Annotated in this window: 72 protein-coding genes, 1 rRNA gene and 2 other annotated features (1 of these 75 cut by a window edge); of the genes, 1 reads left to right on the top strand and 72 read right to left on the bottom strand. The window is 39.1% G+C overall.

The window, feature by feature from the left end; translation table 11 throughout:
• Positions 1-556: the 5' portion of a KinB signaling pathway activation protein KbaA gene (gene kbaA, locus Q3V31_RS28495; protein ID WP_001088505.1), read on the bottom strand. The gene continues 56 nt to the left of window position 1, outside the view; the window shows 556 of its 612 coding nt (coding positions 1-556); the start codon lies at positions 554-556; its stop codon lies off the left edge, out of view.
• A 139-nt stretch (positions 557-695) separates the two neighbouring features.
• Between kbaA and gerD the strand changes: the two genes are divergently transcribed.
• A complete protein-coding gene (gene gerD / locus Q3V31_RS28490; RefSeq protein WP_000826157.1) occupies positions 696-1,310 on the top strand; it encodes a spore germination protein GerD in 615 nt (204 codons plus the stop codon).
• 52 nt (positions 1,311-1,362) lie between these two features.
• Here the strand turns inward: gerD and Q3V31_RS28485 are convergent, their stop codons facing one another.
• The 71 genes from Q3V31_RS28485 to rrf all read right to left on the bottom strand — a co-directional run bounded on the left by Q3V31_RS28485 (position 1,363) and on the right by rrf (position 56,875).
• On the bottom strand, positions 1,363-2,430 hold the full coding sequence (locus Q3V31_RS28485; protein ID WP_000256622.1) for an Mrp/NBP35 family ATP-binding protein: 1,068 nt from the start codon (positions 2,428-2,430) through the stop codon (positions 1,363-1,365).
• 143 nt (positions 2,431-2,573) lie between these two features.
• Positions 2,574-3,287: an N-acetylmuramoyl-L-alanine amidase CwlD gene (cwlD, locus tag Q3V31_RS28480; RefSeq protein ID WP_000822448.1), complete on the bottom strand. Its 714-nt coding sequence runs from the start codon at positions 3,285-3,287 to the stop codon at positions 2,574-2,576.
• Between the two features lie 66 nt (positions 3,288-3,353).
• Complete coding sequence (locus Q3V31_RS28475) at positions 3,354-3,782, bottom strand: YbaK family protein (protein WP_001101006.1); 429 nt, start codon at positions 3,780-3,782, stop codon at positions 3,354-3,356.
• A 162-nt stretch (positions 3,783-3,944) separates the two neighbouring features.
• A complete protein-coding gene (gene rpsI, locus Q3V31_RS28470; protein ID WP_000079986.1) occupies positions 3,945-4,337 on the bottom strand; it encodes a 30S ribosomal protein S9 in 393 nt (130 codons plus the stop codon).
• A 21-nt stretch (positions 4,338-4,358) separates the two neighbouring features.
• Positions 4,359-4,796 carry a 50S ribosomal protein L13 gene (gene rplM / locus Q3V31_RS28465; protein ID WP_001260795.1) on the bottom strand — a complete coding sequence of 146 codons (438 nt, stop codon included), beginning with the start codon at positions 4,794-4,796 and terminating at the stop codon, positions 4,359-4,361.
• 152 nt (positions 4,797-4,948) lie between these two features.
• Positions 4,949-5,692, bottom strand: a complete 744-nt coding sequence (gene truA, locus Q3V31_RS28460) for a tRNA pseudouridine(38-40) synthase TruA (protein ID WP_002094769.1) — start codon at positions 5,690-5,692, stop codon at positions 4,949-4,951.
• Between the two features lie 14 nt (positions 5,693-5,706).
• Positions 5,707-6,501, bottom strand: a complete 795-nt coding sequence (locus Q3V31_RS28455; protein ID WP_001186537.1) for an energy-coupling factor transporter transmembrane component T family protein — start codon at positions 6,499-6,501, stop codon at positions 5,707-5,709.
• Entirely contained in the window at positions 6,489-7,370 is an 882-nt protein-coding gene (locus Q3V31_RS28450) for an energy-coupling factor ABC transporter ATP-binding protein (protein ID WP_000406526.1), read from the bottom strand. Before Q3V31_RS28450 ends, Q3V31_RS28455 begins: the two co-directional genes overlap by 13 nt.
• Positions 7,346-8,188, bottom strand: coding sequence for an energy-coupling factor ABC transporter ATP-binding protein (locus tag Q3V31_RS28445; protein WP_329767566.1), 843 nt, complete (start codon positions 8,186-8,188; stop codon positions 7,346-7,348). Before Q3V31_RS28445 ends, Q3V31_RS28450 begins: the two co-directional genes overlap by 25 nt.
• A 105-nt stretch (positions 8,189-8,293) precedes the next feature.
• Complete coding sequence (gene rplQ, locus Q3V31_RS28440; protein ID WP_000331490.1) at positions 8,294-8,656, bottom strand: 50S ribosomal protein L17; 363 nt, start codon at positions 8,654-8,656, stop codon at positions 8,294-8,296.
• Positions 8,657-8,691: 35 nt separating this feature from the next.
• Positions 8,692-9,636 carry a DNA-directed RNA polymerase subunit alpha gene (locus tag Q3V31_RS28435; RefSeq protein WP_000569644.1) on the bottom strand — a complete coding sequence of 315 codons (945 nt, stop codon included), beginning with the start codon at positions 9,634-9,636 and terminating at the stop codon, positions 8,692-8,694.
• 180 nt (positions 9,637-9,816) lie between these two features.
• Complete coding sequence (gene rpsK / locus Q3V31_RS28430) at positions 9,817-10,206, bottom strand: 30S ribosomal protein S11 (protein WP_000101797.1); 390 nt, start codon at positions 10,204-10,206, stop codon at positions 9,817-9,819.
• Positions 10,207-10,230: 24 nt separating this feature from the next.
• Positions 10,231-10,596 (bottom strand): 30S ribosomal protein S13, encoded by a 366-nt coding sequence (gene rpsM / locus Q3V31_RS28425; RefSeq protein ID WP_000090790.1) that lies wholly within the window; start codon positions 10,594-10,596, stop codon positions 10,231-10,233.
• Between the two features lie 21 nt (positions 10,597-10,617).
• Positions 10,618-10,731 (bottom strand): 50S ribosomal protein L36, encoded by a 114-nt coding sequence (gene rpmJ, locus Q3V31_RS28420; protein WP_000868344.1) that lies wholly within the window; start codon positions 10,729-10,731, stop codon positions 10,618-10,620.
• Positions 10,732-10,766: 35 nt separating this feature from the next.
• Positions 10,767-10,985 (bottom strand): translation initiation factor IF-1, encoded by a 219-nt coding sequence (gene infA / locus Q3V31_RS28415; protein ID WP_001029884.1) that lies wholly within the window; start codon positions 10,983-10,985, stop codon positions 10,767-10,769.
• A 68-nt stretch (positions 10,986-11,053) separates the two neighbouring features.
• On the bottom strand, positions 11,054-11,800 hold the full coding sequence (gene map, locus Q3V31_RS28410; RefSeq protein WP_000582542.1) for a type I methionyl aminopeptidase: 747 nt from the start codon (positions 11,798-11,800) through the stop codon (positions 11,054-11,056).
• Positions 11,800-12,450 (bottom strand): adenylate kinase, encoded by a 651-nt coding sequence (locus tag Q3V31_RS28405; RefSeq protein ID WP_001048996.1) that lies wholly within the window; start codon positions 12,448-12,450, stop codon positions 11,800-11,802. The genes map and Q3V31_RS28405 overlap by 1 nt, the downstream gene beginning before the upstream one ends.
• A 56-nt stretch (positions 12,451-12,506) precedes the next feature.
• A complete protein-coding gene (gene secY, locus Q3V31_RS28400) occupies positions 12,507-13,808 on the bottom strand; it encodes a preprotein translocase subunit SecY (RefSeq protein ID WP_000490151.1) in 1,302 nt (433 codons plus the stop codon).
• Positions 13,808-14,248, bottom strand: coding sequence for a 50S ribosomal protein L15 (gene rplO / locus Q3V31_RS28395; RefSeq protein WP_000766083.1), 441 nt, complete (start codon positions 14,246-14,248; stop codon positions 13,808-13,810). Before rplO ends, secY begins: the two co-directional genes overlap by 1 nt.
• 33 nt (positions 14,249-14,281) lie before the next feature.
• Positions 14,282-14,464, bottom strand: coding sequence for a 50S ribosomal protein L30 (gene rpmD / locus Q3V31_RS28390; protein WP_001085231.1), 183 nt, complete (start codon positions 14,462-14,464; stop codon positions 14,282-14,284).
• Positions 14,465-14,477: 13 nt separating this feature from the next.
• On the bottom strand, positions 14,478-14,978 hold the full coding sequence (gene rpsE / locus Q3V31_RS28385; protein WP_000554646.1) for a 30S ribosomal protein S5: 501 nt from the start codon (positions 14,976-14,978) through the stop codon (positions 14,478-14,480).
• A 21-nt stretch (positions 14,979-14,999) separates the two neighbouring features.
• A complete protein-coding gene (rplR, locus tag Q3V31_RS28380) occupies positions 15,000-15,362 on the bottom strand; it encodes a 50S ribosomal protein L18 (protein WP_000628818.1) in 363 nt (120 codons plus the stop codon).
• Positions 15,363-15,393: 31 nt separating this feature from the next.
• Complete coding sequence (gene rplF / locus Q3V31_RS28375; RefSeq protein ID WP_000086551.1) at positions 15,394-15,933, bottom strand: 50S ribosomal protein L6; 540 nt, start codon at positions 15,931-15,933, stop codon at positions 15,394-15,396.
• Between the two features lie 32 nt (positions 15,934-15,965).
• Positions 15,966-16,364, bottom strand: a complete 399-nt coding sequence (gene rpsH / locus Q3V31_RS28370) for a 30S ribosomal protein S8 (protein ID WP_000245511.1) — start codon at positions 16,362-16,364, stop codon at positions 15,966-15,968.
• 29 nt (positions 16,365-16,393) lie between these two features.
• A complete protein-coding gene (gene rpsN / locus Q3V31_RS28365) occupies positions 16,394-16,579 on the bottom strand; it encodes a 30S ribosomal protein S14 (protein WP_001085700.1) in 186 nt (61 codons plus the stop codon).
• Between the two features lie 33 nt (positions 16,580-16,612).
• Positions 16,613-17,152, bottom strand: coding sequence for a 50S ribosomal protein L5 (gene rplE / locus Q3V31_RS28360; protein WP_001080830.1), 540 nt, complete (start codon positions 17,150-17,152; stop codon positions 16,613-16,615).
• Positions 17,153-17,178: 26 nt separating this feature from the next.
• Positions 17,179-17,490, bottom strand: a complete 312-nt coding sequence (rplX, locus tag Q3V31_RS28355; protein WP_000558200.1) for a 50S ribosomal protein L24 — start codon at positions 17,488-17,490, stop codon at positions 17,179-17,181.
• A gap of 38 nt (positions 17,491-17,528) precedes the next feature.
• Positions 17,529-17,897 (bottom strand): 50S ribosomal protein L14, encoded by a 369-nt coding sequence (gene rplN, locus Q3V31_RS28350; RefSeq protein ID WP_000615912.1) that lies wholly within the window; start codon positions 17,895-17,897, stop codon positions 17,529-17,531.
• A gap of 43 nt (positions 17,898-17,940) precedes the next feature.
• The gene (gene rpsQ, locus Q3V31_RS28345) at positions 17,941-18,204 is read right to left on the bottom strand and encodes a 30S ribosomal protein S17 (protein WP_000004106.1); all 264 of its coding nucleotides are present in this window, start codon (positions 18,202-18,204) and stop codon (positions 17,941-17,943) included.
• A 20-nt stretch (positions 18,205-18,224) separates the two neighbouring features.
• Positions 18,225-18,425, bottom strand: a complete 201-nt coding sequence (gene rpmC / locus Q3V31_RS28340) for a 50S ribosomal protein L29 (RefSeq protein ID WP_000855718.1) — start codon at positions 18,423-18,425, stop codon at positions 18,225-18,227.
• Positions 18,415-18,849: a 50S ribosomal protein L16 gene (gene rplP, locus Q3V31_RS28335; RefSeq protein ID WP_000928969.1), complete on the bottom strand. Its 435-nt coding sequence runs from the start codon at positions 18,847-18,849 to the stop codon at positions 18,415-18,417. Before rplP ends, rpmC begins: the two co-directional genes overlap by 11 nt.
• Before the next feature lies 1 nt (position 18,850).
• Positions 18,851-19,510 carry a 30S ribosomal protein S3 gene (gene rpsC / locus Q3V31_RS28330; RefSeq protein WP_000529958.1) on the bottom strand — a complete coding sequence of 220 codons (660 nt, stop codon included), beginning with the start codon at positions 19,508-19,510 and terminating at the stop codon, positions 18,851-18,853.
• Positions 19,511-19,513: 3 nt separating this feature from the next.
• Complete coding sequence (rplV, locus tag Q3V31_RS28325; protein ID WP_001148024.1) at positions 19,514-19,855, bottom strand: 50S ribosomal protein L22; 342 nt, start codon at positions 19,853-19,855, stop codon at positions 19,514-19,516.
• A 17-nt stretch (positions 19,856-19,872) separates the two neighbouring features.
• Positions 19,873-20,151 carry a 30S ribosomal protein S19 gene (gene rpsS, locus Q3V31_RS28320; protein WP_000124454.1) on the bottom strand — a complete coding sequence of 93 codons (279 nt, stop codon included), beginning with the start codon at positions 20,149-20,151 and terminating at the stop codon, positions 19,873-19,875.
• Positions 20,152-20,211: 60 nt separating this feature from the next.
• Entirely contained in the window at positions 20,212-21,042 is an 831-nt protein-coding gene (gene rplB, locus Q3V31_RS28315) for a 50S ribosomal protein L2 (protein WP_000511584.1), read from the bottom strand.
• Positions 21,043-21,070: 28 nt separating this feature from the next.
• Positions 21,071-21,361 carry a 50S ribosomal protein L23 gene (gene rplW, locus Q3V31_RS28310; protein ID WP_001205557.1) on the bottom strand — a complete coding sequence of 97 codons (291 nt, stop codon included), beginning with the start codon at positions 21,359-21,361 and terminating at the stop codon, positions 21,071-21,073.
• Entirely contained in the window at positions 21,361-21,984 is a 624-nt protein-coding gene (gene rplD, locus Q3V31_RS28305; protein ID WP_001127261.1) for a 50S ribosomal protein L4, read from the bottom strand. The genes rplW and rplD overlap by 1 nt, the downstream gene beginning before the upstream one ends.
• Before the next feature lie 25 nt (positions 21,985-22,009).
• Positions 22,010-22,642, bottom strand: a complete 633-nt coding sequence (gene rplC / locus Q3V31_RS28300) for a 50S ribosomal protein L3 (protein ID WP_000160209.1) — start codon at positions 22,640-22,642, stop codon at positions 22,010-22,012.
• 34 nt (positions 22,643-22,676) lie between these two features.
• Complete coding sequence (rpsJ, locus tag Q3V31_RS28295; RefSeq protein WP_001040595.1) at positions 22,677-22,985, bottom strand: 30S ribosomal protein S10; 309 nt, start codon at positions 22,983-22,985, stop codon at positions 22,677-22,679.
• A gap of 401 nt (positions 22,986-23,386) precedes the next feature.
• Positions 23,387-24,577, bottom strand: a complete 1,191-nt coding sequence (gene tuf / locus Q3V31_RS28290; protein ID WP_001029616.1) for an elongation factor Tu — start codon at positions 24,575-24,577, stop codon at positions 23,387-23,389.
• 117 nt (positions 24,578-24,694) lie between these two features.
• Entirely contained in the window at positions 24,695-26,773 is a 2,079-nt protein-coding gene (fusA, locus tag Q3V31_RS28285) for an elongation factor G (RefSeq protein WP_000196380.1), read from the bottom strand.
• 206 nt (positions 26,774-26,979) lie between these two features.
• Entirely contained in the window at positions 26,980-27,450 is a 471-nt protein-coding gene (rpsG, locus tag Q3V31_RS28280; RefSeq protein WP_001137492.1) for a 30S ribosomal protein S7, read from the bottom strand.
• 29 nt (positions 27,451-27,479) lie between these two features.
• A complete protein-coding gene (gene rpsL / locus Q3V31_RS28275) occupies positions 27,480-27,902 on the bottom strand; it encodes a 30S ribosomal protein S12 (RefSeq protein ID WP_001142341.1) in 423 nt (140 codons plus the stop codon).
• A gap of 114 nt (positions 27,903-28,016) precedes the next feature.
• The gene (locus tag Q3V31_RS28270) at positions 28,017-28,265 is read right to left on the bottom strand and encodes a 50S ribosomal protein L7ae-like protein (RefSeq protein ID WP_000121832.1); all 249 of its coding nucleotides are present in this window, start codon (positions 28,263-28,265) and stop codon (positions 28,017-28,019) included.
• Positions 28,266-28,378: 113 nt separating this feature from the next.
• Positions 28,379-31,990, bottom strand: coding sequence for a DNA-directed RNA polymerase subunit beta' (gene rpoC, locus Q3V31_RS28265; protein ID WP_000567946.1), 3,612 nt, complete (start codon positions 31,988-31,990; stop codon positions 28,379-28,381).
• Positions 31,991-32,027: 37 nt separating this feature from the next.
• Positions 32,028-35,561: a DNA-directed RNA polymerase subunit beta gene (rpoB, locus tag Q3V31_RS28260; protein WP_000147546.1), complete on the bottom strand. Its 3,534-nt coding sequence runs from the start codon at positions 35,559-35,561 to the stop codon at positions 32,028-32,030.
• Positions 35,562-35,852: 291 nt separating this feature from the next.
• A complete protein-coding gene (locus Q3V31_RS28255) occupies positions 35,853-36,452 on the bottom strand; it encodes a class I SAM-dependent methyltransferase (protein WP_000763273.1) in 600 nt (199 codons plus the stop codon).
• A 76-nt stretch (positions 36,453-36,528) separates the two neighbouring features.
• On the bottom strand, positions 36,529-36,888 hold the full coding sequence (rplL, locus tag Q3V31_RS28250) for a 50S ribosomal protein L7/L12 (RefSeq protein ID WP_000159737.1): 360 nt from the start codon (positions 36,886-36,888) through the stop codon (positions 36,529-36,531).
• A 67-nt stretch (positions 36,889-36,955) separates the two neighbouring features.
• Positions 36,956-37,456 (bottom strand): 50S ribosomal protein L10, encoded by a 501-nt coding sequence (rplJ, locus tag Q3V31_RS28245; RefSeq protein WP_000048724.1) that lies wholly within the window; start codon positions 37,454-37,456, stop codon positions 36,956-36,958.
• Positions 37,457-37,495: 39 nt separating this feature from the next.
• Positions 37,496-37,640, bottom strand: a sequence feature (ribosomal protein L10 leader region).
• Positions 37,641-37,689: 49 nt separating this feature from the next.
• The gene (gene rplA, locus Q3V31_RS28240; protein ID WP_002074134.1) at positions 37,690-38,382 is read right to left on the bottom strand and encodes a 50S ribosomal protein L1; all 693 of its coding nucleotides are present in this window, start codon (positions 38,380-38,382) and stop codon (positions 37,690-37,692) included.
• Positions 38,383-38,561: 179 nt separating this feature from the next.
• Positions 38,562-38,987, bottom strand: a complete 426-nt coding sequence (gene rplK, locus Q3V31_RS28235; protein WP_001085872.1) for a 50S ribosomal protein L11 — start codon at positions 38,985-38,987, stop codon at positions 38,562-38,564.
• A 167-nt stretch (positions 38,988-39,154) separates the two neighbouring features.
• Entirely contained in the window at positions 39,155-39,688 is a 534-nt protein-coding gene (gene nusG / locus Q3V31_RS28230; RefSeq protein WP_000415796.1) for a transcription termination/antitermination protein NusG, read from the bottom strand.
• Between the two features lie 131 nt (positions 39,689-39,819).
• The gene (gene secE, locus Q3V31_RS28225; protein WP_001241321.1) at positions 39,820-39,999 is read right to left on the bottom strand and encodes a preprotein translocase subunit SecE; all 180 of its coding nucleotides are present in this window, start codon (positions 39,997-39,999) and stop codon (positions 39,820-39,822) included.
• Positions 40,000-40,031: 32 nt separating this feature from the next.
• Complete coding sequence (gene rpmG, locus Q3V31_RS28220; protein ID WP_012260172.1) at positions 40,032-40,178, bottom strand: 50S ribosomal protein L33; 147 nt, start codon at positions 40,176-40,178, stop codon at positions 40,032-40,034.
• Between the two features lie 130 nt (positions 40,179-40,308).
• A complete protein-coding gene (locus Q3V31_RS28215; protein ID WP_000387197.1) occupies positions 40,309-40,968 on the bottom strand; it encodes an RNA polymerase factor sigma-70 in 660 nt (219 codons plus the stop codon).
• A gap of 67 nt (positions 40,969-41,035) precedes the next feature.
• Positions 41,036-41,548 (bottom strand): NYN domain-containing protein, encoded by a 513-nt coding sequence (locus tag Q3V31_RS28210; RefSeq protein WP_000997890.1) that lies wholly within the window; start codon positions 41,546-41,548, stop codon positions 41,036-41,038.
• 3 nt (positions 41,549-41,551) lie between these two features.
• The gene (rlmB, locus tag Q3V31_RS28205) at positions 41,552-42,295 is read right to left on the bottom strand and encodes a 23S rRNA (guanosine(2251)-2'-O)-methyltransferase RlmB (RefSeq protein ID WP_000093762.1); all 744 of its coding nucleotides are present in this window, start codon (positions 42,293-42,295) and stop codon (positions 41,552-41,554) included.
• Positions 42,292-42,699, bottom strand: a complete 408-nt coding sequence (locus Q3V31_RS28200) for a Mini-ribonuclease 3 (protein WP_000564269.1) — start codon at positions 42,697-42,699, stop codon at positions 42,292-42,294. Before Q3V31_RS28200 ends, rlmB begins: the two co-directional genes overlap by 4 nt.
• Positions 42,700-42,701: 2 nt before the next feature.
• Positions 42,702-44,099, bottom strand: a complete 1,398-nt coding sequence (gene cysS, locus Q3V31_RS28195) for a cysteine--tRNA ligase (RefSeq protein ID WP_071733277.1) — start codon at positions 44,097-44,099, stop codon at positions 42,702-42,704.
• The gene (gene cysE / locus Q3V31_RS28190) at positions 44,080-44,745 is read right to left on the bottom strand and encodes a serine O-acetyltransferase (protein ID WP_000476504.1); all 666 of its coding nucleotides are present in this window, start codon (positions 44,743-44,745) and stop codon (positions 44,080-44,082) included. Before cysE ends, cysS begins: the two co-directional genes overlap by 20 nt.
• 144 nt (positions 44,746-44,889) lie before the next feature.
• Positions 44,890-45,136, bottom strand: a binding site (T-box leader).
• Between the two features lie 47 nt (positions 45,137-45,183).
• Positions 45,184-46,641, bottom strand: a complete 1,458-nt coding sequence (gltX, locus tag Q3V31_RS28185; protein WP_097872221.1) for a glutamate--tRNA ligase — start codon at positions 46,639-46,641, stop codon at positions 45,184-45,186.
• An 89-nt stretch (positions 46,642-46,730) separates the two neighbouring features.
• On the bottom strand, positions 46,731-47,207 hold the full coding sequence (ispF, locus tag Q3V31_RS28180) for a 2-C-methyl-D-erythritol 2,4-cyclodiphosphate synthase (RefSeq protein WP_000488381.1): 477 nt from the start codon (positions 47,205-47,207) through the stop codon (positions 46,731-46,733).
• Positions 47,208-47,324: 117 nt separating this feature from the next.
• Positions 47,325-48,005 carry a 2-C-methyl-D-erythritol 4-phosphate cytidylyltransferase gene (gene ispD / locus Q3V31_RS28175; protein WP_000288301.1) on the bottom strand — a complete coding sequence of 227 codons (681 nt, stop codon included), beginning with the start codon at positions 48,003-48,005 and terminating at the stop codon, positions 47,325-47,327.
• A 16-nt stretch (positions 48,006-48,021) separates the two neighbouring features.
• Positions 48,022-49,131 carry a PIN/TRAM domain-containing protein gene (locus tag Q3V31_RS28170; protein ID WP_000919674.1) on the bottom strand — a complete coding sequence of 370 codons (1,110 nt, stop codon included), beginning with the start codon at positions 49,129-49,131 and terminating at the stop codon, positions 48,022-48,024.
• A gap of 162 nt (positions 49,132-49,293) precedes the next feature.
• A complete protein-coding gene (disA, locus tag Q3V31_RS28165) occupies positions 49,294-50,367 on the bottom strand; it encodes a DNA integrity scanning diadenylate cyclase DisA (protein ID WP_000392161.1) in 1,074 nt (357 codons plus the stop codon).
• A 3-nt stretch (positions 50,368-50,370) separates the two neighbouring features.
• Complete coding sequence (gene radA, locus Q3V31_RS28160) at positions 50,371-51,747, bottom strand: DNA repair protein RadA (RefSeq protein WP_001085206.1); 1,377 nt, start codon at positions 51,745-51,747, stop codon at positions 50,371-50,373.
• A gap of 95 nt (positions 51,748-51,842) precedes the next feature.
• Positions 51,843-54,278 carry an ATP-dependent protease ATP-binding subunit ClpC gene (clpC, locus tag Q3V31_RS28155; RefSeq protein WP_329767559.1) on the bottom strand — a complete coding sequence of 812 codons (2,436 nt, stop codon included), beginning with the start codon at positions 54,276-54,278 and terminating at the stop codon, positions 51,843-51,845.
• 22 nt (positions 54,279-54,300) lie between these two features.
• Positions 54,301-55,365 carry a protein-arginine kinase McsB gene (gene mcsB, locus Q3V31_RS28150; protein WP_000050844.1) on the bottom strand — a complete coding sequence of 355 codons (1,065 nt, stop codon included), beginning with the start codon at positions 55,363-55,365 and terminating at the stop codon, positions 54,301-54,303.
• A gap of 4 nt (positions 55,366-55,369) precedes the next feature.
• Positions 55,370-55,918 (bottom strand): protein-arginine kinase activator protein McsA, encoded by a 549-nt coding sequence (mcsA, locus tag Q3V31_RS28145; RefSeq protein ID WP_000128379.1) that lies wholly within the window; start codon positions 55,916-55,918, stop codon positions 55,370-55,372.
• Positions 55,919-56,086: 168 nt separating this feature from the next.
• A complete protein-coding gene (ctsR, locus tag Q3V31_RS28140; RefSeq protein WP_001244553.1) occupies positions 56,087-56,548 on the bottom strand; it encodes a transcriptional regulator CtsR in 462 nt (153 codons plus the stop codon).
• A gap of 211 nt (positions 56,549-56,759) precedes the next feature.
• Positions 56,760-56,875: ribosomal RNA gene (rrf, locus tag Q3V31_RS28135) — 5S ribosomal RNA — on the bottom strand.
• Positions 56,876-56,878: the final 3 nt, after the last annotated feature.

The raw sequence follows: 56,878 nt of genomic DNA, 5'->3' as shown, positions 1-56,878 counted from the left end.
CATTACATAATAGGAGTGGTATCACCATTAAATATAACCAATCTGTATCATTAATCCGGAGCGCCGGTACCCATTCAAGAATTGTTACAACAACCATAAAGAACAGAGCCGGCACAAATGCTTTTTTATTCGTTTCTTTACTCTTTATGTATGCGACAATTGCCCCAAACACGAATAACACCCCCGCAACAAGTATGTTATTCCCTAATGAAACTTCCCCATTCGCAATAAGTACTGACCTTAAATAAACGAAATCAAACAATACGAACGCAATAAAGAAGAGTTGCACCGCATTCCATAAAGACGATGACCGAAACATCCCTAATCCAAAACGATGGATTGTTAAATACGCAAAAAAACCCATTTGACTTATAACACTAAAAATAAATCCTACGCCCATCAACCAAAAAGAAATTGCTAAAATCTCTTTTCCGTCGAAATTTTGAAAAAATTTAGCGTACTTGTCCCACTCTAAAACAAATCCAATAATGACTGTGCTAATCCCACCTAGAAATAACGTCGTAAAAAATAGTCGTACCCACTTGCGGCTATTCACAACACATCCCCCATTATTCTTATATTTCTAATTAAATTGTATCAATGACAATTTCAAAAAGCTAGCCATGTTAATGTATAAATTCCTTAAAGAGATTTATATTAAAAAAAGAGAACTGTGCTGAAAGGAGCTCCAATTTATGAAACGGCTGCTGCTCGTTTTGATTTCTTCTTTTCTATTTATCGCACTAGTGGCATGTGCACAAGAAAAAGAAGCAAAATCCGAACTTGATTATGATCAAACAAAAAAAATGATTGTTGATATTTTAAAAACAGACCAAGGAAAAAAAGCGATCCAAGATGTATTAACTGATGAAAAAATGAAACAAGCACTCATACTAGATGAAACAGTAGTAAAGAAAACGATCGAAGATGCGATGGTATCTGAAAAAGGGCAACAATTCTGGGAAAAGCTCTTTAAAGACCCTGAGTTCTCATCAAAATTTGCTAAAAGTATGGGAAAAGAACAAACAAACTTAATGAAAACTTTACTAAAAGACCCTGAATACCAATCAGGTGTTATAGAGATTATGAAAAATCCTGAAGTAGAAAAAATTATGTTACAAACAATGAAGAGTAAAGAGTATCGTCAATATTTACAACAAGTACTAACCGAAACTGCCGAAAGTCCACTCTTCCAGGCTAAGATGATTGACATCATTAGTAAAGGTGTACAAAAAGCTGAAAAAGGTGGGTCTGATAAAAAAGGTGCAGGCGGTGAAGGTGGTTCTCAAGATGGGAACAAAGAACAATAATAAAAATTATAGTAACGAGTGGACAATGATATATTGCCCACTCGTTACTACTTTACTTTTGTGTAACAGCTGTCTTATCAATAACTGTCTCAGCTATCGAACGATAAATAAGACCAGTTGTATGTGTATCTTCATATACTGACGGCGCAAAGTCCTCTTTATTCCAATCCGGTTGTTGAAGTGGAATTCGGCCAAGCACATCTGTTTGGAGTTCCGTAGCTAATTTATCTCCTCCACCTCTTCCAAACACATACTCTTTTTCACCAGTTGCTTTACTTTCAAAATACGCCATATTTTCAACAACACCAAGAATACTATGTTCTGTACGTAAAGCCATAGCTCCAGCACGCGCTGCTACAAATGCAGCTGTTGGATGCGGCGTTGTTACAATAATCTCTTTGCAAGCCGGCAACATCGAATGCAGATCTAGAGCAACATCACCCGTACCTGGTGGTAAATCCAATACTAAGTAATCTAAATCACCCCACTCTACTTCTGTGAAAAAGTGATTTAACATTTTCCCAAGCATCGGTCCTCTCCAAATAACGGGTGCGTTATCTTCTACAAAGAATCCCATTGAGATTACTTTCACACCTAGACGCTCCACTGGTATTATCTTATCCCCTCTTACGATTGGGCGTTTTTCGATGCCCATCATATCAGGTACACTAAAACCGTAAATATCCGCATCAATGATACCGACCTTTTTTCCTAGACGAGCTAAAGCAATTGCAAGGTTAACGGAAACAGTCGATTTCCCTACTCCACCTTTTCCACTTGCCACTGCTAAAAATGTAGTATTTGAGTTCGGCGATAATAAAGATTCACTTTTCTCTTCCTCTTGCGGTGGTGCAAACTGAGCTAATTCCTCTTCTGTAAATTCTGCAAAACGAAGTCCAACTGTTGTTGCCCCAAGTTCTTTTACTAACTTTACAATTCCAGACTGCAACTGCATTTGTTCCGCTGTACCTGTTTTTACAATTGCAATTTTAACACTTACATGTTCCTTCTCCGGCTTGACTGTTACCTCTTTAATTGCATTTGTTTCTTTTAACGTCTTATGTAAAAATGGATCTACAATCCCTTCCAACGCTTCCACTACCTGCTCTTTTGTTACCATAATTAGCCCAGCCCCCTGTATGAAAAATAACGTAATGTTAATTAAATTTATCTCTCTTTATTTTTGAAATAAATGCGTTTACATTTCCAGTATAACATATTTTCGGAAAACTTCGTTAACGAGAGAAACTCGAAAAATCCTCCTTATTCCGGAGGATTTCCTTTTTCTGTGAAGTAACGTAATATACCACGATATATTGCAGCTGCTACTTTTTGCTGGTACTTCTCCGAATTTAGCATATACCTTTCATTCACATTCGACAAAAAGCCGGCCTCAATTAAAGCACCCGGTTTTTTAGCATACTTCAATAAGTACACGTGAGGAATTGTTTTAGCAGAACGATTCGTATTTTCTAAGCTCGTTCTCAATTCAGCCTGTATAAATTTCGCAGCCCGTTCATTTTCAATTAAAGAACGGTAGTAGAACGTTTGTGCGCCTTTAGATCCACTGCTAGTTAGAGCGTTTAAATGAATGCTTGCAAAAAAGTCTACATCAGGCTTATTAATAATCTCTACACGTCTTTTTAAATCCTCTGCTTTACGTCTACTATATGACTTTGTATCTTTGTTGGCTAAATCATAATCTCCTTCACGAGTTAAAATAACTAATGCACCTTGTTCTTGTAAATAATCTTGTACTTTTTTTGTAATCTCGAGCGTAATATCTTTTTCTACAATATCCTTTCCACCAACAGCCCCTCCGTCTGGACCACCATGCCCAGCGTCTAGTACGATTACTTTCCCTGATAAGGGTAAATTCCAAGCTCGCCACGATTTTGTAATTTGAAATTCTTGTTTGACCAAAAAAAACAAAACAACCGCAGCGAGCGCAAAAGAGATAATTCGAATTCTCTTCATACCTTTCCTCCTCCAGCTAGTCCCTCTAATTACTTATATGGGACAAGAGGAAAGTTTATGCTTGTCTTAGTGTAGCTTTAATCGATACCTTCGTTCACCTTTTTCATACCCTTCCTGCCACCACAGGCCGATAAACTGCTGGCAAGATTCAAAAAGTAATTCCTCGTCTTGCAATTTAATTTCACGCATAGTCATACTTGTTAAAAATTGAAATAATGTTTCAGTTAATTGTTGCTCTTCTTCTAAGGCTCTATATTTCACATCAAAGAATGATTCACCATAATAACCAAATTTACTGTATCTCGCTCCTAATAAATAAGATTCTATCCCTAGTTCAATACAATAATCTTCATACTGACGATGAAGTTCTTGCATCTGAAAGGCATCACGAATATTTGAGCGCAATGTTTTTAATGATAATTCTCGCAGCATCTTCCGCTCGTATTTCAACTGCTTTTCTTTTTGTTTTTCTTGTAAGCTGACAATGACATTCATAGTACTTATAAACCTCCCTAATACGTATTAGTCTAAACTTCTAAAGAAGAAGCATACGCGAGGCCGTAGCACTAAAATATTCCAAGCCAAAAAAATTGTAAAAGAGGAATTAAACATAAAAAAACCCCAACCAAAATGGTTGGGGTTTGTAGTTCGCAAAAATTAACGTTTTGAGAACTGAGGTGCACGACGTGCGCCTTTAAGACCGTATTTTTTACGCTCTTTCATACGTGCGTCACGAGTTAATAGACCTGCACGTTTTAGTGTTAGACGGTATTCTGGATCAGCTTTTAATAAAGCGCGAGAAATACCGTGACGAATAGCACCAGCTTGACCAGTGTATCCACCACCATTTACGTTTACAAGTACATCGTAGTTACCTAAAGTTTCTGTTGCAACTAGAGGTTGTTTCACTACTTCACGTAATGCAGCAAATGGGATATAGTTTTCAAAATCACGACCGTTAATGATAACGCGTCCTTCGCCTGGAACTAGGCGCACGCGCGCTACTGAACTCTTACGACGTCCAGTGCCATAGTATTGAACCTGTGCCAAAGTAAGCCCTCCTTTAATTGATTATCCGCGAAGTTCGTAAACTTCTGGTTTTTGTGCTTGGTGTGGATGCTCTGCTCCAGCATACACGTTTAATTTCTTAGATACTTGACGTCCTAAACGTCCTTTTGGAAGCATCCCTTTAATTGCAAGCTCTAACATTTGTACAGGGTAGTTTGTACGCATTTCTAGAGCTGTTCTTTGCTTAAGTCCACCTGGGTGGTTAGTGTGACGGTAGTAAATTTTATCGTTTAATTTATTACCTGTTAAATGAATTTTCTCAGCGTTAATAATAATTACATGATCACCCGTGTCAACGTGTGGTGTAAATGTAGGTTTGTTTTTACCACGTAAAATGGATGCTACTTCCGTAGATAGGCGACCTAAAGTTTGACCTTCAGCATCAACCACATACCATTTACGCTCAACTTCGTTAGCTTTTGCCATAAAAGTCGTACGCATGTGTTTCCCTCCTCGTTATCTTTTCCATAGAAAAAATCTATTGTTTATCTTAAACACGATTTCCTTCCGGGGCTAATCGTGGTTTTAGAAACAATACCATATGTTATGATATACTTTTGAGTTTCTAATGTCAAGCAAATGTTACACCAGGATTAGTTGTTATAGTTTACCTGCCATAAGTAAAGTCCATGACCTGGAGCCATCTTTCCAGCAAACTGGCGATTTTGTTTCGCTAAAATCTCTGGAATGCTATCAGGATCAAGCTTTCCTTGCCCTACGTTAAGTAACGTACCAACAATAATTCTGACCATATTATATAAAAATCCATTACCTACAAAACGAAAAATTAATTCATCGTCTTGCTCGATTAACTCAATTTCATAAATTGTTCGCACTTTATCTTTTTTGTCAGTTTTTGCCGAACAAAAAGAAGTGAAATCATGCGTTCCAATAAAATAAGGAATCGCTTTTCTTATAGAGTTTATTTCAAGTGGATATGGATATTGATATACGTAATTTCTACGGAATACATCCGCAGTCTTTGATAATAATACACGATAACGATATTCTTTTTTCTCGACACCGTAACGCGCATGAAATTCTTCTGTTTTTTTCTCTACCTGTCTGATAACAATATCATCTGGCAACATTGTGTTTAAAGCATTACTCCATTGCCACTCTGCAAGAGACAAAGGGGTATCAAAGTGTATCACTTGTCCTTTTGCATGAACGGTAGAATCTGTCCTGCCCGATGCTTGAACACGAACAAGTTCTCCTTTATGCAATTTCTGCAATGCTTTCTCTATCTCTTGTTGAACAGTACGATGCTGCGGCTGAATTTGATAACCACAAAAATGCATGCCATCATATGCAACCGTACATTTTATTCTATCCATTTCTTTATTCTCCATTACGATCGCACCCATGCCAAAATACAAGCTAAACAAAGTAAGCTTATAATCGTTACTGTATCACTTGTTTTCCAGCGTAGTTGCCTAAATTTAGTGCGCCCTTCGCCACTTTGATATCCACGAGCTTCCATCGCAATCGCTAAGTCCTCTGCACGCTTAAAAGCACTAATAAATAGCGGAACGAGTAGTGAAATAATAGCTTTCATCCTATCTTTTATCGGTCCCCCGGCGAAATCAATGCCACGTGACGCTTGTGCTTTCATAATTTTACTCGTTTCATCCATTAATGTCGGGATAAAACGTAGTGAAATTGACATCATTAATGCGATTTCATGAACAGGAACTTTTATACGCTTCAACGGCTTTAATAACGTCTCCAACCCATCTGTAATTTCAATAGGTGTCGTCGTTAACGTTAATAATGTCGTCATTAAAATAATAACAAAGAATCGTATAGAAATGTATATCCCTTGCTCTAATCCTTTTTCATGTATCGAAAACCAACCAAGCTGGAATAGTACTTCCCCTTCTTTATTTGTAAAAATATGCAGGAAAAATGTAAAAAGAAAAATCCATAGAATTGGTTTTAAGCCCGAAAGTACATAACGAATCGGCACTTTTGCAAAAAATAAAGCAATGAGTGCATACAAAAATAAAAATCCATATGAAATCGCATTATTTGCTAAAAAAACAACAAATACATATAAAAAGACAATCAACAGCTTCGTACGAGGATCAAGTTTATGAATGACTGACTGACCTGGAATGTATCTCCCAATAATCAACTGCTGCATGATTCATGACCACCTTTTCGTAACACCTGTACAACTTCATGAGTAAGATCCTCTAAAGATAAGGTAGCCTTCGAAATTGAAATACCAAACTTTTCTTCAATTGCACGTTTATACTTTAAAGACATCGGAAGATCCACACCAATTCTCTCTAATTCATCTGCATGTGAAAATACTTCCTCTGCTCTTCCTTGCAAAAAGACCGTTCCTTTATGCATGACCACAATTTGATCTGCATACTTAGCAGCATCCTCCATATTGTGGGTGACAAGAATGACTGTAAGCCCCTGTTCCTTATGAAGCTTGTAAAACATCTCCATGAGCTCGTGCTGTCCTTTAGGATCAAGCCCTGCTGTAGGTTCATCTAATACAAGCACTTCGGGTTCCATCGCAAGTACGCCTGCTATTGCAACGCGCCTCATTTGCCCACCGCTTAACTCAAACGGAGAACGTGCTAATAACTCTATGTCCAATCCAACAAGCTGGATTGCATCTTTCGCCTTTTGTTTTGCCTCTTCTTCAGATACACCAAAATTAGTAGGCCCAAAACAAATATCCTTCTCAACTGTCTCTTCAAATAGCTGATGTTCTGGGAACTGAAAGACAACCCCTACTTTTTTTCGTAGTGGCTTCAGTTTCTTTTCTTTCTTCCCTGCTGAAATTAAATGTTCACCAATTTGAACCGTACCATTTGTCGGCTGTAATAAACCATTTAAATGTTGAATCATCGTCGACTTTCCTGAACCAGTATGACCAATAATGGCATAATAGCCCCCACTTGGAAACGACACGTCTACATCATAAAGTGCGCGTCTTTCAAATGGAGTTTTATATTGATAACGATGTTCTACTTTTTGGAATGTAATCTCCAAAGTTCGTTCACCAAGCTTTCCATTGTAAGATGCGTATTTTGCAAGTGAATTTCATTTCTTTTTAATAATTCTGCTATTTTAACCGAAAAAGGTACATCTAATCCAATCTCTTGAAGCATATGAGAGGATTTGAAAATTTGCCCTGGAGTACCTTCCTCTAATATTTCTCCCTTGTTCAAAATAATAATACGGTCTGACTGTGCCGCTTCTTCTAAATCATGCGTAATCGATAACACCGTAATACCCTTTTGATTAACAAGTTGTCTAACCGTTTCTACTACTTCAAGTCTCCCCTGAGGGTCTAACATTGAAGTTGCTTCATCTAATATTAAAATAGATGGCTGAAGTGCTAAAACACCTGCTATTGCGACTCGCTGTTTTTGTCCGCCAGATAACGAATGGGGTTCATCATTAAGAAAATCTTCCATACGGACCAGTTGCAGGGCTTGTTCTAGTCTTTCTATCATCTGCTCCCTTGGCATTCCGATATTTTCTAGACCAAATACAACGTCATCTTGTACTGTCGTTCCCACAAATTGATTATCAGGATTTTGAAATACCATCCCAATTTTTTTTCGAACATCCCATACCGTTTCCTCTGATAAAACCACTGTATCATTTACAGTAATGCTTCCTGATTCCGGTAAAAACAAACCATTCAATAATTTTGCAAGTGTAGATTTACCTGAACCATTTTGTCCAATAACAGATACCCATTCTCCTTCATATAAGGAAAATGAAACATCTTTTAATGCATAAGAGGCTGCCCCAGGATATTGAAATGATATATTTTCTGTCCGAAGTTTCTCTTTTTTCAATACAAGGCACCCTTTCCTTCGCCAAGTTAGCCTATTTTTTATATTTAAAAAAAAAGGGCCATGACCAGTTACTTGAAAAGAACTGTCCTGCCCTTTTAATCATCATTATACTAACTCGATAATTACCATTGGTGCTGCGTCTCCGCGACGTGGACCAATTTTTGCAATACGAGTGTATCCGCCTTGGCGCTCAGCATAGCGTGGAGCTACATCAGCGAATAATTTTTGAAGTGCATCTTGACCAGTCTCAGCGTTAGCAACTTCATTGCGAATGAAAGCTGCTGCTTGACGACGAGCATGAAGATCTCCGCGTTTACCTAAAGTGATCATTTTTTCCACTACAGAACGAAGTTCTTTTGCACGAGTTTCTGTCGTTTGGATGCGCTCGTTGATAATTAAATCAGTAGCTAAATCACGTAACATAGCTTTACGTTGCGCACTTGTACGGCCTAATTTTCTGTATGCCATTCGTAGTTCCCTCCTTTGTTGATGGGTTTAAATCCTCAGTCGTCTTTACGTAAACCTAAACCTAATTCCTCAAGTTTATGTTTAACTTCTTCTAAGGATTTACGTCCTAAGTTACGAACTTTCATCATATCTTCTTCTGTTTTGTTCGCAAGCTCTTGTACAGTATTAATTCCTGCACGTTTTAGGCAATTATAAGAACGAACAGAAAGATCTAGTTCTTCGATAGTCATCTCAAGAACTTTCTCTTTTTGATCTTCTTCCTTCTCGACCATAATCTCAGCATTTTGTGCTTCATCAGTTAAACCAACAAAGATATTTAAATGCTCAGTTAAGATTTTGGCACCTAAAGAGATAGCTTCTTTTGGCCCGATGCTTCCATCCGTCCATACATCAAGCGTAAGCTTATCATAATTAGCCACTTGTCCGACACGTGTCTTTTCCACTTGGTAAGTTACACGTGATACTGGAGTATAAATAGAATCAATAGGAATTACTCCTATTGGTTGATCTTCGCTTTTATTTGCATCAGCTGGCGTATACCCACGGCCACGCTTTGCAGTTAAACGCATGCGGAAATGCGCATTTTTTGCTAACGTTGCAATGTGTAAATCTGGATTTAAGATTTCTACATCACTATCATGAGTAATATCAGCAGCTGTGACAATACCTTCGCCCTGTACATCAATTTCCAACGTCTTCTCTTCTTCAGAGTAGATTTTAAGAGCTAACTTTTTCAAGTTTAAGATGATCGTCGTAACGTCTTCTACTACGCCCTCAACTGTTGAAAATTCATGCAATACGCCATCGATTTGGATAGCGGTAACAGCGGCACCAGGGAGTGAGGATAAAAGAATACGACGTAGGGAGTTACCCAAAGTAGTACCATATCCACGCTCAAGCGGTTCAATTACGAATTTACCATATTTAGCATCTTCGTTAAGTTCAACCGTTTCGATTTTCGGCTTTTCGATTTCAATCATTAACTAAACCCTCCTTCAAAACGTCGAAACCCCGGTTAAACAAAGGGATACCCCCTGTCTAACCGAAAGTCCCCCTTAGGCAGTTCCCGATTGTGCACAACAAGCGATGTTTCTGTACGAAATTTCTCGATAATGCATCATATCCATTATAGACAAAAGGGAAAATTCTATACAGAAAAATTACACACGACGACGTTTTGGTGGACGACATCCATTATGAGGAACTGGAGTAACATCTCTAATTGCTGTTACTTCTAGACCTGCAGCTTGAAGAGCACGAATTGCAGCTTCACGACCAGCACCAGGACCTTTAACAGTAACCTCTAAAGTTTTTAAACCGTGCTCCATTGCAACTTTAGCAGCAGCTTCAGCAGCCATTTGCGCAGCGAATGGAGTAGACTTACGAGATCCACGGAAACCAAGTGCACCAGCACTAGACCAAGAAAGTGCGTTACCATGAGTATCTGTAAGTGTTACGATTGTGTTGTTGAAAGTAGAACGAATATGAGCTATACCAGCTTCAATATTCTTTTTCACACGTTTTTTACGAGTGTTTGTTTTACGTGCCATTGTTAGTTCAACCTCCTTTACTTATTATTTCTTTTTATTTGCTACTGTACGACGTGGACCTTTACGTGTACGAGCATTGTTTTTAGAGTTTTGACCACGAACTGGTAAACCACGACGGTGACGAAGACCACGGTAAGAACCGATCTCCATTAGACGTTTAATGTTAAGAGATACTTCACGACGAAGGTCTCCCTCAACTTTAATACGATCGATGATATCACGGATACGTCCTAGTTCGTCTTCCGTTAAATCACGAACTCGTGTTTCTGAAGAAATACCAGCTTCAGTAAGAATTTTTTCAGCAGTTGTGCGACCAATGCCGAATACGTAAGTTAAAGAAATAACAACGCGTTTGTCTCGAGGAATATCTACACCTGCGATACGTGCCATTCTGAATGCACCTCCTTCTGATTAACCTTGTTTTTGTTTATGTTTAGGGTTTTCACAAATAACCATTACTTTTCCACGTCTACGAATAACTTTACATTTTTCGCAGATTGGTTTAACTGACGGTCTTACTTTCATGTCTCGAACCTCCTTAAAGATTACGGAGTGCTATATTATTTAAAACGGTACGTAATACGACCACGATTTAAATCGTACGGAGATAATTCTACCGTAACTTTGTCTCCTGGTAAAATACGAATGAAGTTCATACGGATTTTACCAGAAACGTGAGCCAATACGACATGCCCATTCTCTAATTCTACTTTGAACATAGCATTTGGCAACGTTTCAAGAACGGTACCTTCGACTTCAATTACATCATCTTTAGCCATTCAATAGTTCTCCCTTCTTCAAATCAGTAACATTTTACACTGCTCTGAAATCCCGGAGAGCCAGCTACTTATAAAGTGGTAAGGATTTCGTATCCTGCTTCTGTAAGAGCAATCGTGTGCTCAAAATGTGCACACCATTTACCATCTACCGTTACCACTGTCCAGTCATCAGATAGTGTTTTTACATATCGTCTTCCTTGATTCACCATCGGCTCAACACAGATGACCATTCCCGGCTTTAATCTAGGGCCTCTATTTGGTGGACCATAGTGCGGGATTTGAGGGTCCTCATGTAAGTCTTGCCCGATTCCGTGACCAACATACTCCCTAACGATCGAGAACCCATTCTCTTCAGCATGGGTTTGAACCGCATGTGAGATATTTGATAATCTTTCGCCTGGTTTTACTTGTTCTAGACCAAGATACAACGATTTTTCTGTGACATCAAGTAGCTTTTGAACAGATTCAGAAATGTTTCCAACTGGATACGTCCATGCAGAATCTCCATGGTACCCATTGTATTTCGCACCAATATCGATACTGATGATATCGCCCTCTTCGAGCTTGCGCTTCCCTGGAATTCCGTGTACAAGCTCTTCATTTACAGAAGCACATATGCTCCCCGGAAATCCGTTGTATCCTTTAAAAGATGGCGTAGCACCATATTTTCGAATCGTCTTTTCCGCTATTTGATCGAGCTCTTTCGTTGTAATTCCTGGAGTAATATGCTGTTTCAACTCTTGATGAGTTAAAGCAACGATCCTGCCAGCTTCTCGCATGATTTCTATCTCGCGAGGAGTTTTGCAGATGATCATTACGCTAAGCCTCCGATGAGAACATCGATATCAGCAAATACTTTATTGATATCTTGCTCACCATTAATGCTTTGTAGGTAACCAAGCTCCTCGTAGAAATCAAGCAAAGGTTTTGTTTGCTTAATATTTACATCTAAACGATTTGCTACAGTTTCTTCATTGTCATCAGAGCGTTGGTATAATTCGCCACCACATTTATCGCACACATCAGCTTTTGCTGGTGGATTGAATTCTAAGTGGTAAGTCGCACCGCACTCTTTACAAATGCGACGGCCTGTAAGGCGTTTTAATAACAACCCTGAATCCACATTAATGTTTAAAACATAGTCGATTTTTTTGCCAAGATCTTTCATAATCTCTTCAAGAGCTGATGCTTGTGCAACAGTTCGTGGGAAACCGTCTAATAAGAAACCTCTTACGCAGTCTTCTTGACTCAAACGTTCACGAACAATTCCGATTGTAACTTCATCTGGAACAAGTGCACCTTTATCAATAAAAGATTTTGCTTGTAAACCCATTTCAGTTTCAGCCTTCATAGCTGCACGGAACATATCTCCTGTTGAAATGTGAGGGATGTTATACTTGGCAACAATCTGTTCGGCTTGTGTACCTTTACCAGCACCAGGAAGCCCCATTAAAATTAAGTTCATCCTTGTTCCCCCTCAGAGTACATGAGCATGTAGGGAAGACAATTCTTCCCACTTACTCACTGCTTGATAAACCCTTTGTAATGGCGTTTTACCAGTTGGCTTTCTAGCTGCTTCATTGTTTCTAAAGCAACGCCGACAACGATTAACATACTCGTTCCACCAATCTGTGCAGATGGGGGAAGATTTCCCAGTTTCGTAAAGATAACTGGTAAGATTGCAATCGCTGCTAGGAAAATTGATCCTACAAAGGTCAAACGATACAAGATTTTTGTTAGATATTGTTCCGTATTCTTACCCGGACGAATACCTGGAACATATCCACCTTGTTTGTTTAGATTCTCTGACATTTGCTCTGGATTAACCTGAACAAACGCATAGAAATATGTGAAGGCTACAATGAGCGCAACATATATGATCATTCCCACTGGGTGAGAATAGTTAAAGTTTGCAATGATCCACTGCGATACATCATGATTCGGGAAGAACTGTGCAATAGTTGGAGGCGTAATTAAGAATGAAACAGCAAAAATGACTGGAATAACACCCGCACTATTTACCTTAAGCGGTAAATGTGTGTTTTGTGCTCCAGCATGATTCCCATTCCCTCCTGTTACACGCTTCGCATATTGAATTGGGATCTTTCTAACAGCCTGTTGAATGAAAATAACACCAACAATAACTGCTAGCACAGCTAGTAAGATCAATGCAACTTTAACGATACTCATGAACAATTGATCTCCGATATTTTGAAACTGTTGTTGATACACTTGAGATATAACACTTGGGATCGCTGCGGCAATACCGCCAAAGATAAGGATGGAAATACCATTACCTACACCTTTAGCTGTAATCTGTTCACCTAACCACATTAAAAATGCAGTACCAGCAGTCAGTACCGTAGCAATGTATAAATAAGTGCTCCAACCAGGATTCAAAATTAATTGCCCACCTACCATACCGTTAAAACCGATTGACATACCAAACCCCTGAATAAACGCAAGAACAATTGTAAAGTAACGCGTGAATTGCGTTAGTTTACGACGGCCCATTTCACCTTGCTTCGACCATTCCGAAAATTTAGGAACAACATCCATCTGCAATAATTGCACGATGATGGATGCTGTAATATACGGCATGATTCCCATCGCGAAGATGGAGAAGTTTTTCAAGGCGCCACCGCCAAATGTATTTAGGATACCTAAGGCATTTAATTGATCTTGTGCTTTCAGTACGTCTCCATTTGTAAATGGCACTGGGATAAACGTGCCAATCCTGAATACGACTAACATCGCTAAAGTGAATAATATTTTACGTCTTATCTCAGCAACGCGCATAAAGTTGGAGATTGTACGAAACATTAGATCACCTCAACTGATCCGCCAGCTGCTTCAATTGCTTCTTTAGCACTTGAAGAGAACTTGTGCGCTTTAACAGTTAATTTTTTCTCTACTGCTCCGCTTGCAAGAATTTTAACACCGTCGTTTAACTTGCTGATAACGCCAGTTTCCAGCAATAATTCAGGTGTTACTTCTGTACCATCTTCAAAACGATTTAACGTTGATAAGTTTACAATAGTAAACTCTTTACGGTTAATGTTTGTGAAGCCGCGTTTTGGTAAACGACGGAATAATGGAGTTTGACCACCTTCGAAGCCAAGACGAACACCGCCACCAGAACGTGCGTTTTGTCCTTTATGACCTTTACCAGCAGTTTTACCGTTACCAGAACCGATACCACGACCGACACGGTTACGTACTTTACGAGAACCTTCTGCAGGTTTTAATTCATGAAGTTTCATTCCCAGGCACCTCCTTATATTAATGAGTTATCCTTAAGCTTCTTTTACAGTTATAAGGTGAGAAACTTTGTTGATCATACCAAGAATAGCAGGAGTTTCTTCCTTAACTACAGTTGAATTCAACTTTTTAAGACCTAAAGCTTCTACCGTCGCACGTTGATCTTGTGGACGACCAATTACACTACGAGTGAGGGTAATTTCTAACTTTTTCGCCATTTGTTTTCCCTCCTTAACCTAGTAGCTCTTCTACAGATTTACCGCGTAATTTTGCAACATCTTCAGCGCGCTTAAGTTCGCTTAATCCGTTCACAGTAGCGCGAATCATGTTGATTGGTGTGTTAGAACCAAGAGATTTCGAAAGAATATCTTGTACACCAGCTAATTCAAGTACCGCACGAACAGGTCCACCAGCAATAACACCAGTACCTTCAGCAGCAGGTTTTAAGAATACTTCACCAGCTCCAAAATGACCGTTGATTGTGTGTGGAATTGTTGTACCAACTAATGGTACAGCGATTAAGTTTTTCTTAGCGTCTTCGATAGCTTTGCGAATTGCGTCTGGTACCTCTTGTGCTTTACCAGTACCGAATCCAACATGACCGTTTTTATCGCCAACTACAACTAGTGCAGCAAAGCGGAAACGACGACCACCCTTAACAACTTTCGCGACACGATTTATCGTAACTACACGTTCTTCAAGTTCTAATTTACTTGGGTCAATGCGATGCATCAATTTTCCCTCCTTTGACCATTAAAATTGTAATCCAGCCTCACGAGCAGCTTCAGCTAGAGCTTTAACACGGCCATGGTATAAGTAACCACCGCGATCGAATACTACTTCTTTAACGCCTTTCTCTACAGCACGCTTAGCAACTGATTCTCCAACTTTCGTAGCAGCTTCAGTATTGCTAGTACCGTTAAGAGCAAGGTCTTTATCAAGAGTAGATGCACTTACTAACGTTACACCATTTACATCATCAATAACTTGAGCGTAAATATGTTGGTTAGAACGGAACACGTTTAAACGTGGACGTTCTGCAGTACCAGTAAGCTTAGCACGTACACGTGCATGTCTTTTCTTACGAGTCGCATTTTTATCAGCTTTAGTGATCATTCTTGTCACTCCTTTCTCTCACCTAACGGGTTTACTTAGCAGTTTTACCTTCTTTACGACGAACAACTTCGCCTTCGTAACGAATACCTTTACCTTTATATGGCTCAGGAGCACGTACAGCACGGATGTTAGCAGCAAATTCGCCAACACGTTGCTTGTCGATACCTTTGATTACGATTTTAGTTGGTGCAGGTACTTCAACTTCAAGACCTGCTTCCGGAGTCATTTCTACTGGATGAGAATAACCTACGCTTAAAACAAGTTTATCTCCTTGTTTTTGAGCACGGTAACCAACACCGACTAATTCAAGTCCGCGTGCGAAACCTGCAGTTACACCTTCAACCATGTTTCCGATTAAAGCACGAGTTGTACCGTGTAATGCACGGTGTTCCTTCTGTTCAGATGGACGCTCAACTGTTAGTGTATTTTCTTCAATTTTGATAGACATATCAGCATTGAATTTACGAGTTAATTCACCTTTAGGGCCTTTTACTGTTACAGTATTGTCTTCTGCAATTGTAATAGTAACACCTGCAGGGATTTCAAGAATCTTTTTACCAATACGAGACATGTGGTCACACCTCCGTTCGTTTTAAATATAAATTACCAAACGTATGCTACTACTTCTCCACCAGTTTGTAATTGACGAGCGTCTTTGTCTGTCATTACTCCCTTAGATGTAGAAACAAGAGCGATACCTAATCCGTTAAGTACACGTGGTACTTCATCAGCTTTAGCGTAAACGCGTAAGCCAGGTTTACTGATACGTTTTAATCCAGTGATTACACGTTCATTGTTTGCACCATATTTCAGGAAAATACGAAGGATACCTTGTTTGTTATCCTCGATGTATTCTACATCACGAATGAAACCTTCACGTTTTAAAAGTTCAGCGATCTCTTTTTTGATTTTAGAAGCAGGAACCTCTAATTTCTCATGACGTACCATGTTCGCATTACGGATGCGAGTAAGCATGTCTGCAATTGGATCTGTCATCACCATGTGTTTTACCTCCTTCCCATTTGTGGGTTTTACCAACTAGCTTTTTTAACACCAGGAATTTGACCTTTATATGCAAGTTCACGGAAACAAATACGGCAAAGCTTAAATTTGCGGTATACAGAATGCGGACGACCGCAGCGTTCGCAACGTGTATACTCTTGTACTTTAAACTTAGGAGTACGCTTTTGTTTCGCTATCATAGATTTTTTAGCCACGTTTTCGCCTCCTCTACTTAGCGTTGGCTTCCATTATTTTTGGAATGGCATACCGAATTGTGTTAAAAGTTCACGAGCTTCTTCATCAGTTTTCGCTGTAGTAACGATTACGATGTCCATACCGCGGACTTTGCTTACTTTATCATAATCAATCTCAGGGAAGATAAGTTGCTCTTTAACACCTAATGTGTAGTTCCCACGACCATCAAATGATTTCTTAGAAACACCACGGAAATCACGTACACGTGGTAAAGAAACTGATACTAATTTGTCGAAGAACTCATACATTTGTTGCCCGCGTAAAGTTACTTTCGCACCGATTGGCATACCTTCACGAAGACGGAAACCAGCGATTGATTTTTTAGCACGAGTTACAACAGGTTTTTGACCTGCGATTTGTGTTAATTCTTCTACTGCATTGTCTAAAGCTTTTGAGTTAGATACCGCGTCACCAACACCAGTGTTGATTACGATCTTTTCGATTTTCGGTACTTCCATCACAGATTTATAGTTAAACTTGCTCACTAGAGCAGGAGTAATTTCCTTTTGGAACTTCTCTTTAAGGCGATTCAATGAAGTGACCTCCTTTCTTAAGAAAATTATTTATCTAATAATTCACCAGATTTTTTTGCAATACGAACTTTTTTACCATCTTCTACTTTGAAGCCTACGCGAGTAGGTTCACCTGTTTTCGGATCTAAAATCATAACGTTAGAAACGTGAATAGGTGCTTCTTTAGTAATAATTCCACCTTGTGGATTTAATTGAGATGGCTTAGAGTGTTTTTTAACGATGTTAACACCCTCAACGATAACACGGTTTTGCTTTGGGAAAGCCACAAGGATAACGCCTTGTTTTCCTTTGTCTTTTCCAGTGATTACCTGTACTTTATCACCTTTTTTTACATGCATCTTAATTCTGCACCTCCTTAGCAAGGCAATACCTTAAATTATAGAACTTCTGGAGCTAAAGAAACGATCTTCATGAAGTTGCTATCACGTAATTCACGAGCTACTGGTCCGAAGATACGAGTACCACGTGGGCTCTTATCGTCTTTAATGATAACCGCTGCGTTTTCATCAAATTTGATATAAGAACCGTCCGGACGACGAGCTCCGCTCTTCGTACGTACTACTACTGCTTTAACAACGTCACCTTTTTTAACAACGCCACCTGGTGTTGCTTGTTTTACCGTAGCAACGATAATATCACCAATGTTAGCATATTTACGACCAGAGCCGCCTAATACTTTAATTGTTAAAAGTTCACGTGCACCAGAGTTGTCAGCAACTTTCAAACGAGATTCTTGTTGGATCATGTTATGAAACCTCCCTTCGGACTAAAAATTCCGATTCGTCTATTTAGATAATAACCGCTTCTTCAACGATTTCAACTAAACGGAAACGCTTAGTAGCAGAAAGCGGGCGAGTTTCCATGATTTTAACGATATCGCCAAGTTTCGCTTGGTTTTGCTCATCATGGGCTTTGTACTTTTTAGAATACTTAACACGTTTTCCGTACAAGGAATGAGTTTTGTAAGTTTCAACTAAAACTGTAATCGTTTTGTCCATTTTATCAGACACAACACGACCAGTATAAACTTTGCGTTGGTTACGTTCGCTCACTATGCAAACCTCCCCTCAATTTATCGATTAATTCCGATCTCTCTTTCACGAACTACAGTTTTCATACGAGCAATCGCTTTACGCACTTCACGGATGCGAGTTGGATTCTCTAATTGTCCTGTAGCAAGTTGGAAGCGAAGATTGAATAATTCTTCCTTTAAAGCTTTAACTTTTGTTTCGATTTCGGCAGTGGTTAATTCACGAATATCATTAGTTTTCATTAGATTCACCACCATTTTCTTCACGTTTTACGAATTTACATTTCACAGGTAACTTGTGAGCTGCAAGACGTAATGCTTCGCGTGCTACCTCTTCAGATACACCCGCGATTTCAAACATAATTTTCCCAGGTTTTACTACTGCTACCCAGCCTTCTGGTGCCCCTTTACCGGAACCCATACGTACTTCTAGAGGTTTTGCAGTGTAAGGTTTAGAAGGGAAAATTTTAATCCATACTTTACCGCCACGTTTCATGTAACGAGTCATTGCACGACGAGCAGCTTCGATTTGACGGTTTGTAATCCATGAAGCAGCTTGTGCTTGTAAACCGAATTCACCGAAAGCAATTTCAGTTCCACCTTTTGCACGACCACGCATTTTACCACGATGCTCTCTACGATATTTTACGCGTTTTGGCATTAACATATTATTTTCCTCCTTCCTCAGAAGCTTTCTTTTTTGTAGGAAGGACTTCTCCACGGTAGATCCATACTTTTACGCCTAATTTACCGTATGTTGTATCAGCTTCAACTGCTGCATAGTCAATATCAGCGCGAAGTGTATGAAGTGGAACAGTTCCTTCACTGTAAGATTCTGCACGAGCGATATCAGCTCCGCCAAGACGACCAGAAACCTGTGTTTTAATACCTTTAGCACCTGCACGCATAGCACGTTGAATAACTTGCTTTTGTGCACGACGGAATGATACACGGTTTTCTAATTGACGAGCGATGTTTTCGCCTACTAATTTAGCGTTAAGATCAGCTCTCTTAACTTCTAAAATATTGATGTGTACACGCTTGCCTGTTAATTGGTTAAGAGCTTTACGAAGTGCTTCAACTTCTGTACCACCTTTACCAATTACCATACCAGGTTTTGCAGTGTGAATTGTAACATTTACACGATTTGCTGCACGTTCGATTTCTACTTTAGCAACAGCAGAATCTTTTAAGCGTACAGTAATGTACTCACGGATTTTGATGTCTTCATGTAATAATGTAGCGTAATCTTTCTCAGCGAACCAACGAGATTCCCAGTCACGGATAACACCGACACGAAGACCAATTGGATTAACCTTCTGACCCATCGATTATCCCTCCTTCTTTTCTGATACCACAACTGTGATGTGGCTTGTGCGTTTGTTAATTTGGCTTGCACGACCCATTGCACGTGGACGGAAACGTTTCAACGTTGGACCTTCGTCAACGAAAACTTTTTCAACAACTAAGTTGTTAATATCCATCTCATAATTGTGCTCTGCATTTGCGATTGCAGATTTTAAAACTTTTTCTACAACTGGAGAAGCAGTTTTTGGTGTGTGGTTAAGGATAGCAATCGCTTCACCCACTTGCTTACCTCGGATTAAGTCTACTACTAAACGAACTTTACGAGGAGCAATACGAACTGTTCTCGCTACTGCTTTAGCTTGCATTGAAGTGCCTCCTCTCATTATCTTCTAGTTTTCTTATCGTCAGCAAGGTGACCTTTATACGTACGAGTTGGTGCGAATTCACCTAACTTATGGCCAACCATATCCTCAGTGATGTACACAGGTACGTGTTTACGACCATCATATACAGCGATTGTGTGTCCGATGAACTGAGGGAAGATAGTTGAACGGCGAGACCAAGTTTTAACAACTTGTTTTTGCTCAGATGCAACTAATTTTTCCATTTTGCTCATTAAGTGATCATCGACAAATGGTCCTTTTTTTAAGCTACGAGCCATTTTGGTGCCTCCCTTCGTGATTGGCGTACGGTTCTTGAAGCGAACCGTACTACAATCCCATTATTTTTTACGACGACGAACGATAAATTTATCAGACGCTTTGTTTTTCTTACGAGTCTTGAATCCAAGAGTTGGTTTACCCCATGGAGACATTGGAGACTTACGTCCGATTGGAGAGCGTCCTTCACCACCACCGTGTGGGTGATCAACCGGGTTCATTACAGAACCACGAACTGTTGGGCGCTTACCTAACCAGCGAGAGCGACCTGCTTTACCGATTTTGATAAGTTCGTGTTGTTCGTTACCAACTTGACCGATTGAAGCGCGACAAGCAGATAATACAAGACGTACTTCACCAGAAGTTAAACGTACAAGTACGTATTTTCCTTCTTTACCAAGTACTTGAGCAGATGTACCAGCAGAACGAACTAATTGTCCGCCACGACCAGGCTTAAGCTCGATGTTATGAACAACAGTACCTACTGGAATGTTGATTAATGGTAATGCGTTACCGATTTTAATGTCAGCTTCAGGGCCAGACATAACTTCCATACCTACTTCTAAAGTTTTAGGAGCAAGAATGTAACGTTTTTCACCGTCAACGTAGTTAATTAATGCGATATTCGCAGAGCGGTTTGGATCGTATTCGATCGTAGCAACGCGTCCTGGAATTCCATCTTTGTTACGCTTAAAGTCGATGATACGGTATTGACGCTTATGTCCGCCACCTTGATGACGTACAGTAATTTTACCTTGGTTATTACGACCAGCCTTTTTGCTTAAAGGAGCAAGTAAAGACTTTTCCGGTCTGTCAGTCGTGATTTCAGCGAAATCATTCGTAGTCATGTTACGACGACCGTTAGTAGTTGGATTATACTTTTTAATTCCCATCTCAATTTCCCTCCTTCTTTAGTAAGAATTAAACGCCTTGGAAGATTTCGATTTCTTTGCTGTCAGCAGTTAGCTTAACGATTGCTTTACGACGACGGCTAGTAAAACCAGCGTGACGACCAACACGTTTTGCTTTCGGCTTGTAGTTCATGATGTTTACTTTGTCTACATTAACACCAAAGATCGCTTCGATAGCGTCTTTAACCTCTGTTTTATTAGATTTAACGTCCACGTCGAACGTGTATTTTTTTTCAGCCATCATTTCCATAGAACGTTCAGTGATAACTGGGCGCTTAATGATATCACGAGGATCTCTCATTATGCAAGCACCTCCTCTACTTTTTCCACTGCCGCTTTTGTCATGATTAGCTTATCATGATGAAGCACATCTAGCACATTTACGCCATCAGCAGTGATTACTGTTACTCCAGGGATATTGCGAGCAGATAACTCTACAGATTCGTTTGCATCAGCAGTTACGATAAGAGCTTTCTTCTCAACAGTTAATCCTTTAAGTACTGCTACCATGTCTTTTGTTTTTGGTGCATTTAACACTAGGTCTTCAAGAACTACAATGTTGTTCTCAACTACTTTAGTAGCTAATGCAGATTTGATCGCTAAACGACGAACTTTCTTAGGAAGTTTGTACGCATAGCTTCTTGGTGTAGGTCCGAATACCGTACCACCACCACGCCATTGAGGAGAGCGGATAGAACCTTGACGAGCACGTCCAGTTCCTTTTTGACGCCATGGTTTACGACCACCACCGCGAACTTCAGAGCGAGTTTTTACTTTGTGTGTACCTTGACGTAAAGATGCACGTTGCATCATTACAGCTTCGAAAAGTACAGCTTCATTTGGTTCGATACCGAAAATAGCTTCAGCTAATTCGATTTCACCAACCTGTGAACCAGTTTGGTTATATACAGTAACTTTTGGCATTGGAATTCCTCCTTCCTATTGTGAATTATTTGCTAACCTTCACAGCGCCTTGAACAACTACAAGAGATTTCTTAGCACCTGGAACGTTACCTTTTACTAGTAATAAGTTGCGCTCAGTGTCAACTTGAACGATTTCTAAGTTTTGGATAGTAACTTGGTCTCCACCCATACGTCCAGCAAGTTTTTTGCCTTTGAATACACGGTTCGGAGCAACTGGCCCCATTGAACCTGGACGACGGTGATAGCGAGAACCATGAGACATAGGTCCGCGAGATTGTCCGTGGCGTTTGATAACACCTTGGAAACCTTTACCTTTAGAAATTCCTGTTACGTCAACGATTTCACCTGCAGCGAAAACTTCAACTTTTACCTCTTGACCAACCTCTAATCCGTCCACGTCTGCATCGCGGATTTCGCGAATGAAGCGCTTAGGAGTTGTAGATGCTTTAGCAGTGTGGCCTTGTTCAGGTTTGTTAGTTAACTTTTCACGTTTATCTTCAAATCCTAACTGGATTGCGTTGTAGCCATCAGTTTCAGTTGTTTTCTTTTGAAGAACAACGTTTGGATTAGCAGCGATTACCGTTACTGGGATTAACTCACCGTTCTCAGCAAATACTTGAGTCATACCGATCTTTCTTCCTAAGATTCCTTTGGTCATGAGTTACACCTCCTACATTTTTAAGTTATATAATTTATAGTTTGATTTCGATATCTACACCAGACGGTAAGTCTAAACGCATTAATGAATCTACTGTTTGTGGAGTAGGACTCACGATATCGATTAAACGTTTGTGTGTGCGCATTTCGAATTGCTCACGAGAATCTTTGTACTTATGAACAGCACGAAGAATTGTGTAAATAGTCTTCTCAGTTGGTAATGGGATCGGACCAGAAACTGTTGCCCCAGAACGCTTAGCTGTTTCTACAATTTTCTCAGCTGATTGATCAAGAATACGGTGATCATAAGCTTTTAAACGGATACGAATTTTTTCTTTTGCCATTATTTTCCCTCCTTCGTTCGCCTATTTCTAAAATAGACCTTCTCCATGGAAATTTCCCCACACCATGCCATGGCAAAGCGGCCGGGTGTGTCAGCAACCTTCCACTTCATCGCAGTCAAAGACCAACATTGTCTATTATACAATGTTATTCGTCTAGATGCAAGCATCTTTTTGTTTGCATCTGCTTTTCTCTACTTTTGCTATTATACATGGCACATTAAAGAATTTCAAGTTTTCATCTGTTCTTATTCTACTTACAGTTTTTGGATGTTATATTTGTTTTTATATACTATAGAAGAAACTCATTCAAAAACAAAAAATGCGTCTCTTTCTTCTATATTAATAAGCAATAAAAAAACTCAAGGGAGAATCCCTTGAGTTTTTAATAATCTATTTAAAGATTACTCAGCAACGATTGTAGCAACTACACCGTAACCTACTGTACGTCCACCTTCACGAATAGAGAATTTAGTTCCCTCTTCGATAGCGATTGGAGCGATAAGTTCGATAGTCATTTCGATGTTGTCACCAGGCATTACCATTTCAGTACCTTCTGGTAATTGGATGATACCAGTTACGTCAGTTGTACGGAAGTAGAACTGAGGACGGTAGTTAGCGAAGAATGGAGTATGACGTCCACCTTCTTCTTTAGATAATACGAAAACTTCAGCTTTGAATTTAGCGTGAGCTTTTACAGAGCCAGTTTTAGCAAGAACTTGTCCACGTTGGATGTCTTCACGAGCAACCCCACGAAGAAGAGCACCGATGTTGTCTCCAGCTTGAGCTTGGTCAAGAAGCTTACGGAACATTTCTACACCAGTTACAGTTGTAGAAGCATTCTCTTCAGCAAGACCGATGATTTCTACTACGTCACCAACTTTAACGATTCCGCGCTCTACACGACCAGTTGCAACTGTACCACGACCTGTGATAGAGAATACATCCTCGATAGGCATTAAGAATGGTTTGTCAGTTTCACGTTCTGGAGTTGGGATGTAAGCATCAACTTCAGTCATTAATTCAATGATTTTTGCTTCCCAATCAGCTTCTCCTTGAAGAGCTTTAAGAGCAGAACCTTTGATTACAGGAATGTCGTCGCCTGGGAATCCGTATTCAGATAATAGGTCGCGAACTTCCATTTCTACTAATTCTAATAATTCTTCGTCGTCTACCATGTCGCATTTGTTTAAGAATACAACGATGTAAGGAACACCTACTTGACGAGAAAGAAGGATGTGCTCACGTGTTTGAGGCATTGGGCCATCAGCAGCAGATACTACTAAGATACCGCCGTCCATTTGAGCAGCACCAGTGATCATGTTTTTAACATAGTCAGCGTGACCTGGGCAGTCAACGTGTGCATAGTGACGAGTTTCAGTTTCGTACTCAACGTGTGCAGTTGAGATTGTGATTCCGCGCTCTCTTTCTTCTGGAGCAGCGTCGATTTGATCGTATCCGCGTGCTTCAGCACCACCAGCTTTTGCAAGAACTGTAGTGATCGCAGCAGTTAATGTAGTTTTACCATGGTCAACGTGGCCGATTGTACCGATGTTAACATGGGGTTTAGAACGTTCGAATTTAGCTTTAGCCATTCTAAATTCCTCCTTAGTTTATATAGGTTATTTTATATTTAGACTAGAAAGTGAAACTTGCGTCCCACTTTCTAAGCTTACATAAGTAGTTATACTTGAACAATCGATAAAAATCAATTATTCACCTTTATTTTTTTTAATAATTTCTTCAGAAACAGACTTCGGTACTTCTTCATAATGATCAAATGTCATTGAGAATGTTCCGCGTCCTTGAGTGTTAGAACGTAATGCCGTTGCATAACCAAACATTTCAGAAAGTGGAACCATAGCGCGAACAACTTGTGCGTTACCGCGAGCTTCCATACCTTCTACACGTCCACGACGAGATGTTACGTCGCCCATAATGTCACCCATGTACTCTTCAGGAATTACAACTTCAACTTTCATCATTGGCTCAAGAATTACTGGGCTACATTTAGAAACCGCAGCTTTAAGTGCCATAGATGCAGCGATTTTGAACGCCATCTCAGATGAATCGACATCATGGTAAGATCCGTCAACTAACGCAGCTTTGATGTCAACTAGTGGATAACCAGCTAGTACACCATTTTTAAGTGAGTCTTCAAGACCCGCTCCAACAGCTGGGATGTATTCACGTGGAACTACACCGCCGACGATTTTGTTTTGGAATTCAAAACCTTTACCTTCTTCATTAGGTTCAAACTCAATCCAAACGTGACCGAATTGTCCACGACCACCAGATTGACGAGCGAACTTACCTTCAACTTTCGCAGCAGCGCGGAAAGTCTCACGGTATGCTACCTGAGGAGCACCAACGTTTGCTTCCACTTTGAATTCACGGCGCATACGGTCAACGATGATATCAAGGTGAAGTTCACCCATACCAGCGATGATTGTTTGGCCAGTTTCTTGGTCAGTGTGAGCACGGAATGTTGGATCTTCTTCAGAAAGCTTAGATAATGCTGTACCCATTTTATCTTGGTCAGCTTTAGATTTTGGTTCGATAGCTACAGAGATAACTGGCTCTGGGAATTCCATAGACTCAAGGATAACAAGACTCTTCTCATCACAAAGAGTATCACCAGTAGTAGTATCTTTTAAACCTACAGCAGCAGCGATATCACCAGCGTAAACTGTTGAAATCTCTTCACGGCTGTTAGCGTGCATTTGTAGGATACGACCTACACGCTCACGCTTACCTTTAGTTGAGTTTTTCACGTATGATCCAGAGTTTAACACACCAGAGTACACACGGAAGAACGTTAACTTACCAACATAAGGGTCAGTCATGATTTTGAATGCTAAAGCTGCGAATGGTTCTTCATCGCTAGACTTACGTTCGATTTCTTCCTCTGTATCCGGAAGAGTACCTTTGATAGCTGGTACATCTAATGGAGACGGTAGGTAATCGATAACTGCGTCTAACAGAATTTGAACACCTTTATTTTTGAATGCAGAACCACAGATTACTGGGAAGAATTCTACAGAAGTTGTAGCCTTACGGATACCAGCTTTAAGCTCTTCTATAGTGATTTCTTCACCTTCTAGGTACTTCATCATCATTTCTTCATCAAGCTCAGCTACCGCTTCAATAAGTTTTCCACGGTATTCTGCAGCTAATTCTTTGTGCTCTTCAGGAATTTCGACACGCTCGATGTCTGTTCCTAAATCGTTACCGTACATGTAAGCACACTCTTCAACAAGGTCAATGATACCATTGAACTCGTCTTCAGCACCGATTGGTAACTGAATTGGATGTGCGTTTGCTTGTAAACGATCGTGGATTGTTCCTACAGAGTATAAGAAATCTGCACCGATCTTATCCATTTTGTTAACGAATACGATACGAGGTACACCGTAAGTAGTAGCCTGACGCCAAACAGTTTCTGTTTGTGGTTCTACACCAGATTGTGCATCAAGTACTGCTACCGCACCATCAAGTACGCGTAAAGAACGTTCTACTTCTACTGTGAAGTCTACGTGTCCTGGAGTGTCAATGATGTTTACACGGTGACCTTTCCATTGAGCTGTAGTTGCAGCAGAAGTAATTGTGATACCACGCTCTTGCTCTTGCTCCATCCAGTCCATCTGAGATGCACCTTCATGAGTTTCACCGATTTTATGAATACGTCCTGTGTAATACAGAATACGCTCAGTTGCTGTTGTTTTACCAGCATCGATGTGAGCCATGATACCAATATTACGAGTGTTTTCTAAAGAGAACTCTCTAGTCATTTGGTGTCTTGCTCCTTCCATATATGGATTGGATTATTTTATTTTAAGTAGCAAAAAAGCCACTTTATATTGTTACATATGCCAGTGTCTTGTACCCTCATTATGTAAAACGAGCGCCCAACGAAAGGGAGAGGCATTCTCCCTCTCCACACTTCCATAAGCGACAAATAAAGCGGTTTATGCTTACATTTATTTTACGTTGAATCCTACCAACGGTAATGAGCAAATGCTTTGTTAGCTTCTGCCATTTTATGAGTGTCTTCACGTTTCTTAACAGATGCACCAGCATTGTTAGCTGCATCTAAGATTTCGTAAGCTAGACGCTCTTCCATAGTTTTTTCACCACGAAGACGAGCATAGTTTACTAACCAGCGAAGACCTAAAGTTGTACGGCGTTCTGGACGAACCTCAACTGGAACTTGGTAGTTAGCACCACCAACACGACGAGCGCGTACTTCAAGAACAGGCATGATGTTCTTAAGAGCTTGCTCGAATACTTCCATTGGTTCTTTATCTGAACGTTCACGAACGATATCGAAAGCGTTATAAAGAATTGTTTGAGATTTACCTTTTTTACCGTCAACCATCATTTTGTTGATTAGGCGTGTTACTAGTTTCGAATTGTACATTGGATCTGGTAACACGTCACGTTTCGCAACAGGTCCTTTACGAGGCATATTGAGTTCCTCCTTTCATTATAAGTTTATTATTTTTTTGCAGGTTTTGGTCGCTTAGTACCATATTTAGAACGTCCTTGCATACGTTTGTCAACACCAGCTGTATCAAGCGCTCCACGAACGATGTGGTAACGTACCCCTGGTAAATCCTTTACTCGACCACCGCGAATTAATACTACGCTATGCTCTTGTAGGTTATGACCGATACCTGGGATGTAAGCTGTAACTTCAATACCGTTTGTTAAACGTACACGAGCGTATTTACGTAACGCTGAGTTAGGTTTCTTTGGAGTCATTGTACCAACACGAGTACATACACCACGTTTTTGAGGTGCAGAGATATCAGTTGATTTTTTCTTTAAAGAGTTAAAACCTTTGTTTAACGCAGGTGATTTAGATTTCCATACTTTATCAGTACGACCATTTCTCACTAATTGGTTAATAGTAGGCATTTGATTATCCTCCCTTCGCATGTTTGTATGACCACATATCCAGGTGGTTCATTATTAGTTGAAAACAAAGTTTTTGCAAGGAAGAGCAAATGCTCTCTCCTCACAAAAACAGTTTTAACTTATTATTCCTATTGCTGAAGCTCCCACTTGAATCCCCGAAACTTTTCCAAGCTTACGAACTGATTCAACTTTGGTTATGGGTATGTTATGTTGCAAGGCGTTACGAATGATAACATGGGTTAACCGCACATCAGCATCTTCCGCAATAACAACTTCTTTAACTATACCATTTTTGATTGCTTCCAATGTTCGTTTATGACCAACGACTACATTTTCAGCATTTGACACTTTTTGATAAGACATATAAATATCCTCCAAAGCATCGTTCAGGAGCAACCTTGATTATAGTAACATTTTGACTCATACAATGTCAACTAGGATTAGATGTTTTTATACAAAATTTACGACGGAAAATTTTACTGTTCCACATAAATCTCATCGTTTTCTACATTCATGTCATCTTGTGTTGTTTTTACAAGATCCACTTTGCGATAACGATTCATACCTGTTCCAGCAGGAACAAGTTTACCGATAATAACGTTCTCTTTCAATCCTAGAAGCTCATCACGTTTACCTTTAATTGCTGCATCAGTTAAGACACGAGTTGTTTCTTGGAATGATGCTGCAGATAAGAATGAATCAGTTTCAAGTGAAGCTTTTGTAATACCAAGTAAAACAGGTCTAGCTGTCGCTGGCTGTTTACCTTTTAGTAACACTTTCGCATTCGCATCAGTAAACTGATGGATATCTAGTAATGTTCCTGGTAATACATCTGTTTCACCCGCATCACTTACACGAACTTTACGTAGCATTTGACGTACCATTACTTCTACGTGTTTGTCACCAATTTCTACCCCTTGCATACGGTATACTTTTTGAACTTCACGTAATAGGTATTCTTGAACTGCCGTAATGTCCGTTACTTTTAGTAACTCTTTCGGATCAATAGAACCTTCTGTTAACTCTTTACCGTGGCTAATTGGCTGTCCTAGAATTACTTTCAGACGAGCACCATAAGGAATAGCATACGTACGAGCTTCAACCTCACCCTGTACAACTACTTCTTGACGATCTTTAACATCGTTGATCGCTGCGATAACACCGTCGATTTCACTGATAACTGCCTGACCTTTCGGATTACGAGCCTCAAAGATCTCTTGGATACGAGGTAAACCTTGTGTGATATCATCTCCGGCAACCCCACCTGTATGGAACGTACGCATCGTTAACTGTGTACCTGGCTCACCGATAGATTGAGCTGCGATAATACCTACCGCTTCTCCTACTTCTACGTCTGTACCAGTTGCTAAGTTACGACCGTAACACTTCTTACATACACCATGGCGAGTATTACACGTAAACGCTGAACGAATGTTTACAGTTTCAACACCCGAATTTTCAACAATATGAGCGATATCTTCAGTAATCAATTGATTTTCAGCAACTAATACTTCACCTGTTTCAGGATGTTTTACAGTTTTTCTTGCAAAACGTCCAACAAGACGATCATATAATGACTCAATTACTTCATTACCCTCTTTAATCGCACCGATTAGTAAACCGCGATCTGTTCCACAATCATCTTCACGAACAATTACATCTTGTGCAACGTCTACAAGACGACGTGTTAAGTAACCAGAATCGGCAGTCTTAAGTGCTGTATCGGCAAGACCTTTACGAGCACCATGCGTAGAGATGAAGTACTCAAGTACTGTTAAACCTTCACGGAAACTTGATTTGATCGGAAGTTCAATGATACGACCAGATGGATTGGCCATCAGACCACGCATACCAGCAAGCTGAGTGAAGTTAGATGCGTTACCACGGGCACCGGAATCACTCATCATGAAGATTGGGTTGCGTTTATTCAAGGACTTCATCAGTTTTCCTTGGATAACATCTTTTGCATTACTCCAAATAGAGATAACGCGATCGTAACGTTCTTCTTCCGTGATTAAACCGCGACGGAATTGTTTAATTACATTATCTACTTTTGCTTGTGCTTCGTGGAGAATTTCATCTTTTTCACCTAATACAAGAATGTCAGATACCCCAACTGTAATACCAGCTTTTGTAGAGTATTTAAATCCTAAGTTCTTCATACGGTCAAGCATGCGAGACGTCTCTGTAATTTTGAAACGCTTGAATACTTCCGCAATGATGTTACCAAGGATCTTCTTGCTAAATGGCGCCACTTCTTCGCGACTAGCAATAATTTCTTTAATGTTCGCACCTTTTTCAACGAAATATTCCGCTGGTGTTTCTTTTTCAAGGTTTGAATTTGTTGGTTCATTAATATAAGGGAACGACTCTGGTAAGATTTCGTTAAATATTAATTTACCAACTGTTGTTAATAGAAGCATACTCTTTTGCTCTTCAGTAAACGTTACATTATTTACTGAACTTGCAGCAACTGCAACACGTGTGTGCAGATGTACATATCCATTTTGGTATGCAAGTATTGCTTCGTTTGCATCTTTGAAGACCATACCTTCACCGATTGCACCTTCACGCTCAAGTGTTAAGTAGTAGTTACCTAATACCATATCCTGAGATGGAGTAACAACTGGTTTTCCGTCTTTTGGATTCAAGATGTTTTGTGCCGCTAACATAAGAATACGAGCTTCTGCTTGTGCTTCTGATGATAACGGAACGTGAACCGCCATTTGGTCACCATCAAAGTCCGCATTGTATGCAGTACATACAAGTGGATGAAGACGGATTGCACGACCTTCTACTAATGTAGGTTCAAACGCCTGGATACCAAGACGGTGAAGTGTTGGTGCGCGGTTTAGAAGTACTGGATGTTCTTTGATCACAGATTCTAAAACGTCCCAAACTTCAGGTTGTACACGCTCGATTTTACGTTTCGCACTCTTAATGTTGTGTGCTAATCCTTTTTCCACTAACTCTTTCATAACGAAAGGTTTGAACAGTTCAAGCGCCATTTCTTTCGGTAATCCACATTGGTACATCTTTAAGTTCGGTCCTACAACGATTACAGAACGACCAGAGTAGTCAACACGTTTACCTAATAAGTTTTGACGGAAACGTCCTTGTTTACCTTTAAGCATGTGAGATAGTGATTTTAATGGACGGTTACCTGGTCCAGTAACTGGACGGCCACGACGACCATTATCGATTAATGCGTCTACAGCTTCTTGTAACATACGTTTTTCGTTTTGAACGATGATGCTTGGTGCACCTAAGTCCAATAGACGTTTTAAACGGTTGTTACGGTTAATTACACGACGGTATAAGTCGTTTAAATCAGAAGTAGCAAAACGTCCACCATCCAACTGTACCATTGGGCGTAGTTCTGGTGGGATAACTGGAAGAACATCTAGGATCATCCAAGATGGGTGATTTCCAGAGTTACGGAATGCTTCTAATACTTCTAGACGTTTAATAGCACGAGTACGTCGTTGTCCTTGTGCTGTTTTTAATTCTTCTTTTAAGAAGTCTACTTCTTTATCTAAATCGATGTCTTGTAACAGCTTTTTAATTGCTTCTGCACCCATAGCAGCTTGGAATGTGCTGCCATATCGATCACGATATGCACGGTATTCTTTTTCAGAAAGTAATTGCTTCTTATCAAGTGGTGTATCTCCACTTTCTGTTACAACATAAGAAGCGAAATAAATTACTTCTTCAAGCGCGCGAGGGGACATGTCTAAGACAAGTCCCATGCGGCTCGGGATACCTTTGAAATACCAAATATGAGATACAGGAGCAGCTAATTCGATATGACCCATACGTTCACGACGAACTTTTGCACGCGTTACTTCAACGCCACATCGATCACAAACTACACCTTTATAACGTACACGTTTATATTTTCCGCAATGACATTCCCAGTCCTTTTGTGGTCCGAAAATACGCTCACAGAACAAGCCATCTTTTTCAGGCTTTAACGTACGATAGTTAATCGTTTCTGGTTTCTTAACTTCACCGTATGACCAAGAACGAATCTTGTCAGGTGAAGCAAGTCCAATCTTCATATATTCAAAGTTATTTACATCTATCAAGGGGCCTACCTCCCTTTTAGTCTACAGGTTATCCCAATTATTCCTTAGTTGACTCAACTTCGACATTCAATTTATCTGCTGATTGATGATCATCGTCATCTTCCGTATCACGCATTTCAATTTCTGTGTCGTCGCTAGACATCATTTTAACGTCCATACCTAAACTTTGCAGTTCTTTAATCAATACTTTGAATGATTCTGGAACGCCTGGTTCTGGAACATTTTCGCCTTTAACAATTGCTTCATACGTCTTAACACGTCCAATAACATCATCAGACTTCACTGTTAAGATTTCTTGAAGAGTATAAGCAGCACCGTAAGCCTCAAGTGCCCAAACCTCCATCTCACCGAAACGCTGTCCACCGAACTGAGCTTTACCTCCAAGAGGTTGCTGCGTTACAAGTGAGTACGGTCCAGTAGAACGAGCATGAAGTTTATCGTCAACCATGTGCGCAAGTTTGATCATATACATGACACCAACAGATACACGGTTATCGAACGGTTCACCAGTACGTCCGTCATACAGGATTGTTTTCGCGTCATTTGCCATACCAGCTTCTTCAATTGTGCCCCATACATCTTCCTCACGAGCACCATCGAATACTGGTGTTGCAATGTGAATACCAAGATATCTTGCTGCCATACCAAGATGAAGCTCTAATACCTGACCGATATTCATACGAGATGGTACCCCTAATGGGTTTAACATGATATCGATTGGCGTACCGTCTGGTAAGTAAGGCATATCTTCTTCTGGTAAAATACGAGAGATAACACCTTTGTTACCGTGACGTCCGGCCATCTTGTCACCTTCAGAAATTTTACGTTTTTGAACGATATATGCACGTACAAGTTGATTCACGCCTGGTGGCAATTCATCGCCATCTTCACGGTTGAATACTTTTACGTCTAAGATAATACCGCCACCACCGTGTGGTACACGTAGTGATGTATCACGTACTTCACGTGCTTTTTCACCGAAGATTGCATGTAATAGACGTTCTTCTGCCGTTAATTCTGTTACACCTTTTGGTGTTACTTTACCAACAAGTAGGTCTCCATCTTTTACTTCAGCACCGACGCGAATAATACCGCGCTCGTCAAGGTTACGAAGTGCATCTTCTCCAACATTCGGGATATCACGTGTAATTTCTTCTGGTCCAAGCTTCGTATCACGAGCTTCTGACTCATATTCTTCAATATGAATAGAAGTGTACACATCATCTTTTACAAGGCGCTCACTCATGATGATCGCATCCTCGTAGTTATAACCGTCCCATGTCATGAAGCCAACAAGCACGTTACGTCCAAGTGCTAGTTCGCCTAGTTCCATAGAAGGACCATCCGCAAGGATTTCACCTTTTACAACTTCATTTCCAACACTTACGATTGGACGTTGGTTGTAACAAGTTCCTTGGTTAGAACGAATGAATTTTTGCATTTTGTAGCGATCTAAGTCGCCTTTTACTATTTGACCGTCAACTTCTACATAGCGACGTACCCAAATTTCACGTGCTTCTACGCGCTCAACAACACCAGGGTGTTTACAGATTACTGCAGCACCTGAGTCTTTTGCTGATACGTACTCCATACCTGTACCTACAATCGGTGATTCCGGATTCATTAACGGAACCGCCTGACGTTGCATGTTCGCTCCCATAAGTGCGCGGTTAGAGTCATCGTTTTCTAAGAACGGAATACAAGCTGTCGCTGCCGACACTACTTGTTTTGGAGATACATCCATGTAGTCGATGCGCTCTTTATTTGTGACAATGTTTTCACCACGGAAACGAGCTACGATATCTTCATCAAGGAATTCCCCTTCTTCAGATAATTTCATATTCGCTTGGGCTACAACATAATTATCTTCTTCATCTGCCGTTAAATAATCAACATGCCCTGTTACAAGACCAGTTTCTGGGTCAACACGACGGTATGGTGTTTCGATGAAACCAAACTCATTTACTTTCGCGAACGAAGATAATGAGTTAATCAAACCGATGTTTGGTCCCTCTGGTGTTTCAATTGGACACATACGACCATAGTGAGAGTAGTGAACGTCACGTACTTCAAAGCCTGCGCGCTCACGCGTTAAACCACCGGGTCCTAATGCAGATAGTCTTCGTTTGTGAGTTAACTCTGCTAATGGGTTTGTTTGGTCCATGAACTGAGATAACTGAGAACTTCCGAAGAACTCTTTAATAGATGCAATAACAGGACGAATATTGATTAATGCCTGTGGTGTAATTGCATTTGTATCTTGAATCGACATTCTCTCACGAACAACACGTTCCATACGAGAAAGACCGATACGGAATTGGTTTTGTAATAGTTCTCCTACTGAACGCAGACGACGGTTTCCTAAGTGGTCAATATCATCTGTATCCCCTACTTTGTATAGTAAGTTGAAGAAGTAACTAATAGAAGCCAGAATATCACCTGGTGTGATGTGTTTTACATCGCGAGTAATATTTGCATTCCCAATTACGTTGATAGAACGTTCGCCTTCTGATTCTGGAGCATAAATCTTAATAGATTGCAGCTCAACATCGCCTTCTACCACTCCACCCATTGGTTTCGCTGTTTTGAATCCAATGTTCTTCTCTAAGTAAGGTAAAATGCGATCCAGTGTACGACGATCTAAGATTGTTCCTTCTGCCGCTAAAATTTCACCAGTTTCTGGATCCACTAATGTTTCAGCTAAACGTTGGTTAAACAATCTGTTTTTAATGTGTAACTTTTTGTTGATCTTATAGCGACCTACATTTGCTAAATCATAGCGCTTCGGATCAAAGAAACGAGACACAAGTAAGCTCTTTGCATTTTCTACTGTTGGTGGTTCACCAGGACGTAGACGCTCATAAATTTCAAGCAATGCTTTTTCTGTGCTATCTGTGTTGTCTTTTTCTAACGTATTGCTTAAGTATTCGTTATCACCTAAAAGCTCGGTGATTTCTTGATCAGAGCCAAACCCTAATGCGCGTAACAAAACAGTTACAGGAAGTTTACGCGTACGGTCAATACGCACATATACAACATCCTTAGCATCTGTTTCATACTCTAACCAAGCTCCGCGGTTTGGAATTACAGTAGCAGTAAAACCACGTTTTCCGTTTTTATCCACTTTGCCACTATAGTATACGCTTGGAGAGCGAACTAACTGGGAAACGATAACACGTTCTGCACCGTTAATTACGAATGTTCCAGTCTCTGTCATGAGTGGGAAATCTCCCATGAACACATCTTGTTCTTTTACTTCACCAGTTTCCTTGTTGATTAGACGCACTTTTACACGAAGTGGTGCTGCATACGTCACATCACGCTCTTTGCATTCGTCTACAGAGTATTTAGGTTCACCTAAGCTGTAGTCGATAAATTCAAGCGATAGATTTCCCGTAAAGTCTTCGATCGGAGAAATGTCTTGGAACATTTCTCGCAAACCCTCATCAAGAAACCACTGATAAGAAGAGGTTTGAATTTCGATAAGATTTGGTAACTCTAATACTTCACTAATACGGGCATAACTTCTTCGTTGGCGGTGGCGTCCGTATTGAACTAGTTGACCTGTCAACTGCTTCACCCCTCAAATCATGAGTATTATAAATGCACAAAAAAATTTGTGCAAAATCACAAATAAATACAACTACTGCTATTAGCGTAGTTTTTTTCTCTTAAAGATAGATACGTTGAGTCTTTCTACCTGCTCAAAAAAGAAAAATGGCTTCTTTAAGAAAACCATCATTCTGTTTCATAATCTGCTGATTTTACTATCTTTTCCAAGAGAAACAAAAATATACATCTTTCTCAACGCAGAAAATCATATATTGGCATTGTATAATGTTAACATAGCCAAAAATAACCGTCAACGCTTTTTTGATTTTATGATATAATATCCTTTTTTCTTTTCTACAACTTCAACTTCAGAAAATACTTCTTCTAGTTTCTTCAGCGCAGATGGTGCACCTTGTTTCTTTTGAATAACAATCCACAATTCTCCACCTGAAACCAAATACTCCACAGCCTTTTCTAAAATCTCGTGCACGACATCTTTACCAGCACGAATTGGAGGGTTAGATAGAATAGCAGCATACTTGCCATCTACATTTTCATAGACGCTACTTTGAAAAATACGTATATTCTCGATTCTGTTATTAGCGGCGTTTTCTTTCGCAAGCCCAAGTGCCCTTTCATTCACATCCACCATGTGAACTTCACGACCTTGAAACTCTTTCGCTAATGACAAACCAATAGGGCCGTATCCGCAACCTACGTCTAATATATCACCTTTAATATCCGGCATTTGAAACGCTTCAATTAAAAGACGAGAACCAAAGTCCACTTCGTTTTTCGAGAACACCCCATGGTCAGATAAAAAAGTAAATCGAGATTCACGAAGGGTAAATTCCCATCGTTTACGATCACTTTTACTAGAAGGGTCGTTAGAAAAATAATGGTCTGCCATATGGCCACCTCTTTTCTTTACAGTTAAAAAAAAAGCTCGCATGAGAGCGAGCTTTTTTTAAAGCATCAAAAGTTAATTACTTAACTTCTACAGCAGCGCCAACTTCTTCAAGTTTAGCTTTCATTTCTTCAGCTTCCTCTTTAGAAACGCCTTCTTTGATTGCTTTTGGAGTGTTGTCAACTAATTCTTTAGCTTCTTTTAAGCCAAGACCAGTGATTTCACGTACAGCTTTGATAACTTTGATTTTTTGAGCGCCAGCACTTGCAAGTACTACGTCAAATTCAGTTTTCTCAGCAGCAGCTTCACCAGCGCCACCAGCTACAGCTACAGGAGCAGCAGCAGTTACGCCGAATTCTTCCTCGATAGCTTTTACTAAGTCGTTAAGTTCTAATACAGTCATAGATTTAACTGCTTCAATGATTTGTTCTTTAGTCATTGTAAATATCCTCCCTTAGATAGGTTTGTATTGTTTTATAGATAACAAGTAATTATCTTTTAAAAAATTAAGCGCCTTGCTCTTCCTTTTGCTCTGCAACTGCTTTAGTAGCAAGTGCAAGGTTACGGATTGGAGCTTGAAGAACGCTAAGAAGCATAGAAAGTAAGCCTTCACGTGATGGAAGAGTAGCGATAGCTTTAACCTCATCAAGTGTTACAAGTTTACCTTCGATTACGCCCGCTTTAATTTCTAAAGCTTCATGTTTTGTAGCGAAGTCGTTTAATACTTTCGCAGGAGCAACTACATCCTCGTTACTGAACGCGATTGCGTTTGGTCCTGTTAAGAATTCGTTTAACTCAGCCATTTCAGCAGATTCTGCAGCACGACGAGTTAAAGAGTTTTTGTAAACTTTGAACTCAACGCCAGCCTCACGTAAGTTTTTACGTAATTCTGTTACTTCAGAAACTGTTAAACCACGGTAGTCAACAACGATTGTAGATTTACTCTCACGAAGTTTTTCAGCGATTTCAGTTACAACTTGTTGTTTAGTTTCGATTACTTTGCTCATGTTATTACACCTCCTGTAGATTATATAGAAGATGTACCGAAAGTGCACTAAAAACCTCCATGCCCAACTTGTAGACATGGAGGCATATAGTCACAGAAAAAAGATTCCGCTTCGTATATTAACACCTAGGTAGGAAATTAAGTCGAATGACACCTACTGTCTACGGTACACTATTTAAATTCACAACATAAATAATTATATTAAAACTTCTTTATGAAGTCAACTTCCAATTTTTACGCAAGTGTAGAAACGTCTACGCGTACGCCAGGTCCCATTGTAGAAGCAACAGTTGCATTCTTCATGTAAGTACCTTTTGCAGCAGCTGGCTTAGCTTTTTGTAGCGTGTCAGCAATTGTTTTGAAGTTTTCTACTAGTTTAGCATCTTCGAAAGATACTTTACCGATTGGAACGTGGATGTTACCAGCTTTATCAACGCGGTATTCAACTTTACCAGCTTTGATTTCGTTAACAGCTTTAGTTACATCGAAAGTAACTGTTCCAGTTTTAGGGTTTGGCATTAAACCTTTAGGTCCTAATACGCGACCAAGTTTACCAACTTCACCCATCATGTCAGGAGTTGCTACTACTACATCGAAATCGAACCAACCTTGTTGGATTTTACCGATGTAATCAGCATCGCCTACGAATTCAGCGCCAGCAGCTTCAGCTTCTTTTGCTTTTTCGCCTTTAGCGAATACTAATACACGTTGTACTTTACCAGTACCGTGTGGAAGAACAACTGCGCCACGAATTTGTTGGTCAGCTTTCTTAGGGTCAACACCTAAACGGAATGCAGCTTCTACAGTTGCATCAAATTTAGCTGTGTTTGTTTTCTTTACTAATTCTACTGCTTCTGTTGCAGAGTAAGCAGCTGCACGATCAACAAGCTTCGCAGCTTCTACGTACTTTTTACCTCTTTTAGCCATTTTTATTTCCTCCTCGAATGTGGTTTTAGCGGAATAACCTCCCACGTTTACGCCTTTTTTTCAGGGATAACCTGAGGATGCGCGCCATCCTTTTATTTAAAAAACGATAATCATTTACGATAATAAAGGTTGCGAATTGGAATTCCAGACCCGCAACCTTTTTTTAAAAACAAATCGAATTAGTCTTCGATAACGATGCCCATACTGCGTGCAGTACCTTCAACCATACGCATTGCAGCTTCTACGCTAGCAGCGTTTAGGTCAGGCATTTTAGTTTCAGCGATTTCGCGTACTTTATCACGCTTAACAGTTGCCACTTTATTACGGTTTGGTTCACCAGAACCAGACTCAATACCAGCTACTTTCTTAAGAAGAACAGCAGCAGGAGGAGTTTTAGTAATGAAAGTGAATGAACGGTCCTCAAATACCGTAATTTCAACAGGGATGATAAGACCAGCTTGATCTGCTGTACGAGCGTTAAACTCTTTACAGAAGCCCATGATGTTAACACCTGCTTGTCCTAATGCTGGACCAACTGGTGGAGCTGGGTTAGCTTTACCTGCAGGAATTTGAAGCTTTACCATTTTAATTACCTTTTTAGCCACGAGACACACCTCCTTAAGTCCGTGATGTGGTCAATTGGACAGTGATTTGCCCTCCCACGTCATGTTTTATCTGTAACGATAAAATCTTTCAAAAAACGTCTCCGATAACGAAGACGTACTGACTTAAAAGATATTATCACTTTTTACAATTCATTTCAAGTTTCATTTTATAATTTTTCAATTTGATGGAAGTCAAGTTCAACTGGAGTCTCGCGACCAAACATGTCTACAAGCACACTAACTTTCTTCTTCTCCACATCAATTTCTTCAATAGCACCTGTATAATCTGCGAATGGACCCTCATTTACACGTACTGTCTCATGAAGTTCAAAGTCGAAATCAACCACTTCGTTGTCCATTCCCATATGTTTCATAATGGTAACAACTTCCTCTTCTAATAGAGGAGATGGTTTAGATCCAGAACCCGAAGAACCAACAAAACCTGTTACACCCGGTGTATTACGAACAACATACCAAGAGTCATCAGTCATGATTAGTTCCACTAACACGTAACCCGGGAACACTTTTCTTTTCATTAATTTTTCTTTACCATTTCTCATTTCTACTTCTACTTCTTCCGGGACAACAACACGGAAAATTTTATCTTGCATACCCATTGATTCTACACGTTTCTCTAGGTTTGCTTTTACTTTATTTTCATATCCAGAATAAGTATGGACAACATACCAACTTTTTTCCATTCATTTAGGACGAGCGTCCTTCCCTCCCTGACGTACATTTTTTTGCGCAAATGAAAAAACCCGTTCACCGGGCTTTTACACAGTTCTTATAAATAACATTATATCATGGATAAGTGCTTCTTATTCAAGAATTAACCAAGAATTAACCGAATTAAAGAAGAAATGCCCATATCAACTACTGCGAAGAAAATCGCAAAGAACACAACTGTAGCGATAACAGTCGCTGTTGAGCGGAGTAATTCATCTTTTTTAGGCCAACTTACTTTTTTCATTTCGCGACCTACATCGCCGAAAAAGTTCGTTAAACGCATCTACGGGACCTCCAGTGTATTATTTCAATTATTTATTTTGTTTCCTTGTGAACTGTATGCTTATTGCATGTTTTACAAAACTTCTTTATCTCAAGTCGCTCTACTGAGCTCGTATCTTTCATCGTAGAGTAGTTTCGATTTTTACACTCTTCACATGAGAGTACAACTTTTTTCCTCATTAGTTACACCAGCCTTGTAACGTTATGTCCCTAAAAATGTATCATACAACAAAAGACAATGTCAATGTCATGACTCTCACTCTCTTTACAAAAAGAAAACAGGTGAATTAATTTACACCTGCGGTACTTTCTATGAATTTAAATTTGTACTCTCTCTCATTTCCATATAGCGTTCCAACTTCCTTTTCACACGCTGCAATGCATTATCAATAGATTTCACATGTCTGTTTAACTGTTCTGAAATTTCTTGATAGGAACGGCCATCTAAGTATAAAGAGAGCACTTTTCTTTCTAAATCGCTTAATAATTCAGATATTTTTGATTCTATGTCGGTATATTCTTCCTGACTTATAATCATTTCTTCAGGATCAGTTACTTTCGCTTCCGAAATAACATCTAACAGTGTTCGATCAGATTCCTCATCGTAAATTGGCTTATCTAAAGACACATACGAATTTAATGGAATATGTTTTTGCCTTGTTGCTGTTTTAATAGCGGTAATAATTTGTCGAGTGATACACAGTTCAGCAAACGCTTTGAATGAAGACAGCTTGTCCTCTTTATAATCACGAATAGCTTTAAACAATCCAATCATACCTTCTTGAACAATATCTTCTCGATCGGCACCCACTAAGAAATAAGATCTTGATTTCGCGCGAACAAAGTTCTTATATTTGTGTATTAAATATTCTAGAGCGTCAGTATTACCTTTTCGAACTAACTCAACGATTGCCTCATCCTCTAAATCACGAAATGTAACGTCGCCTACACTTACGAAGCCTGCTTCCACCTTGATCCCTCCGACCGCTATTTATTTAGCAATATTATACAGTAAAAAGATAAAGAGCGTCAATGCTTCAACGCTCTCCTCTTCTTAATTTTTCTAACTTTTCTGTAATATCTTCACTAAATATCTTTCGCATGGCTGGTTGCTTTTCTTTCGTGTCTTTCGTACGTCTTCTTACTTGTTGCTCCATCGCTTGTACTTCTAATTCTAATTCACGCGCAGATTTCCGAAGGGCACCTTGTGCAAATATAACCCATTGTTCCGTATAATCAGAAGTCGCAACATATATTTGTGTATTAATATTTCTAAGTTCGATTGCCAGTTTCTCTATCTTTTCGTCCGCAGTTTGATTCTTACGCGTGAATATTACTTCTATCCGCGATTGTTTCATCTTTTTTTCAATACCATGGACTGTATAGGCATCGAAGACTATCATTACTTTCGTTCCTGTATAACCTTGATAATCCGCCATCTTATCAATAAGCGCGTCTCTTGATGATTGCAAATCTACATCCCGTAGTTCCTTCAATTCTCCCCAAGCCCCGATAATGTTGTAACCGTCAACGATTAAAATATCGTTCATTTTTTATTTACCAATTTCGTGACGTTTACGATATACCTCATACATTAACAAACTTGCGGCTACTGAAGCATTTAAGGATGTAACTTTACCAACCATTGGTAAAGTAATTAAGAAATCACATTTTTCACCAATAATACGACTCATACCTTTTCCTTCACTACCGATTACTAATCCGATTGGCATTTTACCATCTAAGTTACGGTAATCTGTTTTCCCTTTGGCATCTGTACCAGCAATCCAAAGTCCACGTTCTTTTAATTCATCAATTGTACGAGATAAATTTGTTACACGCGCAACAGGAATATATTCAATTGCCCCAGTCGACGCTTTCGCAACTGACGCTGTAAGTCCTACTGCTCTTCTTTTCGGAATAATAATTCCATGAGCTCCCGTCGCATCAGCTGTACGCATAATAGAACCTAGATTATGCGGATCTTCAATTTCATCTAAAATTAAGAAGAACGGATCTTCATTACGTTTTTCTGCTACTTTAAATAAATCTTCTAGCTCAGCATATTGATATGCAGCTACTTGAGCAATTACACCTTGATGATTTCCCTCAACTAATTGATCTAATTTCTTCTTCGGTGCATGTTGCAAAATAACCTTATTTTCTTTCGCTAATGCCAGTACAATCTGTACTTGCCCTTTGGCAGCACCTTCTGCGATCCAAATTTTATTAATATCTCTCCCTGATCGTAACGCTTCAATTACAGGGTTACGTCCAATAATATATTCACTACTCATGATGATGTGCTCCCTTCCTTTTCTTCTAAAACAGCAATTGCCTTATATACAATTTCGTCTAATCTTTCACGATTATTTAATAAGTGATGATAACCGATTAGAGCTTCCAACGCTGTACTATATCGGTATGTTTGTACATCCGTATTCTTCGGAACAGTACCCGAATTCGCATTGCGCCCTCTTCTTAGTACTGCCTCTTCTTCCTCTGTCAAAAATGCCGTCTCTAATAAATGATAAACAACTTTCGCCTGTGCTTTTGCCGAAACAAAGCTCGTCCCTAAGCGATGTAATTGATTAGGGCGAACTGTTCCTTTTTGAAGAAGGTGATAGCGGATATATTGTTCATATACCGCATCACCCATATATGCTAACGCTAAGCTGTTTAATTGCTTTGCATCAATCATCTTTATCCTCTTTTCCATCTTGTACCTTGAGCGGTATCTTCTAAAATAATATTACGGTTTTTTAAATCATCGCGAATTTGATCGGATAATGCGAAATCACGATTTTTACGAGCTTCAATACGCTTTTGGATAAGCGCCTCAATTTCTTCATCAAGTAATTCTTCTTGCGCTAATTCTAATCCTAAAATATCAAATAACGTTTCAAGTTGTTTCACGTATGCTCCAATTACAACTTTAGAAGTATGTTCTTCTAATAAGTATTGATTTGCGTGATTTGCTACATTATATAATTCAGTAATCGCATTAGCCGTATTGAAATCATCATCCATTGCTTCTTCAAATGCAACCTGGAATTTTTCCATTTCAGCTAACCATTTCTCATTATGATCTGTTAAATCTGTACTACTTTCCATACGATGCTTTAAATTACCGTAGGCTGTTTTAATTCTTTCTAGCCCATTATTCGTACTTTGTAATAACTCTTCACTAAAGTTAATCGGATGACGGTAATGTACTGATAACATAAAGAATCTAATTAACTGTGGATCATATTGCTTAATGATATCGTGAACTAAAATGAAGTTTCCAAGTGACTTAGACATTTTCTCATTATCAATATTAATATATCCATTATGCATCCAGTAACGTGCAAATGTTTTTCCAGTCAACGCCTCAGACTGCGCAATTTCATTTTCATGATGAGGAAATGCCAAGTCTTGACCACCAGCGTGAATATCAATTGTATCCCCCAAATATTTACGCGCCATCGCTGAGCATTCAATATGCCATCCTGGGCGTCCTTTCCCCCATGGGCTTTCCCAGAAGATTTCTCCTTCTTTCGCAGCCTTCCATAAAGCAAAGTCAAGAGGGTCTTGTTTCTTTTCTCCTACTTCAATACGCGCACCGTGACGTAAGTCTGCGATTGGTTGATGCGATAATTTACCGTAACCCTCGAATTCTTTCGTTCTAAAGTACACATCACCTTCTGATTCATATGCATACCCTTTATTCACAAGTTCTTGAATAAATTCAATAATGATATCCATATTTTCCGTTACACGCGGATGAACCGTCGCATGTTTGCAACCCAGTGCCGTTACATCTTCAAAATAAGCTTCAACAAAACGATCTGCAATTGTTGGTACATCTTCGCCTAATTCATTTGCAGCCTTAATTAATTTATCATCCACGTCAGTAAAGTTAGATACATACTGCACATCATAACCTTTATATTCTAAGTAACGGCGCACCGTATCAAATACCATAGGTGGTCTTGCATTCCCAATGTGAATGTAGTTATAAACTGTAGGTCCGCACACATACATCTTTACCTTATTTTCTTCTAGTGGAATAAACTCTTCTTTTTGACGCGTTAACGTATTATAAATGTGAATAGTCATTTTTATCCTTCCTTTCTACCTTTACTTCAAGTTGCTTTCTCAATTTATCAAGTTCTGCTTCCATAACCTTTAATTTATCAAAAATTGGGTCCGGAAGATCAGAATGATTTAATTCTTGACCAATCTTTACTCCATTTTGAATAACGACTCGACCAGGTATGCCTACAACTGTAGAATGCGCAGGGACTTCTTTTAATACGACAGATCCTGCTCCAATTTTAGAATTCTCTCCAACCGTAATCGAGCCTAGTACTTTAGCACCTGTTGCAATTAATACATTATCCTGAATTGTAGGATGCCTCTTTCCTTTTTCTTTACCGGTACCACCTAATGTAACACCCTGATAAATTGTTACATTATCACCAATTTCACACGTTTCTCCAATCACAACTCCCATTCCATGATCAATGAAAAAACGACGACCAATAGTTGCTCCCGGATGAATCTCAATGCCAGTAAAAAAACGACTTACTTGTGAAATCCAGCGTGCAATAAAGAAAAAATTCCTTTTATAAAAAGCATGTGCAATTCGATGGGACCAAACTGCATGCAATCCAGAGTAAGTTAAAATGACTTCGAAATAACTTCGTGCCGCTGGATCCTGTTCAAAAACGACTCCAATATCTTCCCGAAGCCTCTTAAACATCGATGTTCCCTCCCCTTTATGGGCTGCTTTTTTCGAATGAACTAACTCCCTTAACTCCCCACTTCCCCTAAATCTTTATACAAGGAGATAAAACTTATACTCATAACCTATTTTGGTATAAAAAAAAGACGCCTCTGTCATATCGACAGAGACGCCTTTTAAGCGCGGTTCCACTCTGTTTAGGCTAAAAAAAGCCTCAAACTCATCCATGATAACGGTTTACACCGCTTCTGCTTACTTTCCGCCCTAAGACGTTCTACGAAATAATTCGCTGTTCAACAGAAGACTCGAAGGGGCATTTCAAAAATCCGCTTATAAACCACTCCCAGCCTAAAGGTGGTTCTCTCTGTAAAAAGCCTGATTTTCTACTTCTCCTTCTCGTCGCTTTTCCTTATTAGGTTTTAAGTATACTTATTATATTTCTAAATCTAGAAAATGTTAACCAATTACTTTTTGAATACGATTTAAAACTTTTTCTTTTCCAAGAAGAGCAATCGCACTAGGAAGTTCTGGGCCATGCGTTTGTCCAGTAGTAGCAACACGGATTGGCATAAATAAGTTTTTACCTTTATGTCCTGTTTCCTTTTGAACTGCTTTAATAGAAGCTTTAACTGCTGCTGGCTCCAGCGCTTCTAGAGCTTCTAATTGACCAGCAAATGCACGAAGTACTTCAGGTACTTGCTCACCTTTCAATACTTCCTGTCCTTCTTCTTCATGATCAACATGATCTTTAAAGAACATTTCAGAAAGCTCTACAATTTCAGCTCCAAAGCTCATTTGGTCATGATATAAAGCAATTACATCACGAACCCAAGCTTGTTCTTGTTCGCTTAAGTTTTCACCTACGCGACCAGCCTTCACTAAATGCGGTAAGCTTAGTTCAACAACCGTATCTAATTCTTGCTTTTTCATATATTGGTTGTTCATCCATTTTAGTTTTTGAGAATCAAACAATGCAGGTGATTTCGATAAACGAGCTGCATCAAACATTTTGATAAACTCATCTTGAGAGAAGATTTCATCTTCTCCTACCGGCGACCAACCTAGTAGTGCGATAAAGTTAAAGATTGCTTCTGGAAGATATCCAAGCTCTTTATATTGCTCAATAAATTGAATAATAGATTCATCACGCTTACTTAATTTTTTACGGCTTTCATTTACAATTAAAGTCATATGACCAAACCTCGGGATATCCCAACCGAAAGCTTCGTAAATCATCATTTGTTTTGGCGTGTTTGAAATATGATCATCACCACGAAGTACGTGTGTAATTTCCATTAAGTGATCATCTACTGCTACCGCAAAGTTATAAGTTGGAATACCATCTTTTTTCACGATAACGAAATCGCCAAAATCATTTGAATGGAATGCCACTTCGTCTTTTACGATATCTTTAAACGTGTAGTCACGATCAGCAGGTACACGGAAACGAATACTTGGAATGCGGCCTTCAGCCTCAAATCCTTTCATTTGCTCCTCAGTTAAATCACGGTGATTTCCAGCATAACGCGGTGTTTCACCACGAGCGATTTGACCTTCACGCTCTGCTTCTAGCTCTTCTTCTGTCATATAACATTTGTAAGCTAAACCACGCTCTAATAAATCTACATATAATTTTTTATAAATATCTAAACGTTCTGTTTGACGATATGGTCCAAATTCACCACCAACATCAACACCTTCATCCCAGTCCATACCGAGCCATTTCAAGTATTTTAATTGGCTTTCTTCTCCACCAGCAACATTACGTTTTACATCAGTATCTTCAATACGAATAATAAACTTACCATCTTGATGACGAGCAAATAAATAATTAAATAATGCCGTACGCGCATTTCCGATATGTAAGTGTCCTGTTGGACTTGGCGCATAGCGCACTCTCACTTGCTTTTCCATAATTGGTACACCTTCCATTCTTAATGTCTACACATTTTATAATTGTACAACAAAAAAATGTGATTATCCATCTTACGAATTAAAAACCATTATTTTTTCTGCAATAATACGACTGCTTGAGAAGCAATCCCTTCTTCTCTACCTGTAAATCCTAATTTTTCTGTTGTTGTTGCTTTTACATTAATATTATCAACAGACGTTTCTAATAGTTCACTAATACGTTTGCGCATGCTTTCAATATGCGGTGCCATTTTTGGCTTTTGGGCAATAATTGTACAATCTAGATTTCCTAGCTCGTAACCTTGTTCACGCACAAATTCCCAAACTTTCTGTAACAATATAGCTGAATCTGCATCTTTAAAGGCAGGATCTGTGTCAGGAAAATGCTTTCCAATATCTCCTGCCGCAATTGCTCCTAAACACGCGTCAGCAATCGTATGTAACAATACATCCGCATCCGAGTGACCGATTAATCCTTTCTCATGAGGAATTGTAATTCCGCCGATAATTAATGGTCTACCTTCCGCAAATTCATGTACGTCAAAACCTTGTCCAATTCGAAACATTCTTTGTATCCTCCTCAAGCTAAACTACTGAGCTTTATGATTCTATATTATATCGCTATCCCTATAAAGAAAAGCCCGGCCGTTGCCGAGCTTTTCTTTACTATAATGCCATCACTACTATTTCTTCTGAACATGAAGGAAACTTTCAGCAATTAACAAATCCTCCGGAGTCGTCACTTTAATATTATAGTAACTCCCCTCTACTACGCCTACTGGCTTCCCGATACGTTCTACGAGACTTGCATCATCTGTACCAAGGAAACAACTCTGCTTTGCACTTCTATGAGCTTCTAATAACAGAGGAACAGAGAACCCTTGCGGTGTTTGAACTGCTTTAAGCTGAGAACGTTCTACCGTTTCAACAACAACACTCTGTTCTACTTTCTTAACTGTATCCTTCACTGGCACTGCACAAATGGAAGCACCATATTTTTCTGCTGCAGTTAATACATCTTGAACCATTTTATTCGTTACGAACGGGCGCGCACCATCGTGCACGAGAACATACTCAACTCCACTCACATGATGCAGTGCATTATATACGCTATCTTGTCTTTCAGCTCCGCCCTGAATAAATTGCACCTGTTTTCCAACTGGGTACTTCTGTATTAACTCCTCAAAATAAGGACGTTCCTCTTCATTAATTGCCATAATAATACTTTCACATGCTGTATCTTTTTCAAAAGCACGTAATGTATGCACAATAATCGGTACTTCATTTATAAGTAAGAACAACTTATTTTTGCCAGCACCCATCCGTTTTCCTTGACCCGCTGCTGGAATAATTAATGTATACATATTAAAAATCCTCTACTTATAATGCTTTTTCTAATAATTTACGTTTTGCGAATATCATACGACCAGCCGATGTTTGCAATACACTTGTAACAAGTACATTGAGTTGTGAACCGACATATTCTCTACCGTCTTCTACTACAATCATCGTGCCATCATCTAAATATGCAACACCTTGATTTTGTTCTTTACCATCTTTCACAACATAAACACTTAGTTCTTCGCCAGGGAGTACAACTGGCTTAATTGCATTTGCTAAATCGTTAATGTTTAATACTGTTACCCCTTGTAATTCAGAAACTTTATTTAAGTTGAAATCATTTGTTACAACAGTTCCACCGGTGATTTTCGCTAACTTTACAAGCTTGCTATCCACCTCTTGGATATCCTCGAAATCGCCTTCATAAATTTCTACCGGAATTGGCATCTCTTTTTGAATACGATTTAAAATGTCTAACCCTCTGCGACCACGATTACGCTTTAACGCATCGGAAGAATCGGCAATATGCTGAAGCTCTTCTAATACGAATTGTGGAATCACAATTGTTCCTTCTAAAAACTTTGTTTGGCAAATATCAGCAATACGTCCATCAATAATTACACTCGTATCGAGAATCTTCCAGTGAGCTGTAGACTTCTCTACTTCTCCCTCGGCCTCTTCAGCCTCACTATTGTTCTTTTTCTTACCACCACGTTGCGGTAATGTAAATAATCCTAGCAATTCATTTCTCTTTTTAAACCCTACTTGGAACCCTAAATATCCAAGTAAAAGGGTAAAGAACACTTGCAATACTGTACTAATGACTGGGATTGTAAATTCACGAATTGGTATTAAAATTAAATATGCAACAATAAGACCAGAGATCAACCCTAATGTACCAAATAAAACATCTGCTACTGGCGCCTTTACAAGGGCCTCTTCGATATGCTTAATAAGTTGAACAATATAATCTACAAGCCAAAATGTTGTTAAAAATAAAATAATTGCACCAATAACTGCCCGAACATACGATCCTTCAAGCCATGGAACAGCACCTATGTCCAATACATTAATAACTTTTGGGATTAAGAAAATCCCTAATGCTCCCCCGATCACTAAAAAGAAGAGCTGTACGATCCGTTTTAACATCCAACCACCTCCTACTCATTATTAACCATTGTTTTGCTAATCAAAACGCCGAATGCAAAAGCGGACGTGTTTTTTTTTATAAATAGTTTTATTTACCAATATACCATATCATATACCAAAAATGTTCTAGTGTCGTTATATTATGGAATCAATGTAATATTCTTAATTGTGTCTACTCATATAGAGATGCTCTTGAATTCTTTTTAGGCCTTCTCGTATTTTCTTCGCTCTAACTTCTCCAATTCCTTCCACATCATCCAATTCATTTATAGTTGCGCGACAAACACCTTGCAACGTTTTAAAGCGATTAATTAAATTTTCAATGATAAGTGGTGGAACGCGAGAAATTTTGCTTGCGATTCGGTATCCTCTCGGTGTCACACTTTCCTCTAAGCTCATTTGTCCTGGATAACCAAGCAACTTAACTAAATCGCTATCCTCTAGAAGTTGTGTATTTGCAAGATCTTGTAACTTCTTCAAAATTTGATGGTGATCTTGCGTTTTCTCTTGATAGTAATCCTTAATCAATAGCGCCGCCTCTGCTTCTAAATCAGCTAGTAATTCTGTGAGTTGTAAACGAATTAATCTTCCTTCTGTTCCTAACTCATGAATGTAGCTCAATATTTCATTTTTAATACGCAGTACCATTTCAACACTATGTAAAACATGAACTACCTCGGACATTGTAACAACCTCTTCAAATTCTAGAATGCCCAAATTCGTAATCCCATCATTCCATACAGCTTTATATTTTTCTAACGTTTGAATAGCTTGATTTGCCTTTGTTAAAATTACACCTATATCTTTTAGTGTATAACGTAAGTTCCCTTGATATAGTGTAATTACGTTACGTCTTTGTGAAATAGCCACAACAAGGCTAGCCGTCTGCTTTGCTACACGCTCTGCCGTTCGATGACGCATACCTGTTTCAATAGAATCAATGGATGGATCTGGAACTAATTGTGCATTTGCAATTAAAATTTTGCTCCCAGTTTCATTTAAAATAAGTGCCCCATCCATTTTTGCTAATTCATATAAACTAGCTGGTGAGAATGCACAATTAATGTGAAATCCTCCATCAACAATACTTTTAATCTGCTCATTATACCCAAGAACAATTAGCCCTCCAGTTTGCGCACGAAGTACGTTATCTATCCCTTCGCGTAGTGGTGTTCCTGGGGCAACGAGCTGTAGAATGTTAATCATACTTTTGACACGTTGCTTGTTTTCCTCCATAGCCTAGCCTCCTAATGTCAAACGAAGCGCTTCTCCTAAATTAGAAACACCCACTACCTCAATCCCATCTGGAATTGTCCATCCTCCCAAATTTTTTCTAGGAATAATAGCACGTTGAAATCCTAATTTTGCTGCTTCTTGTACACGTTGTTCAATTCTTGATACTCTTCTTATTTCTCCAGTTAGGCCTACTTCTCCTATTACCGCATCGGTTGGTGCAGTAGGTTTATCTCTGAAACTTGAAGCAATACTTAATGCAACGGCTAAATCGATTGCTGGTTCATCTAATTTCAAACCACCCGCGACTTTTAAATAAGCATCTTGATTTTGCAACAATAAACCGGTTCTTTTTTCTAAAACTGCCATAATAAGCGAAACGCGGTTATGATCAATTCCCGTCGCCATTCTTCGAGGATTTCCAAAACTAGTAGGAGAGATTAATGCTTGTATTTCTACTAAAACCGGTCTTGTTCCTTCCATTGAAGCAACCACTGTGGATCCTGCAACTCCAACTGGACGTTCCTCAAGGAAAATTTCAGAAGGGTTTAGTACTTCTGCAAGACCTAGCTCCTTCATTTCAAAGATACCCATTTCATTTGTCGAACCAAAACGGTTTTTCACAGCTCGCAAAATACGATATGTATGGTGACGATCTCCTTCAAAGTAAAGAACTGCATCGACCATATGTTCTAGCATACGTGGTCCTGCAATTGCCCCTTCTTTTGTCACATGTCCGACTATAAAAATAGGAATCCCTTTCGTCTTTGCAAGTTTCATTAATTCCGCTGTACATTCACGTACTTGCGCGACACTTCCTGGGGCTGACGTCACTTCAGGTAAATGTATCGTTTGAATGGAGTCAATAACAACAAAAGCTGGATTCATCTCTTCAATGTGCGATGCAATTCGCTGTAAATCAGTCTCTGCTACAACAAATAGATTACTACCCTTTACATGCAAACGATCTGCACGAAGTTTAATCTGCTTTGCCGACTCCTCACCCGATATATATAGTACATCATATGAAGAATCTGCTAATTGCGATGAAATCTGTAATAGCAATGTTGATTTTCCAATCCCGGGGTCTCCACCAATAAGTACTAAGGACCCATCTACAATCCCACCACCAAGTACACGGTTAAACTCTTGGAATTTCGTTTCAATACGCGCCTCTGACTTTGTTTCCACTTCTGTTAGGCGTCTTGGTTTTGTTACTTCTGATTGGATTGCATTGGCATAATTAAGGCGTCTTGATGATACAACCGGTTCCATCTCTTCAACAAGCGTATTCCATTGACCACATCCAGGACATTTCCCCATATATTTTGGTGACTGATAACCACATTCTTGACATGTAAACTTTGTTTTCTTTTTAGCCATATCTTTTTATAGTTCACTTCACTTTCATCTATAAACGTTTATCCTTCTCGTACAAGAAAGAGGGCTATCGCGTAGCCCTCTTTGTTTGTCTATACTTATTTTACCTTTTCCGCACTATGAATGACAAATGATTCTCCTTCTACATCAAAGATAACTTTTTGTCCTTTCTCAATAGCGCCTTTTAACAGTTCTTCTGACAGTCTATCTTCCACATGCTTCTGAATTGCCCTACGAAGTGGACGAGCACCGTACTCACGATCAAATCCTTTATCAGCAATCGCTGCAATCGCTCCTTCTGTTAGGTGTAATTCAATCTCTTGTTCTTTTAGGCGCTTCACTAACTGATTAACCATAAGTGTTACAATCTCTTGAATATGTTTTTTCTCAAGCATATGGAACACGATAATTTCATCAATACGGTTTAAGAATTCTGGACGGAATGCCTTTTTCAGTTCATCCATTACTTTACCTTTCATATCTGAATAATCGCGGCCCTCATCTTGTACGTTAAAGCCAAGATGTTTATTACGTTTTAACGCATCTGCACCGACGTTAGACGTCATAATAACAATTGTATTACGGAAATCAACTGTACGCCCTTTAGAATCCGTTAAACGACCATCTTCTAATACTTGTAGTAAAATATTAAACACATCAGGATGAGCTTTCTCTACCTCATCTAATAGGACAACCGAATATGGCTTACGACGAACTTTCTCTGTTAATTGTCCACCTTCTTCATATCCAACATATCCTGGAGGAGATCCAACTAAACGAGAAGTAGAATGCTTCTCCATGTACTCAGACATATCGATACGAATCATCGCATCCTCATCACCGAACATAGATTCCGCTAACGCTCTTGCAAGTTCCGTTTTACCTACACCTGTTGGTCCTAAGAAAATAAATGAACCAATTGGGCGCTTCGGATCTTTTAATCCTGCTCTTGCACGGCGAACAGCTTTTGCCACAGCTACGACTGCTTCATCTTGACCAATTAAACGATCATGTAAAATCGATTCTAAGTTTAATAATTTATCCGTCTCTGTTTGTGCAAGTTTAGAAACTGGGATACGTGTCCATGTGGAAACGACATTTGCAATGTCTTCTACTGTTACTTCTGAATTTTCTTTTCCTTGTTGCTCTTTCCACTGGCGTTTTGTATCTTCTAACTTTTCACGTAAACGTTGTTCCATATCACGTAAGGAAGCAGCTTTTTCAAATTCTTGACTTTGTACAGCTGCATCTTTTTCTTTTCTAATTTCTTCAAGCTTCACTTCAAGCTCTTTTAAGTTCGGTGGTGTTGTATAAGAACGTAAACGTACTTTTGATGCAGCCTCATCAATTAAATCAATTGCTTTATCAGGTAAGAAACGATCTGTAATATAACGATCTGAAAGTTTTACAGCCGCATCGATTGCATCATCTGTAATAGATACACGGTGATGCGCCTCGTAACGATCACGTAAACCTTTCAAAATTTGAATTGATTCCTCTAAACTCGGCTCATCAACGTGGATCGGCTGGAAACGTCTCTCTAAAGCTGCGTCTTTTTCAATATATTTACGAAATTCATCTAAAGTTGTCGCCCCAATACATTGCAATTCACCACGAGCTAGAGATGGTTTTAAAATATTTGATGCATCAATTGCACCTTCTGCTCCACCTGCGCCAATTAATGTATGAAGCTCATCAATAAATAGAATAATATTGCCTGCTTGACGAATTTCATCCATCACTTTCTTTAAACGGTCTTCAAATTCACCACGATATTTCGTTCCAGCTACAACTGTCCCCATATCTAATGTCATAACACGCTTATCTCTTAAAGTTTCAGGAACTTCATTATTTACAATTTGCTGTGCTAATCCTTCTGCAATTGCTGTCTTACCTACACCAGGTTCTCCAATTAATACTGGATTGTTTTTTGTTCTACGGCTTAACACTTCAATTACACGTTGAATTTCTTTACTACGTCCAATAACAGGATCTAAACGATTTTCACGTGCCACAACTGTTAAATCACGCGCTAAACTATCAAGCGTCGGTGTATTTGCATTTGTTGACGAACCGCCTTGGTGACCTGAACTAGCTTCGTTACTTCCAAGAAGTTGCAATACTTGTTGTCTTGCCTTGTTTAGACTTACACCTAAATTATTTAAAACACGTGCCGCTACCCCTTCACCTTCACGGATTAAACCAAGTAAAACATGTTCTGTTCCAACGTAGGAATGGCCTAACTTACGCGCTTCATCCATGGACAACTCAATAACCTTTTTAGCACGAGGTGTGTAATGTACTGTTTGTGAAGCTTCTGTTCCACGCCCAATTAATGCTTCTACCTCTTTTTGAACTTTCTCTGGACTTAATCCAAGAGCAATTAACGCTTTTGCTGCAATCCCTTCGCCTTCGCGTACAAGCCCAAGTAAAATATGTTCTGTACCAATATTATTATGCCCAATGCGAATTGCTTCCTCTTGAGATAAAGCTAATACTTTCTGTGCTCGTTCTGTAAACCTTCCAAACATCATAGAAATCGCCTCCTACTTGCGCTTAGTTTTGTTCAATACGTAATCGCTCACGGATTAAGGTTGCTCTCCGATAATCTCTTTCTTCTGGTCCTAAGGGCCCTCCTGCATATTGCTGCAAAATGCCTGGCTGAGTAAGGACCATTAACTCAGTCAAAATATTTCTTGATATCCCTTTTATATATCCTAGGTCAATACCAAGTCGTACATCTGATAAACAAGTAGCCGCTTCCGCAGATTGGATTAAACGACTATTGGAGAGTATACCGTAAGAACGATATACTTTATCTTCAAGCTCAATGCTCGAATTTTGTACGATTAATTCTCTAGCTATTTTTTCTTGTTGTATAATTTGTTGAATGACACTCTTTAAATCTGCAATAATATCTTCTTCTGCTTTACCTAGTGTCATTTGATTGGACACTTGAAATATATTACCTAACGCTTCGCTACCTTCACCGTATATTCCTCTTACTACTAACCCTAATTTTTGAATTACTTGTATAATACGGTTAATCCTTTTCGTTAAAACCAGTCCTGGTAAATGAATCATTACAGAGGCCCTTAATCCTGTACCAACGTTAGTAGGACAACTCGTAATATATCCAAGTGATTCATCAAAAGCGTATTCAACCTCTTCCTCTATCCAATTATCTATTTGATTAGCACTTTGAAGCGCCTTTGATAACTGTAACCCTGAGAATAAGCACTGAATCCTAACGTGATCCTCTTCATTAAGCATGACACTAATATGTTCACTTTCTGATAGTAAACATGCTCCGTATTCTGTTCCTGCAAGATTTGGACTAATTAAATGTTTCTCAACTAAAACCCTCCTTTGAAGAGGATTTAATTCATTCATTTTTAATAGTTCAAACTTCCCAAAAGGTTCTACCGGTTTATTTACAAACTTCTTCTTAAATAATTCATGAATCTGTTTAGCTTCTTTCTCGTTTTGCATAGTAGAGAATTGATATTTTTTTAAATTACGAGCCAAACGAATTCGACTACTTAAAACAATATCAGAATCAGGGCCATCTCCCTTCATCCACGGACTAATTGCTTCGTTCATAATTTTGTCCAGTGACATAGAACTATTCCCCCTCTCTATGCTCACTAAGCTGATTTTCAAGACCTCGAATTTCATCTCGTATTTCAGCTGCTTTCTCAAACTCCTCTTTTTGTACAGATTGCTTCAGAGTGAGTTTTAGTTCATCTAATTCTTTCTTCAGGTGGATATTTCCTTCTATACGCTCTGGAATTTTTCCACAATGATCTGTATGTCCACCGTGTAGACGTTTTAATAATGGTTTTAAATGCTCTTTAAATGTATCGTAACAAGAAGCACAACCAAAGCGTCCCACTTTTGTAAATTGTTCATATGTCATCTTACAATCTGGACATCTTAGTATATTTGTATTTGAAAATGTATTTTGTCCTTCTTCAAACATTGCTGATTCACCATGTAATAACCCAGCTAATAGGTCATGGAATGAAAAATTAGACTGCTGTGATTGAAAGAAAGACGTATAGCCACTTTGTTCTGCACATTGCTCACAAAGATGAACTTCCGCCTTTTTCTCGTTGATTACTTTTGTATAATGTAAAGTTGCTGGTCTTATATTACAATTTTGACAAGTCATCGCTATCCCCACCTTTACAACAGGAACGATCTATCTCATGATACTTTTCATACATTACTAGATTGTTCTCTTGCCTTAATCCATTTAATAAAAGCACATGTTACCTTTCAAAATCTCTACAATATTAAACTGCATTATCTTAGTTATCATTTTTTACAAAAGTTATATTTATTTATATTTCAGTGTTCTTAACATTGCGCATAATATTCGAGCCCTAAGTTCATCTCGAGAAGGAACATCCATTAATAATACCGAACGATCTAGTACACTTAACATAAGTTTAGCTTCACGATTTGTTATGATGCCCTCTTCTATTAAACGTATAACCATACTTTCTGCATTTCCTTGTGCAACGCTATGATCAATCATATGAAGCATTTGATCAATAATGTCTATATCGTCATGCAGTTTGACTTTTATAATGCGAATGTAACCTCCTCCACCTCGTTTACTTTCTACTACGAATCCTCTTTCTAACGTAAAACGGGTATTGATTACATAGTTGATTTGAGACGGAACACAATCGAATCGATCCGCGATCTCATTCCTCTTGATTTCAATCACATTATTATTACTTAAGTCAATAACTTGCTTTAGATATTTCTCAATGATATCAGATATATTTCTCATTTATCCGCCACCTTTATTGACTTTGACTATCTTTGACTTTAATTATATACGTATTAAAAAAATTTGCAACTCTTTTGCTTATTCACTATCCTAGCCACATTTCACAGTCTTTAATCAAAAGGACGATTCTTTAAGTAAAGATTTTTTAAATTACTATGAATTATAAAAGAAAACACGAAAAAACACGAGTCAAATGACTCGTGTTTTAGTTGCTTGGCGACGTCCTACTCTCACAGGGACAAGGTCCCAACTACCATCGGCGCTAGAGAGCTTAACTTCCGTGTTCGGTATGGGAACGGGTGTGACCTCTCTGCCATCATCACCAAACTA

Source organism: Bacillus nitratireducens (assembly GCF_036320425.1).
GTDB lineage: Bacteria > Bacillota > Bacilli > Bacillales > Bacillaceae_G > Bacillus_A > Bacillus_A nitratireducens.
The sequence above is the reverse complement of the archived record's forward strand: the minus strand, read 5'-3'. Positions and strand labels throughout refer to the sequence as shown.

Coding starts and splice junctions, on each gene's coding strand:
- cwlD (WP_000822448.1), bottom strand. CDS start 3,287: ATGAAGAGAATTCGAATTATCTCTTTTGCGCTCGCTGCGGTTGTTTTG.
- rpsS (WP_000124454.1), bottom strand. CDS start 20,151: ATGGCTCGTAGCTTAAAAAAAGGACCATTTGTCGATGATCACTTAATG.
- Q3V31_RS28485 (WP_000256622.1), bottom strand. CDS start 2,430: ATGGTAACAAAAGAGCAGGTAGTGGAAGCGTTGGAAGGGATTGTAGAT.
- disA (WP_000392161.1), bottom strand. CDS start 50,367: ATGGAGGAAAACAAGCAACGTGTCAAAAGTATGATTAACATTCTACAG.
- rplO (WP_000766083.1), bottom strand. CDS start 14,248: ATGAAACTTCATGAATTAAAACCTGCAGAAGGTTCTCGTAAAGTACGT.
- Q3V31_RS28475 (WP_001101006.1), bottom strand. CDS start 3,782: ATGAATGTCATTGTCAGCTTACAAGAAAAACAAAAAGAAAAGCAGTTG.
- rplP (WP_000928969.1), bottom strand. CDS start 18,849: ATGTTAATGCCAAAACGCGTAAAATATCGTAGAGAGCATCGTGGTAAA.
- infA (WP_001029884.1), bottom strand. CDS start 10,985: ATGGCTAAAGATGATGTAATTGAAGTCGAAGGTACCGTTCTTGAAACG.
- rplQ (WP_000331490.1), bottom strand. CDS start 8,656: ATGGCATACAGAAAATTAGGCCGTACAAGTGCGCAACGTAAAGCTATG.
- fusA (WP_000196380.1), bottom strand. CDS start 26,773: ATGACTAGAGAGTTCTCTTTAGAAAACACTCGTAATATTGGTATCATG.
- rpmC (WP_000855718.1), bottom strand. CDS start 18,425: ATGAAAACTAATGATATTCGTGAATTAACCACTGCCGAAATCGAAACA.
- truA (WP_002094769.1), bottom strand. CDS start 5,692: ATGGATAGAATAAAATGTACGGTTGCATATGATGGCATGCATTTTTGT.
- rplV (WP_001148024.1), bottom strand. CDS start 19,855: ATGCAAGCTAAAGCAGTAGCGAGAACAGTTCGTATTGCTCCTCGTAAA.
- radA (WP_001085206.1), bottom strand. CDS start 51,747: ATGGCTAAAAAGAAAACAAAGTTTACATGTCAAGAATGTGGTTATCAG.
- rpsH (WP_000245511.1), bottom strand. CDS start 16,364: ATGGTGATGACAGATCCAATTGCAGACATGCTTACTCGCATCCGTAAT.
- Q3V31_RS28405 (WP_001048996.1), bottom strand. CDS start 12,450: ATGAACTTAATTTTAATGGGGCTTCCTGGTGCTGGTAAAGGTACACAA.
- tuf (WP_001029616.1), bottom strand. CDS start 24,577: ATGGCTAAAGCTAAATTCGAACGTTCTAAACCCCATGTTAACATCGGT.
- rpmG (WP_012260172.1), bottom strand. CDS start 40,178: ATGAGGAAAAAAGTTGTACTCTCATGTGAAGAGTGTAAAAATCGAAAC.
- mcsB (WP_000050844.1), bottom strand. CDS start 55,365: ATGTCACTGGACAAAATTATGAACGAAGCAATTAGTCCGTGGATGAAG.
- mcsA (WP_000128379.1), bottom strand. CDS start 55,918: ATGACTTGTCAAAATTGTAATATAAGACCAGCAACTTTACATTATACA.
- rpsC (WP_000529958.1), bottom strand. CDS start 19,510: ATGGGTCAGAAGGTTAATCCAATTGGTCTTCGTGTCGGTGTTATCCGT.
- Q3V31_RS28255 (WP_000763273.1), bottom strand. CDS start 36,452: ATGGCAGACCATTATTTTTCTAACGACCCTTCTAGTAAAAGTGATCGT.
- rpmD (WP_001085231.1), bottom strand. CDS start 14,464: ATGGCGAAAAAGTTAGAAATTACCCTCACTCGTAGTGTAATTGGTCGT.
- clpC (WP_329767559.1), bottom strand. CDS start 54,278: ATGATGTTTGGAAGGTTTACAGAACGAGCACAGAAAGTATTAGCTTTA.
- Q3V31_RS28455 (WP_001186537.1), bottom strand. CDS start 6,501: ATGCAGCAGTTGATTATTGGGAGATACATTCCAGGTCAGTCAGTCATT.
- rplR (WP_000628818.1), bottom strand. CDS start 15,362: ATGATCACTAAAGCTGATAAAAATGCGACTCGTAAGAAAAGACATGCA.
- rplN (WP_000615912.1), bottom strand. CDS start 17,897: ATGATCCAACAAGAATCTCGTTTGAAAGTTGCTGACAACTCTGGTGCA.
- rpsL (WP_001142341.1), bottom strand. CDS start 27,902: ATGCCTACTATTAACCAATTAGTGAGAAATGGTCGTACTGATAAAGTA.
- rpsM (WP_000090790.1), bottom strand. CDS start 10,596: ATGGCACGTATCGCAGGTGTAGATATTCCTCGAGACAAACGCGTTGTT.
- rplL (WP_000159737.1), bottom strand. CDS start 36,888: ATGACTAAAGAACAAATCATTGAAGCAGTTAAATCTATGACTGTATTA.
- gerD (WP_000826157.1), top strand. CDS start 696: ATGAAACGGCTGCTGCTCGTTTTGATTTCTTCTTTTCTATTTATCGCA.
- rplF (WP_000086551.1), bottom strand. CDS start 15,933: ATGTCTCGTATTGGTAAAAAGATTCTTGAAATCCCTGCAGGTGTTACT.
- ispD (WP_000288301.1), bottom strand. CDS start 48,005: ATGTATACATTAATTATTCCAGCAGCGGGTCAAGGAAAACGGATGGGT.
- rpmJ (WP_000868344.1), bottom strand. CDS start 10,731: ATGAAAGTAAGACCGTCAGTTAAACCAATCTGCGAAAAATGTAAAGTT.
- rplA (WP_002074134.1), bottom strand. CDS start 38,382: ATGGCTAAAAGAGGTAAAAAGTACGTAGAAGCTGCGAAGCTTGTTGAT.
- gltX (WP_097872221.1), bottom strand. CDS start 46,641: ATGGAAAAGCAAGTGAGAGTGCGCTATGCGCCAAGTCCAACAGGACAC.
- Q3V31_RS28435 (WP_000569644.1), bottom strand. CDS start 9,636: ATGATTGAAATCGAAAAGCCGAAAATCGAAACGGTTGAACTTAACGAA.
- ispF (WP_000488381.1), bottom strand. CDS start 47,207: ATGTTTCGAATTGGACAAGGTTTTGACGTACATGAATTTGCGGAAGGT.
- Q3V31_RS28200 (WP_000564269.1), bottom strand. CDS start 42,699: ATGATTGATGCAAAGCAATTAAACAGCTTAGCGTTAGCATATATGGGT.
- map (WP_000582542.1), bottom strand. CDS start 11,800: ATGATCATCTGCAAAACTCCTCGCGAGATAGAAATCATGCGAGAAGCT.
- Q3V31_RS28170 (WP_000919674.1), bottom strand. CDS start 49,131: ATGTTAAAACGGATCGTACAGCTCTTCTTTTTAGTGATCGGGGGAGCA.
- cysS (WP_071733277.1), bottom strand. CDS start 44,099: ATGACTATTCACATTTATAATACGTTAACGCGTCAAAAAGAAGAGTTT.
- rpsK (WP_000101797.1), bottom strand. CDS start 10,206: ATGGCACGTAAAACAAACACTCGTAAAAAACGTGTGAAAAAGAATATT.
- rplC (WP_000160209.1), bottom strand. CDS start 22,642: ATGACCAAAGGAATCTTAGGAAGAAAGATCGGTATGACTCAAGTATTT.
- ctsR (WP_001244553.1), bottom strand. CDS start 56,548: ATGAGAAATATATCTGATATCATTGAGAAATATCTAAAGCAAGTTATT.
- rplW (WP_001205557.1), bottom strand. CDS start 21,361: ATGAGAGATCCTCGTGATATCATTAAGCGCCCAGTTATCACTGAACGT.
- rpsG (WP_001137492.1), bottom strand. CDS start 27,450: ATGCCTCGTAAAGGACCTGTTGCGAAACGTGACGTGTTACCAGATCCA.
- Q3V31_RS28210 (WP_000997890.1), bottom strand. CDS start 41,548: ATGAACGATATTTTAATCGTTGACGGTTACAACATTATCGGGGCTTGG.
- rlmB (WP_000093762.1), bottom strand. CDS start 42,295: ATGAGTAGTGAATATATTATTGGACGTAACCCTGTAATTGAAGCGTTA.
- cysE (WP_000476504.1), bottom strand. CDS start 44,745: ATGTTTAAGAGGCTTCGGGAAGATATTGGAGTCGTTTTTGAACAGGAT.
- secY (WP_000490151.1), bottom strand. CDS start 13,808: ATGTTTCGTACAATCTCCAACTTTATGCGCGTTGCTGAGATAAGACGT.
- rplB (WP_000511584.1), bottom strand. CDS start 21,042: ATGGGAATTAAAAAGTATAATCCAACTACTAACGGTCGTCGTAACATG.
- rpsE (WP_000554646.1), bottom strand. CDS start 14,978: ATGCATCGCATTGACCCAAGTAAATTAGAACTTGAAGAACGTGTAGTT.
- rplD (WP_001127261.1), bottom strand. CDS start 21,984: ATGCCAAAAGTTACTGTATATAACCAAACTGGTTCACAGGTTGGTGAA.
- Q3V31_RS28270 (WP_000121832.1), bottom strand. CDS start 28,265: ATGTCTTATCAAAAAGTGTCAAATGCTGAAAATGTAGTCGTTGGTCAT.
- rpsJ (WP_001040595.1), bottom strand. CDS start 22,985: ATGGCAAAAGAAAAAATTCGTATCCGTTTAAAAGCTTATGATCACCGT.
- rplJ (WP_000048724.1), bottom strand. CDS start 37,456: ATGAGCAAAGTAATCGAAACTAAACAACAAGTTGTAACTGAAATCGCT.
- nusG (WP_000415796.1), bottom strand. CDS start 39,688: ATGGAAAAAAGTTGGTATGTTGTCCATACTTATTCTGGATATGAAAAT.
- rplX (WP_000558200.1), bottom strand. CDS start 17,490: ATGCATGTAAAAAAAGGTGATAAAGTACAGGTAATCACTGGAAAAGAC.
- secE (WP_001241321.1), bottom strand. CDS start 39,999: ATGCGTTTAACGAACTTTTTCGGCGATGTAGGTCGCGAAATGAAAAAA.
- rplM (WP_001260795.1), bottom strand. CDS start 4,796: ATGCGTACGACTTTTATGGCAAAAGCTAACGAAGTTGAGCGTAAATGG.